At 43.8% G+C, this 55,584-nt stretch carries 62 protein-coding genes, 2 tRNA genes and 1 riboswitch (2 of these 65 only partly in view); of the genes, 24 read left to right on the top strand and 40 right to left on the bottom strand.

Annotation, left to right across the window (positions count from 1 at the left end):
* On the bottom strand, positions 1-1,634 hold the 5' portion of the coding sequence (locus EWM62_RS09555) for a carbohydrate binding family 9 domain-containing protein (RefSeq protein WP_129876424.1). The gene continues 538 nt to the left of window position 1, outside the view; only the first 1,634 of its 2,172 coding nucleotides appear in the window; it begins with the start codon at positions 1,632-1,634; its stop codon lies beyond the left edge, outside the window.
* A 165-nt stretch (positions 1,635-1,799) separates the two neighbouring features.
* On the opposite strand from EWM62_RS09555, the gene EWM62_RS09550 reads away from it, so the two are divergent.
* Positions 1,800-2,279, top strand: coding sequence for a RidA family protein (locus tag EWM62_RS09550; protein WP_129876423.1), 480 nt, complete (start codon positions 1,800-1,802; stop codon positions 2,277-2,279).
* 2 nt (positions 2,280-2,281) lie between these two features.
* Positions 2,282-2,938, top strand: a complete 657-nt coding sequence (locus EWM62_RS09545; protein WP_129876422.1) for a class I SAM-dependent methyltransferase — start codon at positions 2,282-2,284, stop codon at positions 2,936-2,938.
* 20 nt (positions 2,939-2,958) lie between these two features.
* Here EWM62_RS09545 and EWM62_RS09540 read toward each other — a convergent pair whose 3' ends face one another.
* From EWM62_RS09540 to EWM62_RS09525, 5 genes are all read right to left on the bottom strand, one after another.
* A complete protein-coding gene (locus EWM62_RS09540; protein ID WP_129876421.1) occupies positions 2,959-3,831 on the bottom strand; it encodes a hypothetical protein in 873 nt (290 codons plus the stop codon).
* 70 nt (positions 3,832-3,901) lie between these two features.
* Entirely contained in the window at positions 3,902-4,831 is a 930-nt protein-coding gene (locus EWM62_RS09535) for a DUF5996 family protein (RefSeq protein ID WP_129876420.1), read from the bottom strand.
* A gap of 251 nt (positions 4,832-5,082) precedes the next feature.
* Positions 5,083-5,153, bottom strand: a tRNA-Cys gene (locus EWM62_RS19315).
* A gap of 13 nt (positions 5,154-5,166) precedes the next feature.
* Positions 5,167-5,802, bottom strand: coding sequence for a peroxiredoxin (locus tag EWM62_RS09530; protein ID WP_129876419.1), 636 nt, complete (start codon positions 5,800-5,802; stop codon positions 5,167-5,169).
* A gap of 145 nt (positions 5,803-5,947) precedes the next feature.
* Positions 5,948-6,067: riboswitch (SAM riboswitch) on the bottom strand.
* Positions 6,068-6,308: 241 nt separating this feature from the next.
* Complete coding sequence (locus EWM62_RS09525) at positions 6,309-7,376, bottom strand: cellulase family glycosylhydrolase (protein ID WP_129876418.1); 1,068 nt, start codon at positions 7,374-7,376, stop codon at positions 6,309-6,311.
* A 382-nt stretch (positions 7,377-7,758) separates the two neighbouring features.
* Here EWM62_RS09525 and EWM62_RS09520 point away from each other — a divergent pair, with 382 nt between their 5' ends.
* Entirely contained in the window at positions 7,759-9,240 is a 1,482-nt protein-coding gene (locus EWM62_RS09520) for a PAS domain-containing sensor histidine kinase (RefSeq protein ID WP_129876417.1), read from the top strand.
* Between the two features lie 13 nt (positions 9,241-9,253).
* Complete coding sequence (locus EWM62_RS09515) at positions 9,254-9,688, top strand: response regulator (RefSeq protein ID WP_129876416.1); 435 nt, start codon at positions 9,254-9,256, stop codon at positions 9,686-9,688.
* Positions 9,689-10,306: 618 nt separating this feature from the next.
* On the opposite strand, the gene EWM62_RS09505 is transcribed toward EWM62_RS09515, so the two are convergent.
* The 4 genes from EWM62_RS09505 to EWM62_RS09490 form a co-directional block, all read right to left on the bottom strand.
* A complete protein-coding gene (locus EWM62_RS09505) occupies positions 10,307-11,287 on the bottom strand; it encodes a type I phosphomannose isomerase catalytic subunit (protein ID WP_129876414.1) in 981 nt (326 codons plus the stop codon).
* 24 nt (positions 11,288-11,311) lie between these two features.
* Complete coding sequence (locus EWM62_RS09500; RefSeq protein WP_129876413.1) at positions 11,312-11,653, bottom strand: HepT-like ribonuclease domain-containing protein; 342 nt, start codon at positions 11,651-11,653, stop codon at positions 11,312-11,314.
* Positions 11,646-11,936 (bottom strand): nucleotidyltransferase family protein, encoded by a 291-nt coding sequence (locus EWM62_RS09495; protein WP_129876412.1) that lies wholly within the window; start codon positions 11,934-11,936, stop codon positions 11,646-11,648. The genes EWM62_RS09500 and EWM62_RS09495 overlap by 8 nt, the downstream gene beginning before the upstream one ends.
* Positions 11,937-12,041: 105 nt before the next feature.
* Positions 12,042-13,271: an NADP-dependent isocitrate dehydrogenase gene (locus EWM62_RS09490; RefSeq protein ID WP_129876411.1), complete on the bottom strand. Its 1,230-nt coding sequence runs from the start codon at positions 13,269-13,271 to the stop codon at positions 12,042-12,044.
* 261 nt (positions 13,272-13,532) lie between these two features.
* Between EWM62_RS09490 and EWM62_RS09485 the strand changes: the two genes are divergently transcribed.
* A complete protein-coding gene (locus EWM62_RS09485; RefSeq protein ID WP_129876410.1) occupies positions 13,533-14,258 on the top strand; it encodes a hypothetical protein in 726 nt (241 codons plus the stop codon).
* A gap of 61 nt (positions 14,259-14,319) precedes the next feature.
* Positions 14,320-14,754: a hypothetical protein gene (locus EWM62_RS09480; RefSeq protein ID WP_129876409.1), complete on the top strand. Its 435-nt coding sequence runs from the start codon at positions 14,320-14,322 to the stop codon at positions 14,752-14,754.
* Between the two features lie 96 nt (positions 14,755-14,850).
* On the opposite strand, the gene EWM62_RS09475 is transcribed toward EWM62_RS09480, so the two are convergent.
* From EWM62_RS09475 to EWM62_RS09460, 4 genes are all read right to left on the bottom strand, one after another.
* Entirely contained in the window at positions 14,851-16,683 is a 1,833-nt protein-coding gene (locus tag EWM62_RS09475) for a DNA polymerase III subunit gamma/tau (RefSeq protein ID WP_129876408.1), read from the bottom strand.
* 54 nt (positions 16,684-16,737) lie between these two features.
* Entirely contained in the window at positions 16,738-17,346 is a 609-nt protein-coding gene (locus tag EWM62_RS09470; protein WP_129876407.1) for a zeta toxin family protein, read from the bottom strand.
* A gap of 16 nt (positions 17,347-17,362) precedes the next feature.
* Positions 17,363-17,614, bottom strand: a complete 252-nt coding sequence (locus EWM62_RS09465; RefSeq protein ID WP_129876406.1) for a hypothetical protein — start codon at positions 17,612-17,614, stop codon at positions 17,363-17,365.
* Positions 17,615-17,714: 100 nt separating this feature from the next.
* Complete coding sequence (locus EWM62_RS09460; protein WP_129876405.1) at positions 17,715-17,954, bottom strand: hypothetical protein; 240 nt, start codon at positions 17,952-17,954, stop codon at positions 17,715-17,717.
* Between the two features lie 211 nt (positions 17,955-18,165).
* Between EWM62_RS09460 and rpsF the strand changes: the two genes are divergently transcribed.
* The 4 genes from rpsF to mtgA all read left to right on the top strand — a co-directional run bounded on the left by rpsF (position 18,166) and on the right by mtgA (position 20,140).
* The gene (rpsF, locus tag EWM62_RS09455) at positions 18,166-18,531 is read left to right on the top strand and encodes a 30S ribosomal protein S6 (RefSeq protein WP_129876404.1); all 366 of its coding nucleotides are present in this window, start codon (positions 18,166-18,168) and stop codon (positions 18,529-18,531) included.
* Positions 18,531-18,794 carry a 30S ribosomal protein S18 gene (gene rpsR, locus EWM62_RS09450; protein WP_067054791.1) on the top strand — a complete coding sequence of 88 codons (264 nt, stop codon included), beginning with the start codon at positions 18,531-18,533 and terminating at the stop codon, positions 18,792-18,794. Before rpsF ends, rpsR begins: the two co-directional genes overlap by 1 nt.
* 17 nt (positions 18,795-18,811) lie before the next feature.
* Positions 18,812-19,255 carry a 50S ribosomal protein L9 gene (rplI, locus tag EWM62_RS09445; protein ID WP_129876403.1) on the top strand — a complete coding sequence of 148 codons (444 nt, stop codon included), beginning with the start codon at positions 18,812-18,814 and terminating at the stop codon, positions 19,253-19,255.
* 144 nt (positions 19,256-19,399) lie between these two features.
* Positions 19,400-20,140 carry a monofunctional biosynthetic peptidoglycan transglycosylase gene (gene mtgA, locus EWM62_RS09440; protein ID WP_129876402.1) on the top strand — a complete coding sequence of 247 codons (741 nt, stop codon included), beginning with the start codon at positions 19,400-19,402 and terminating at the stop codon, positions 20,138-20,140.
* Between the two features lie 38 nt (positions 20,141-20,178).
* On the opposite strand, the gene EWM62_RS09435 is transcribed toward mtgA, so the two are convergent.
* Positions 20,179-20,766 carry a hypothetical protein gene (locus EWM62_RS09435; protein WP_203235014.1) on the bottom strand — a complete coding sequence of 196 codons (588 nt, stop codon included), beginning with the start codon at positions 20,764-20,766 and terminating at the stop codon, positions 20,179-20,181.
* Between the two features lie 208 nt (positions 20,767-20,974).
* Here EWM62_RS09435 and EWM62_RS09430 point away from each other — a divergent pair, with 208 nt between their 5' ends.
* Positions 20,975-21,574 (top strand): Crp/Fnr family transcriptional regulator, encoded by a 600-nt coding sequence (locus EWM62_RS09430; protein ID WP_129876401.1) that lies wholly within the window; start codon positions 20,975-20,977, stop codon positions 21,572-21,574.
* A 42-nt stretch (positions 21,575-21,616) separates the two neighbouring features.
* Entirely contained in the window at positions 21,617-22,027 is a 411-nt protein-coding gene (locus EWM62_RS09425) for a DUF1801 domain-containing protein (protein ID WP_129876400.1), read from the top strand.
* 134 nt (positions 22,028-22,161) lie between these two features.
* Here EWM62_RS09425 and EWM62_RS09420 read toward each other — a convergent pair whose 3' ends face one another.
* From EWM62_RS09420 to EWM62_RS09400, 5 genes are all read right to left on the bottom strand, one after another.
* Positions 22,162-22,779: a DUF1801 domain-containing protein gene (locus EWM62_RS09420; RefSeq protein ID WP_129876399.1), complete on the bottom strand. Its 618-nt coding sequence runs from the start codon at positions 22,777-22,779 to the stop codon at positions 22,162-22,164.
* A 119-nt stretch (positions 22,780-22,898) separates the two neighbouring features.
* Positions 22,899-23,186, bottom strand: coding sequence for a YciI family protein (locus EWM62_RS09415; RefSeq protein WP_129876398.1), 288 nt, complete (start codon positions 23,184-23,186; stop codon positions 22,899-22,901).
* A 3-nt stretch (positions 23,187-23,189) separates the two neighbouring features.
* The gene (locus tag EWM62_RS09410) at positions 23,190-23,531 is read right to left on the bottom strand and encodes a type II toxin-antitoxin system RelE/ParE family toxin (protein ID WP_129876397.1); all 342 of its coding nucleotides are present in this window, start codon (positions 23,529-23,531) and stop codon (positions 23,190-23,192) included.
* The gene (locus tag EWM62_RS09405) at positions 23,531-23,722 is read right to left on the bottom strand and encodes a hypothetical protein (protein ID WP_129876396.1); all 192 of its coding nucleotides are present in this window, start codon (positions 23,720-23,722) and stop codon (positions 23,531-23,533) included. Before EWM62_RS09405 ends, EWM62_RS09410 begins: the two co-directional genes overlap by 1 nt.
* 19 nt (positions 23,723-23,741) lie before the next feature.
* Positions 23,742-24,227: an ABC transporter ATPase gene (locus EWM62_RS09400; protein ID WP_129876395.1), complete on the bottom strand. Its 486-nt coding sequence runs from the start codon at positions 24,225-24,227 to the stop codon at positions 23,742-23,744.
* Between the two features lie 46 nt (positions 24,228-24,273).
* Between EWM62_RS09400 and EWM62_RS09395 the strand changes: the two genes are divergently transcribed.
* Entirely contained in the window at positions 24,274-24,759 is a 486-nt protein-coding gene (locus tag EWM62_RS09395; protein WP_129876394.1) for a hypothetical protein, read from the top strand.
* 120 nt (positions 24,760-24,879) lie between these two features.
* Here EWM62_RS09395 and EWM62_RS09390 read toward each other — a convergent pair whose 3' ends face one another.
* The 3 genes from EWM62_RS09390 to EWM62_RS09380 are packed head-to-tail and all read right to left on the bottom strand — an operon-like array spanning position 24,880 to position 27,402.
* Complete coding sequence (locus tag EWM62_RS09390; RefSeq protein WP_129876393.1) at positions 24,880-25,668, bottom strand: (Fe-S)-binding protein; 789 nt, start codon at positions 25,666-25,668, stop codon at positions 24,880-24,882.
* 2 nt (positions 25,669-25,670) lie between these two features.
* Positions 25,671-26,099, bottom strand: a complete 429-nt coding sequence (locus tag EWM62_RS09385; protein ID WP_129876392.1) for a DUF2750 domain-containing protein — start codon at positions 26,097-26,099, stop codon at positions 25,671-25,673.
* Between the two features lie 4 nt (positions 26,100-26,103).
* Complete coding sequence (locus EWM62_RS09380; protein WP_129876391.1) at positions 26,104-27,402, bottom strand: (Fe-S)-binding protein; 1,299 nt, start codon at positions 27,400-27,402, stop codon at positions 26,104-26,106.
* Between the two features lie 279 nt (positions 27,403-27,681).
* Here EWM62_RS09380 and EWM62_RS09375 point away from each other — a divergent pair.
* Positions 27,682-27,754: transfer RNA gene (locus tag EWM62_RS09375), tRNA-Phe, on the top strand.
* A 114-nt stretch (positions 27,755-27,868) separates the two neighbouring features.
* Here the strand turns inward: EWM62_RS09375 and EWM62_RS09370 are convergent.
* Positions 27,869-28,501, bottom strand: coding sequence for a hypothetical protein (locus EWM62_RS09370; protein WP_129876390.1), 633 nt, complete (start codon positions 28,499-28,501; stop codon positions 27,869-27,871).
* A gap of 227 nt (positions 28,502-28,728) precedes the next feature.
* Here EWM62_RS09370 and EWM62_RS09365 point away from each other — a divergent pair, with 227 nt between their 5' ends.
* The 3 genes from EWM62_RS09365 to EWM62_RS09355 all read left to right on the top strand — a co-directional run bounded on the left by EWM62_RS09365 (position 28,729) and on the right by EWM62_RS09355 (position 30,780).
* Positions 28,729-29,595 carry a DUF5677 domain-containing protein gene (locus EWM62_RS09365; RefSeq protein ID WP_129876389.1) on the top strand — a complete coding sequence of 289 codons (867 nt, stop codon included), beginning with the start codon at positions 28,729-28,731 and terminating at the stop codon, positions 29,593-29,595.
* 243 nt (positions 29,596-29,838) lie between these two features.
* Complete coding sequence (locus EWM62_RS09360; protein ID WP_129876388.1) at positions 29,839-30,027, top strand: DUF2188 domain-containing protein; 189 nt, start codon at positions 29,839-29,841, stop codon at positions 30,025-30,027.
* A gap of 417 nt (positions 30,028-30,444) precedes the next feature.
* Entirely contained in the window at positions 30,445-30,780 is a 336-nt protein-coding gene (locus tag EWM62_RS09355) for a potassium transporter KefB (RefSeq protein WP_129876387.1), read from the top strand.
* Positions 30,781-30,814: 34 nt separating this feature from the next.
* Here the strand turns inward: EWM62_RS09355 and EWM62_RS09350 are convergent, their stop codons facing one another.
* Positions 30,815-31,531 (bottom strand): DoxX family protein, encoded by a 717-nt coding sequence (locus EWM62_RS09350; protein WP_129876386.1) that lies wholly within the window; start codon positions 31,529-31,531, stop codon positions 30,815-30,817.
* 218 nt (positions 31,532-31,749) lie between these two features.
* Here EWM62_RS09350 and EWM62_RS09345 point away from each other — a divergent pair, with 218 nt between their 5' ends.
* Both EWM62_RS09345 and EWM62_RS09340 read left to right on the top strand, forming a co-directional pair.
* The gene (locus EWM62_RS09345) at positions 31,750-31,986 is read left to right on the top strand and encodes a hypothetical protein (protein WP_129876385.1); all 237 of its coding nucleotides are present in this window, start codon (positions 31,750-31,752) and stop codon (positions 31,984-31,986) included.
* Between the two features lie 497 nt (positions 31,987-32,483).
* Complete coding sequence (locus tag EWM62_RS09340; RefSeq protein ID WP_129876384.1) at positions 32,484-34,052, top strand: CotH kinase family protein; 1,569 nt, start codon at positions 32,484-32,486, stop codon at positions 34,050-34,052.
* A gap of 42 nt (positions 34,053-34,094) precedes the next feature.
* Here the strand turns inward: EWM62_RS09340 and EWM62_RS09335 are convergent, their stop codons facing one another.
* The 3 genes from EWM62_RS09335 to EWM62_RS09325 all read right to left on the bottom strand — a co-directional run bounded on the left by EWM62_RS09335 (position 34,095) and on the right by EWM62_RS09325 (position 38,827).
* Complete coding sequence (locus tag EWM62_RS09335) at positions 34,095-36,029, bottom strand: tetratricopeptide repeat-containing sensor histidine kinase (RefSeq protein ID WP_129876383.1); 1,935 nt, start codon at positions 36,027-36,029, stop codon at positions 34,095-34,097.
* Positions 36,030-36,309: 280 nt separating this feature from the next.
* A complete protein-coding gene (locus EWM62_RS09330; protein ID WP_129876382.1) occupies positions 36,310-37,389 on the bottom strand; it encodes a lysylphosphatidylglycerol synthase transmembrane domain-containing protein in 1,080 nt (359 codons plus the stop codon).
* 19 nt (positions 37,390-37,408) lie between these two features.
* The gene (locus EWM62_RS09325) at positions 37,409-38,827 is read right to left on the bottom strand and encodes an alkaline phosphatase family protein (RefSeq protein WP_129876381.1); all 1,419 of its coding nucleotides are present in this window, start codon (positions 38,825-38,827) and stop codon (positions 37,409-37,411) included.
* Between the two features lie 201 nt (positions 38,828-39,028).
* Between EWM62_RS09325 and EWM62_RS09320 the strand changes: the two genes are divergently transcribed.
* Entirely contained in the window at positions 39,029-39,577 is a 549-nt protein-coding gene (locus EWM62_RS09320; RefSeq protein ID WP_129876380.1) for a hypothetical protein, read from the top strand.
* 103 nt (positions 39,578-39,680) lie between these two features.
* Positions 39,681-41,861 (top strand): TonB-dependent receptor family protein, encoded by a 2,181-nt coding sequence (locus EWM62_RS09315; RefSeq protein WP_129876379.1) that lies wholly within the window; start codon positions 39,681-39,683, stop codon positions 41,859-41,861.
* A 128-nt stretch (positions 41,862-41,989) separates the two neighbouring features.
* Here EWM62_RS09315 and EWM62_RS09310 read toward each other — a convergent pair whose 3' ends face one another.
* From EWM62_RS09310 to EWM62_RS09300, 3 genes are all read right to left on the bottom strand, one after another.
* A complete protein-coding gene (locus EWM62_RS09310) occupies positions 41,990-42,355 on the bottom strand; it encodes a response regulator transcription factor (protein ID WP_129876378.1) in 366 nt (121 codons plus the stop codon).
* Positions 42,356-42,437: 82 nt separating this feature from the next.
* Positions 42,438-42,728, bottom strand: coding sequence for a putative quinol monooxygenase (locus tag EWM62_RS09305; RefSeq protein ID WP_129876377.1), 291 nt, complete (start codon positions 42,726-42,728; stop codon positions 42,438-42,440).
* Between the two features lie 171 nt (positions 42,729-42,899).
* Complete coding sequence (locus tag EWM62_RS09300) at positions 42,900-43,481, bottom strand: thymidine kinase (RefSeq protein ID WP_129876376.1); 582 nt, start codon at positions 43,479-43,481, stop codon at positions 42,900-42,902.
* A gap of 77 nt (positions 43,482-43,558) precedes the next feature.
* Between EWM62_RS09300 and EWM62_RS09295 the strand changes: the two genes are divergently transcribed.
* The gene (locus EWM62_RS09295; protein WP_129876375.1) at positions 43,559-44,623 is read left to right on the top strand and encodes a hypothetical protein; all 1,065 of its coding nucleotides are present in this window, start codon (positions 43,559-43,561) and stop codon (positions 44,621-44,623) included.
* On the opposite strand, the gene rodA is transcribed toward EWM62_RS09295, so the two are convergent.
* From rodA to purH, 6 genes are all read right to left on the bottom strand, one after another.
* The gene (gene rodA / locus EWM62_RS09290) at positions 44,614-45,885 is read right to left on the bottom strand and encodes a rod shape-determining protein RodA (protein WP_129876374.1); all 1,272 of its coding nucleotides are present in this window, start codon (positions 45,883-45,885) and stop codon (positions 44,614-44,616) included. The genes EWM62_RS09295 and rodA overlap by 10 nt on opposite strands.
* The gene (gene mrdA, locus EWM62_RS09285; RefSeq protein ID WP_129876373.1) at positions 45,878-47,890 is read right to left on the bottom strand and encodes a penicillin-binding protein 2; all 2,013 of its coding nucleotides are present in this window, start codon (positions 47,888-47,890) and stop codon (positions 45,878-45,880) included. The genes rodA and mrdA overlap by 8 nt, the downstream gene beginning before the upstream one ends.
* Complete coding sequence (mreD, locus tag EWM62_RS09280) at positions 47,891-48,409, bottom strand: rod shape-determining protein MreD (RefSeq protein ID WP_129876372.1); 519 nt, start codon at positions 48,407-48,409, stop codon at positions 47,891-47,893. It abuts the gene before it with no gap.
* Positions 48,402-49,235 carry a rod shape-determining protein MreC gene (gene mreC / locus EWM62_RS09275; RefSeq protein WP_129876371.1) on the bottom strand — a complete coding sequence of 278 codons (834 nt, stop codon included), beginning with the start codon at positions 49,233-49,235 and terminating at the stop codon, positions 48,402-48,404. Before mreC ends, mreD begins: the two co-directional genes overlap by 8 nt.
* 85 nt (positions 49,236-49,320) lie before the next feature.
* Complete coding sequence (locus tag EWM62_RS09270) at positions 49,321-50,343, bottom strand: rod shape-determining protein (protein ID WP_067054626.1); 1,023 nt, start codon at positions 50,341-50,343, stop codon at positions 49,321-49,323.
* 215 nt (positions 50,344-50,558) lie between these two features.
* A complete protein-coding gene (gene purH, locus EWM62_RS09265; protein ID WP_129876370.1) occupies positions 50,559-52,085 on the bottom strand; it encodes a bifunctional phosphoribosylaminoimidazolecarboxamide formyltransferase/IMP cyclohydrolase in 1,527 nt (508 codons plus the stop codon).
* Positions 52,086-52,257: 172 nt separating this feature from the next.
* Between purH and EWM62_RS09260 the strand changes: the two genes are divergently transcribed.
* A complete protein-coding gene (locus EWM62_RS09260) occupies positions 52,258-52,788 on the top strand; it encodes an STM3941 family protein (RefSeq protein WP_129876369.1) in 531 nt (176 codons plus the stop codon).
* 3 nt (positions 52,789-52,791) lie between these two features.
* Here the strand turns inward: EWM62_RS09260 and purN are convergent, their stop codons facing one another.
* Positions 52,792-53,370 (bottom strand): phosphoribosylglycinamide formyltransferase, encoded by a 579-nt coding sequence (gene purN / locus EWM62_RS09255; protein ID WP_129876368.1) that lies wholly within the window; start codon positions 53,368-53,370, stop codon positions 52,792-52,794.
* 44 nt (positions 53,371-53,414) lie between these two features.
* Positions 53,415-53,915: a DUF5004 domain-containing protein gene (locus tag EWM62_RS09250; RefSeq protein WP_129876367.1), complete on the bottom strand. Its 501-nt coding sequence runs from the start codon at positions 53,913-53,915 to the stop codon at positions 53,415-53,417.
* A 130-nt stretch (positions 53,916-54,045) separates the two neighbouring features.
* Here EWM62_RS09250 and yiaK point away from each other — a divergent pair, with 130 nt between their 5' ends.
* Positions 54,046-55,032, top strand: coding sequence for a 3-dehydro-L-gulonate 2-dehydrogenase (yiaK, locus tag EWM62_RS09245; protein WP_129876366.1), 987 nt, complete (start codon positions 54,046-54,048; stop codon positions 55,030-55,032).
* Positions 55,033-55,522: 490 nt separating this feature from the next.
* On the opposite strand, the gene EWM62_RS19785 is transcribed toward yiaK, so the two are convergent.
* Positions 55,523-55,584 carry the 3' portion of an HNH endonuclease signature motif containing protein gene (locus EWM62_RS19785; protein ID WP_129876365.1) on the bottom strand. It continues 289 nt past the right edge of the window, so 62 of the gene's 351 nt are visible here — the last part of the coding sequence; the start codon falls outside the window, past its right edge; its stop codon occupies positions 55,523-55,525.

Below are 55,584 nucleotides of genomic sequence, written 5' to 3'. Positions count from 1 at the left end.
AACGTACCGCGGTTACGAAAAGTGATGAGGTAGCTCAGGATGGTTTCGTTATCGGTAGGTTTTAAAGCTTCGTCAAAGTAGTAAATGCCGCTTGCCTGTACCCCATGCGATAATATGGCGCCGCTTTTAGGGAAAAAGTTATGCTGTATCAGCGGGTTAAATTTATTATAGCCGGTGCGCGGTACGTAACCTGCCTCGGCATTGTAATTTTTGCCTACGTATTGCTGTTGCAGATAAAACGTCCAGTATTTGCTAAGGTATTGCAGGTTGGCGGCCTGTACAAAATCGCGGCCCTGTACACCCGGTGTAAATGATTTAAGGCCCAGCAGTTTACCCGTCCATTGGTTGTTTGACGATGCCAGGTTAAATTCGGCCCCAACGTTGCGGTTATAAGCATTGGCAGTGCTGTTTGACGCAGGCGCGCTGCCGGTGCCATCCTTGTTAACAAACATAAAGCCGATGTTTGACCGCGAGAACACCCGTCTTTGCAGCGTTACGATCCCAAAGTTTTGCCCCGGCAAATTAGCCGGACCAGATTGCCCGGTTTGTATATCCATCACCCCTACCCGCCAGTCCTTATCAATTTTACCGGTTAGCCTTGCCCCTGCGCGGATGGGCGCGTTTAGCCCTATGCGGCGCGAAAAGAACGGCCTGATATCGGCATAGCCAAAGTTGGCGAACAGGTCGCCGTTCTCCAGAAAAAACTGGCGTTTTTCGGGAAAGAACAGCTCGTAACGATTAAGGTTTATTACCTGCTGGTCAACATCCACCTGCGAAAAATCGGGGTTTACGGTCATATCCAGGTTTAAGGACGAGGTGAGGCCGATCTTCACATCGCCGCCTATTTCCTTACGGTAAACAGCATCTTTATTGTTCTGAAAATCTTTGGTGATGCCACCCAGCACGTAAGGGATAACGGATATGTTGCGCGTAGCTACGGGGGGCGCTTCGTCCCAAACAATGGTACCTGTGTACGCCAGCGCCGCTGTTGGAAACTGCCTTGGGATGGGTGTCCAGCTCGATTTTTCGGTGGTAACCAGGTCATTACGGCTAAAGTTGATACCCCACTCTTTGATACCTTTTTTATAACGGATACTTTTAAAAGGTATGGCCGCCTCGAACACCCATTTATCCGGGTAATTTTTTACTGCCGAGTACCACTTATTGTCCCAGCTAAGGTCAACCTTACTGCCTTCGTACATGGTGCCATCCCACTGGGCGCCTGCCGCGTTGGCGCCAAAGCTAAAGCCATCGGTACGGGCATCAAAGGGGTCCATAAAAAAAATGAAGTTATCGTTCTTTAAAAAACTAAAATCGCGCTTAAGCGATTCTACCATATAGCCCGGTGTTGGGGTGTAACAAACCGCCGAGATATAAAAGTTATCGTTATCATAAGCCAGGCGCACCACCGTGCGAAGATTTGCAAGGCTGGTATCCATTGGCAAAACCATAAAAAAGCGGCTTGTGGTATCGGCTTTAAGCCAGTCGGCCTCGTCAAGCAAACCATCAATTTTTATGGGGGATGCCGCCCGCTTAATATGGTACCTGTAGTTGGCGTTCTTTTTTTGCGCGGATACGTAACTGTTAAATATGCAGCAGCATAGCAACAGTAATATAAATTTAAGTTTTAACAATTTAGTATGGTACTTAGGTTGTGAGATAATACCGCACCGCTAATGTGTTAACGGTACACAATAATATAAATATTATGTGATAATGTATAAAGGCATCGGCACATCAGCCCCAATTTTTAAAGCCATTGCAATATTGTTACATTGCATAACGCAAAACCTACAAACATGAATAAACGTGTTCCCCTTATTTTGATCAGCATATTTATCGCCTGTATAGCACAGGCGCAGATCTTACCGCAACGTACGGTAACCTTTAAAAATCCACCGGGTGTATCGGCGCCAAAGGGCTATTCACACTCGGCAGAGATAGATCTGGGCAAAAGTAAAATGCTTATCCTATCGGGCCAGGTAGCTTTTGATGAAAATGGCACCCTGGTTGGCAAGGACGATATGGGCAAACAAACAGAACAGGTTTTCACTAACATTAAACGTATTGTTACCGATGCCGGCGGCAGTATGAACGATGTGGTAAAATTAACTTTTTACCTGCGGGATGTTTCGAAAATACAGCAGGTACGCGATGTACGGGACAAATACATCAACACCCAAACACCGCCTGCCAGCACGCTTGTAGAGGTGAGCAGGCTTTTTAGGGATGATGTTTTGATAGAGATAGAGGCAACGGCAGTAATACCAAAGGGATAAACATGGCAAACAACCTGCAACAGCTTTACGGCAATATCGATATCTACCTGTTCGACCAGCTTTTGAAGGGGCGGTTTGACGGGTGCAGGAAAGTACTGGACGTTGGCTGCGGCGGCGGGCGAAACCTGGTTTACTTTCTGCAAAATGGTTATGACGTTTATGGCATCGACCCAAACCCCGAAGCGGTGGCGCAGGTAAGGGCGTTTGCAAAGGAACTGGCCCCCGCTAATCCCTTAACCAATTTCACGGTATGTAAGGCAGAAGAGTTACCGTTTGCGGATGAAATCTTTGACCTCGCTATTTGCAGCGCCGTATTGCACTTTGCAGCCGACAGCAACCATTTCGACGCCATGCTGCACTCCATATGGCGTGTACTAAAGCCCGGCGGCTACTTTTTTGCGCGGCTGGCATCTGATATCGGGATAGAAGACAAGGTGATACCCCTGGGCGATAGCCGCTATGCGCTGCCCGATGGCTCGGAGCGCTTTTTGGTGAACGAACAGGTACTCATGGAATACACCAGCCTTTTAGGCGGCGAGCTTTTCGAGCCGATAAAAACAACCAACGTGCAAGGCTTAAGGTGCATGACCACCTGGTGTGTAAGGAAAAGCCTTATCCCGCCCTCTCCGAAGGAACAGGGAAGATCACGACCTTTTTAGCTATAACTGGCTTCAAAAAATTACTTGGCTTCAAAAATGACATCCCCGAAAATATTTTTTTTGTAAGTGCCGATGGTCTTTCCTGATTCGTCCTCTATAACGGTATTGCCGAGGACATCATTTTTGTAGACTTTCTTTTTCCCATCGCCATACTCTTCTACATCGTTTCCAAAAATATCTTTTCTATAAGTGGCAATAGTTGCCCCTCTTTCGTCCTTTATAACTTTATTGCCGAAAACATCAGTGGTATAAATCCTCATTTTCCCATCACGATAAACTTCAACATCGTTTCCAAAAATATCCTTCTTATAGGTGGCTATAGTTGTCCCTCTTTCATCCTTTATAACTTTATTGCCAAAAACATCGGTGGTATATATCCGGTTTTTTCCATTACCATACCCTTCAACATCGTGTCCAAAAATATCCTTGTTATATGCAGCAGTGGCCCTTACCGACCCATCTTCAACAAACTCATCACCAAAAATATTTGTTTTATAAGTTCTCCTTGCGCCACCGGCATAGGTTACGGTATAATTTCCAAACACATCCTTTTTAATGGTGGCGATAGTTTTGCCGTGTTCGTCCTTTATATTTGTATCGCCAAAAACATCTTTCCCATACACCGTTTTTCGTCCATTACCATATTCCTCTACGTCGTTACCATAAATGTCTTTGGTAAGCGTGGCTATGTGGTTTCCGCGCTCGTCCTCTACAACCATATTACCGGCGATATCCCTTTTATATGTCTTTTTAAATCCGCGGTCGTCTTCTGCTATCAGGTTTCCTTGCTGATCTTTGGTGTAAATAATGCTTTGGCTATACCCTGTACAGGCAACAAATATCAGCGAAACTGTAAGTAACAGTCTTTTAAAAGGAAAGGGTAAAATTTTCATATACGGTTCGGTTTATGCGTTGTTTGACATCCCCCTGCCGCCATGGTTTATTTCGTTTTTAAATATTATTTCATGCCTTAAATCCCTGCAAATCCCCTTCCAAACCCTTATCCCAGTTACCCGTTATCGCAGCCGCGTTATAGGTTGTTTGCAAAAACTGCATTAACACCTCTTCGGGATCGGCAGCCTGTTGCACCATCTCGTACATCAAAAAGTATTCGCCCATTTCCTGGCTGTAAAAGGCTTCGGGCGGGCTTACCTGCTGCTTGCCAAAATCGGGCGGGGTTGGATAGCAATACGAATAGAATGCGGGCTGCGGGAAGGCTTCGCTGCCGGGCCAAAAGCCGCATGAGCTAACCTCATGCGAGTAGGCTTCCTGCATCACATCATCGGGCATATTGGGCGCACCGCCGGGATGCTTTGGCGCGGGCCTTCCGCTGAAGCGGGTTACCGCCAGATCAAACGCACCCCAAAAGAAATGGACCGGGCTGCATTTGCCCAAAAAGCCGGCCCTGAAATCGGTAAAAACATTATGGATTCGGATGAGCGCCTGCCACAGGTTATGCATTACATCGCCATTATAGGTACACGGGGTTTGGTTATCGGCAAAAGGTATAGCGGGGTCAACCTCGTTAGGCACGGCGTAAATTTCTACATCAATGCCTGCGGCTTTCAGGTTACCTGTCAGTTCGTGATAAAAAGCAGCCACGGTTTCGGCACCTAATGCCGACGAGATCTTTTCCCCGGTGCTGGTGCTAATGTGTAATTGATGGCCTATAAAATCAAGGTCGACCTGGAACACGCCACCATTATAGGGAATGCTGCCGGTAGTTAGCCCCGTTGAACTTACATACAGGGTAACCTGCCACGAATGGTTTATCCATGGCATTTTTTTGAGGCGCACCTTGCCTATCATCTGTGTCCACATGTGTACGGTGGCAAGGGTATCTTTCAGGTAATGGTAATCCAGTTTTGGCCAGGGGTGGGTTGTATTGCTCATAATGTAAATATACAGCGACTGATGGAATTGTTGTATGAAAATCTTTCCGCCCGATATTTTACCCACCCCCGCGGCATTAAGTGCGCGCCCCTCTCTGCTGCGCAAAAAAAGGTGAAGATTTTTCTTAGCCCCCTCTCCTTTGGAGAGGGCCGGGTCCAAAGGCCTCCCTTGGAGGAGAGGCCTTAACAAAAAAAGGCGATGGGCTCCTCAGCCCACCGCCCCGTCATTATTAGTCAGTCAGTATAGTTTAGACGTCGCGGGTAGATTCGAACTACCGTCAAAGGTTTTGCAGACCCTCACCTATCCTCTCGGCCACGCGACTTTATTTTTAGCCCTTATTTGTTGGGCTGCGGGGTTAACCTTAAATATGGTTTAACCTCGGTAAATCCTTTAGGGAACCTGGCGGGGATATCCTCTGTTTTTATGGATGGCAATACCACCACGTCTTCGCCGTCTTTCCAATCGGCCGGGGTAGCAACGCTATGATAAGCGGTTAGCTGCAGGCTGTCTATCACCCTTAATATCTCCTGGAAATTCCTGCCGGTTGATGCCGGGTAGCTGATGATCAGTTTTATTTTTTTATCGGGGCCTATCACAAACAGCGAGCGCACGGTAGCTGTTAGCGATGCATTAGGATGGATCATATCGTAAGCCTGCGAGATCTCGCGGCTTTCGTCGCCTATTATCGGGAAGGTAACTTCCACATCCTGCGTTTCGTTGATATCTTTTATCCAGCCCTTGTGCGATTCTACGTTATCGGTACTTAAGGCTATCACCTTTACATTACGTTTTGCAAATTCATCTTTAAGCGCGGCGGTTTTGCCAAGTTCGGTGGTGCAAACGGGTGTATAATCGGCCGGGTGCGAGAAAAGCACGCCCCAGCTATCGCCCAGGTATTCGTAAAAATCAATTTCGCCCGCTGATGTCTGGGCTTTAAAATTCGGGGCATCGTCGCCAATTCGTAAACTCATGTTTTTAAAGTTTTAAGTTGATATTAATTACATAGCAATAAAGCTATAATTAAATAGTTTCAAAAAACTTATACAGGAAATATTTGAGGGATGCCGGCAGATGCAAGAGCATGTTTTATAACAAAACATGGTGGTCTTTTAAATCAGCTTATCTGTCTCCGCATAGTGTGCAGCGAAGCAGGAATTAGCACCTTACACAAGCTTAAAAGCCGTACAGGTTGCTAAGACATCATAGGGCCTTTCCCTCTGTCTTTCTGGATAAGTATAATATTTAAAGAACGATTACATCACAAAAGTAGATATTAATTCTATAATTCCTATAGACTTTGTAAGTTATTTTTAGTTTTTGGTTTAATTAACTGAATTTCAGGAAGAAAAAAATATTAAATAACCTCAGTTCTTAGGTGTCGATGGGTATAAACCCATCGCTATTGTTTAGACCATGATCTTCCTGATTAAAGGATTAACAGGATGTAAGGGCGGATAAAAGCCCAAGCCTGCACTTGTTATTTCCCGTTCATCTTTTTGATCAGCTCCACTTCCTCGGCCCTATAGGGCGTACCATCCTTGCGGAAAATATCGTGGAACCATTCCTTTGGTTCGCTGCCATCGGGCATAGGGTTGTCCCAGGCGTAAATGGTATTGGTTTTACCCATCACAAAGCCCCAGTTAAGGGCGCCTACGTTTTCCTTCTTCAGCATCGGCATTACGTTGGCAAATTTGCTGCCACGGGTACGGGCCATGTACTCGGTGCAAATAAGCGGCCTGCCATGCGTTTTCAGCATCTGTATGGTTTTTAAATGCGAAGCCTCATCTGTATAATCGTGGTAAGTAATAATATCTGAGTTTAGCGCCTGGTAACTGTTCAGCTTTTCAAAGCTCCAATCCCAAAGGCCTACTGATAGTGGCTGATCGGGATTAACAGCACGGGCCCAGGTAAATACCTTTTTCAACAGATCCAACGATGCCGCCTTTTTACCCGAGTTGCCCGGTTCGTTATAAAGGTCCCACAACAGGATGCGTTTATCGTGCTTAAACGTGGTAAGTATATCGGTAACGTATGCCTGCAGCATGGCAGTTTCACCGGTGTTGTTAAGGCGGTTACCCGGGTCCTGCAGCCAGCCCGAGTTATGGATGCCTACTTTTGGCACAGGTTGCAAACCAATTTTTGCACCGGCGTTCCAGCAATCGTCAAAAAACACAAACATGGTTTTAATATGGTGTTTATCTGCTATGGTAAGATACTGGTTGATACGCTTTTTAAACCCGGCCTTATCCTGCTGCCAGGCAAGGCTGTATAAAAATACGCGCATAGTATTAAAACCGATCCCTTCGGCATAGCCCAGTTCCCTGTCGATAGTTGTTGGGTCGAATGTTGCAGCCTGCCACATCTCTAACTGGTTAATAGCCGTGCTGGGGATGAAATCGGCACCGCTCATCCACTTGTATTGGGCATACCAAGTATTGGCTTTTGCAATTGGCCAAACTTTGCCGGCGGGTGCTTTTTGCGCCGTGGCGTTTAAGGTTAATAATATAAAAAGCGCTGTTAAAAATTTATAAAGGTGGGTTTTCATACGTTGAAATTGGTGACGTAAATATAATAATTTTAATAACATGCGGCCCAAAAGGCCTTTTCGGCATTGTTAATAGGCGCAATACTACAACAACATACCCCAACATTACAGGCAATAATATTTCTTTGCGGTTATAATATTATTTCGTGAAATATTATACTATTTTTATCCGCCAAAATTTAATAACCCTACGGCCAAATAACCGTATAAGACCCTTACATTGTTTATAATGGTGTAATTTTCAGCATCATATAAATTTAATAATGGTAAGCCGGTCTATTTTTATAACAACGCTGGGTTGTAATTAATATATATTTACAGGTTTGGCATGTGTTTTATTAGGCCTTGGGGGTAATTAATAGATTAGTGATTAAAGTGTGAAATGAGTTTTTCTGACGGTCATAAGTTTTCTGGCGAAAGCATAGCTCATATTGCGCGTATAATTGATCATATACATTTAGGCATTTGGGAATACAATACCGACACCAAACAGGTAAAATGGTCGCCGGGGTTTTATACTGCGCTGGGTTATGCGCCCGGCGAGATAGAATGCTCCTACAATTACTTTTTTGAACATTTACTTTATTACCACGATAAAGATGCTTTTTTAAAAGCCACCTATCACCCAAGGCAGGGCGGTTCGCCGGTTGCACATATCAGGCTGCTTACAAAACAAAATGGCTACCAGTGGTTTGAAAGCACCACTCAAAAGCACGATGCCGCCGATGGCCCGGTCATTTATGGCGTGCTTACCAATATCAACGCCCTTAAAGTTAGCGAGATAAAAATAGCCGAGAATGAATTTAAAAGCGCGGAAATTGGCCGTATAGCAAAAATCGGCAGCTGGGAAATTGACGCCGCCACCATGTCGCTAAAGTTCTCGAAAGAGATGTTTGATATTTTTGAGCTTGATGCGCAGGTTAAAATGAGCGTGGAAGAAGCCATCAGCTTTTTTGAGCCGCAATACCGCCAGGTGCTTACAAACGCCATCGAAAACGGGATAAAGTACTGCAAGCCTTATGATGTTGAGGTTTTATTTAAAACCGCCAAAAATAATGTGATATGGGTACGGTCTAAAGGTGTGCCCGTGCTTGATAATTATGGCAGGTGTATCACACTGCGCGGCATTTTCCAGGATATCGACAGCATAAAAAAGAAGGGTATCACCCTGCAATCGTCTATCAATTTGTTAGACGACCAGAACAAGCGCCTGCAAAATTTCGCTTACATCGTATCGCATAACCTGCGCTCGCACGCGGGTAATCTAAAGTTTATGGTGAATTTGTTTGAAGAATCGCCGCTGAAGGACGACCGTACGGAGATCTTCTCGCACATTAAAACCATCAGCGAAAGCCTGAGCGCCACCATGGGGCATTTGGACGAGATCGTTAAGATACAATCAGAAATTAGCAAAGAGCGTAAGGTTGTTGATTTTGAAACCATATTTGAAAATGTGGCATCGGCCCTGCGCACCAATATTGTTGCGGCAGATGCAAAAATCACTACCGATTTTACCGACTGCCCGCAGATAGATTATATCCCGGCTTACCTGGATAGCATCTTTCAGAACCTGCTAACCAACGCCTTAAAATATAAACATCCTAACCGCCAACCTGTAATCAACTGCTTTACCCAAAAAGTAGGGAACGAAATTTACCTGGTATTTGAAGATAACGGCATCGGCATTGATCTTAAACGCCACGGCGAGGATCTTTTTGGCATGTATAAAACCTTCCACCAAAATTCCGACTCCAAAGGAATAGGCCTTTTCATCACCCGTAACCAGGTAGAAGCCCTGGGCGGAAGCATACAGGTAGACAGCACTGTAAATGTTGGCACAAAATTTACAGTGAAGCTGGTATAATCAATACCATTAAATGAATACCGAAAACAAAATTGTGACCGCAGGAATTGTTGATGATGATGAAATTTTTACTTACGGTTTTAAGAAATTAACAGTAATAAAGGGCTTATTTGACCAGATACTGCATTTTAGCAATGGCAAAGAAGCCATGGACTACTTAACAGACCCCCAAAATAGCAACCATTTACCCGATGTTTTATTTGTAGATATTAACATGCCGGTGATGAACGGCTGGGAATTTAACGCAGCTTTTGAGGAAATAAAATCTCAACTGGGAAAAAATATCGCAATTTATAACATCAGCTCATCTGTTGATTTGAACGATATTAAGCGTGCTAAAAGCAACCCGCTTATTGCCGATTATCTTTTAAAACCGATTGACGAAGTGTACCTGGCAGAGATAGCGAGGGGCCTTCAAAACCCTACCGACAAGAGAAGATATAATTGATTTATTTTGGATTACACCAACCTGGTGATTGATCACCAGGTTAAATATGATATACCCTACTAAAAATAAAAGACCAGCCTCAGCAAGCCGGTCTTTTTTATATGCCTTTATCAACTTACGGGGAAAGTATGGGTAACTATTCTTTACTATAAACAAATGTATATTTATGCGGAAAATCAATTGTATGAGATAACAGGATTTTTCCGTCTTTTTTGGTAACGGCAAAATGTTCAATCTTTGCATTAACGTTATTTGTGAGCTGCAAATCGCTATTCACTACATTCCATTTGTTTGCTGTTGTTTCCGCCCCAATTGAGGTATTATCAAATGGCGAATTATAATAAAGGTAACAAACCTCGGCCCCGGTGTAAACCGATTTTGTGGTATGGTCTGCATTTAACGTAAATTTAAGGTTGCTCATACACGGAGCGTCAGCGCTGGTAGTAGTTGCAATAACGGCATTATCATCGCCTATTTCCGACCACTGTATTAAGGTGTACTGTCCAACTATATCGTCAGATTTAATTTAATAGTGTTGTCCGAACTGTCTTTCTTACAAGAACATGCCAAGGCGATAATGAATAGCAATAAGGGTAAGATTCGTTTCATAATTAAATATTACTCTATATAGCTTTCCAATATTTTAAAGCCCGATGTGGTTTTTAATTCTACTTTATCAATGGTTTTTGGCAGCAGGATACACTCGCCCATTTTTACAGGGTAAGCCAGGTCGTTATATTTTATGGTGAACTCGCCTTCTATACAAACGTATATCACAAACGAATCGAGGTTCGAATAATCTTTACTAACCTCGTGGGTGTAATCCAACACGTTGGTGGTAAAGTACGGGCAGGTTACCAAATGCACGTCCTCATTTTTTTGCGGGGTGTACAGGGTTTTATATTCCGGGTAATGTTTGTAGTCGATAGCGGCTAAAGCTTCTTCGGTATGCAGTTCGCGTTTTTGGCCTTTGTCATCAACACGGTCAAAATCGTAAATGCGGTAAGTAATATCTGATGTTTGCTGGATCTCGGCAATTAGTAAACCTTTACCAATGGTATGCACGCGGCCTGCCGGTAAAAAGAAAACGTCGCCGGCCTTTACATCCTCCCTGTTCAGGATATCCATGATATGGCCGCTGTTTAAGGCTTCCACATATTCCTTCTCGGTCATTTCGCGGTTAAAGCCCGCTATCAGGCTGCTGCCGGGGTCGGCTTCTATCACATACCACATTTCGGTTTTACCAAAGGAGTTATGGCGTTTTTTAGCCAGCTCGTCATTCGGATGTACCTGTACGCTCAGGTCGTCGTTGGCATCAATAAATTTTACCAGTAAAGGGAAGATATTACCAAAATGCTTATAAACCTTCTCGCCCACCAACTCGCCCTGGAATTTCTCCAGCAAGTCGGCCAGCGATTGTCCTTTCAATTCGCCGCTATCTACAACCGATACATCCGACTTAACGCCCGAGATCTCCCAGGTTTCGCCGCAGTTTGGCAAATCGCCTATGTTTTTGTGCAGGTAAGTTTCAATTTTATGGCCGCCCCATATTTTATCTTTAAATATGGTTTTAAACTTTAATGGATATAATGCTGACATGGTAGTGTGTGTATGTGTAGTTATTTAAATATTATTCAATAGTAGCTTTACCTGCTTAATTAAACCCGGTAAGTAATCTTCTTTTACAGACCAAATTATAGCGTAATTCATACCGAAATATTCATGGGCTATACGATTTCTTAAGCCACGAATTTTATGCCAGTCAATTCCGGGAGAAGCATCCTTAAATTCATCAGGCAAACGATTTGAAGCCTCGCCAATAATTTCAATGTTTCGAACTACGGCGTCAATCGTTTTGCTGTCTAAGGAAAAATCGTCGAAGGTTAAGGTATCTGTATAACTAATTATCTTTTCAGCACTATCCAGTATATCGCCTAAAAGAAGTTCAGGTGTTCGCTTAGACATATATGATCTCCGGATCTATTACTTTTAAATATTTGTCTTTGACCCCGCCCCTTGAAACAAGGTCTACTTTATGATTAAGCTTAGCTTCTAACTCATTAGCCAGGGTTACAAACTCAATACCAATTGGCCCGTTAAAATCTACAATGATATCTATATCGCTATTCTCCGTAAAATCATCACGTACAATAGAGCCAAACAAGCCCATAGAAGCGATAGGGTATCGTTCTGCTAACTCTATTTTAAAAAGAGCCAAAGTATCTTTTATGTTGTTTAACTGAACCATTTCAACCGCTAAGTTAGGTATTTTGATAAAGTGACACTAAATTTTATACACAAAAAAAGCCCGCTATTTTCAGAACGGGCTTTCATATATCTCATCGGGCAAAAATTACTTACCCAACTTTGCTTTCAAGTTTTCGTTAATAGCTTCTAAAAACTCTTCGGTGTACAGGTAATCGGCACCGTGTTCAACTTTGGCTTTAACGGTAATGGCCAAATCTTTGGTCATTTTGCCGCTTTCAACAGTTTCGATACAAACCTGCTCTAAAGTCTTGCAAAAATCTATCAGCTCCTGGTTACCGTCCAATATCCCACGGAACTCTAAACCACGTGTCCACGCGAAGATGGATGCGATTGGGTTGGTAGATGTCGGGCGGCCGGCCTGGTGCTCGCGGTAGTGTCGTGTAACCGTACCGTGTGCTGCTTCGGCTTCCATAACGGTTCCGTCCGGAGTAACCAAAGTAGAGGTCATTAAACCTAACGAGCCAAAGCCTTGTGCTACAGTGTCGCTTTGTACATCGCCATCGTAGTTTTTACAAGCCCAAACAAAGTTACCATTCCATTTAAGGGCCGATGCAACCATGTCGTCAATCAGGCGGTGCTCGTAAGTGATACCTGCTTCGGTAAATTTGGCCTTATAATCGGCCTGGTAAATTTCTTCAAAAATATCCTTAAAACGGCCATCGTATTTTTTAAGGATGGTGTTTTTGGTCGACAGGTATAAAGGCCAGCCCTTCATCAGCGCCTGGTTGAAACAAGCGTGCGCAAACCCGCGGATAGATTCGTCGGTGTTGTACATGGCTAAGGCAACGCCATCGCCTTTAAAGTTATACACTTCAAAAGATTGCTCGGCACCGCCATCCTCGGGGGTGAATTTTATAGTAAGTTTACCCTTGCCTTTGGTAACAAAATCGGTAGCGCGGTACTGGTCGCCAAAAGCGTGGCGGCCAATGCAAATTGGGGCTGTCCAGTTTGGAACCAAACGGGGTACGTTTGCCATCACAATAGGCTCGCGGAAAACCGTACCATCTAATATATTACGGATGGTGCCGTTTGGCGACCTCCACATTTGTTTTAATCCAAATTCTTCTACACGCTGCTCATCAGGGGTGATGGTAGCACATTTAATACCTACACCATATTTTAAAATAGCATTGGCAGCATCAACGGTAACCTGGTCATCAGTTTCGTCGCGATACTCGATACCTAAGTCATAATATTTTATATCCAGGTCAAGGTAAGGGATGATCAGTTTATCTTTTATAAACTTCCAGATGATGCGGGTCATTTCATCGCCATCCAGCTCAACTACCGGGTTTTCTACTTTAATTTTTGACATACCTGATTTTATGATTAATTTTTATTTAAACGGCTTCAAACTTACATTTTTATTTGTAAAAATATAAAGTCATAAAATTTACGTTTCATCTCCCCCACCTTTGGTAAGGTTTGTTTTGTATGTACTAAAATACTATCGTAAAAGTTTCGTTTTTACTGATGAAAAACAATTAATTTGATCATCTTGTTGCTTTTTAAAACTTAGATGCTACTTTTATAAAAATTTATCCATCTGCTTTTAGCATTACCATTGCTTTTATTTATGATAAAGTTGCTTACTAAAACAACATTCTTCACGCTAATATTATCCGCAGTAACATTAATATCAAAGGCGCAGATCGGTTACGATTATGCCCAGTACGATGTTGGTTTTGGCGGGAGTATTAACCAGGTATATGGCGATGCGGAGTCGGTAACGGCAACAAAAGCAGCAAATGTTAGCTTTATTTTTAACCAAACGCCTTTTGTTAATTATATTGTAGAATTACAAAACGGCAACTTAGAAGGCGGCGACCGCCAGTCAAAATCGGGCAGGTACTTTAAAAACGGGTACACAGCCATACTATTCAGGGGGCAGCTGCAAGCCGGCGAATTATTTGATTACTCAAATGGCGGCCTGATGAATGTGATGAAGAATTTTTATTTATCTACAGGCTTTGGTTACATTTTTAATAACATCCAGGATAAAAATATTAACCGCACATCAAATGCCGTAAGCGCTACAACAGGCGAGCCTTATATTACAGGAGGTTTAAATAAAAGCAACGAGCTTTACATCCCGGCGAGGATAGGTTACGAGTTTAAATTTTTTAACCAGTATAACCAGCCGTCGTTTAAAATAGATATCGCTTACCAGTTTAATATGGACCTTACTGATAATATGGACGGTTTTACCGCCGGAAGCAGCAGGGATAATATGGTACAATACTCCATAGGGTTAAAATTTGCACTGGGCGATGTGGTATCCTACCGCAAATCCATCAATTAATATATAACCATCTTTAGCTTTTGGCAGGGTTTTTAGTGTATCTATAGCAAAACTATAGCTTATGAAACCCGATAACCAAGACCAGGAATTTGTTACTGACCCCGAGGACAGGAACACCCCACTAAACGGTGACGGCAACGAAACCGCCGATAGCGAAAACTTAAATTACGACGAAAACACCAACAGTTACGAGTACGACGTAAAGGGCGACAACCCCGATTACGACCACCCCGACCCGTATGATACCGCTGTAAAGGATGGCGAGGACATGAACTCCACCTATGATGAAGCCAACCCTTACGATACCAAAGGTGAATATGATGCTAACCGTTCTATAGAAACCGATGCAGATGCTTTAGGTATGCATATAGATAGCGGTAAAATTTTAGAAACAAACCCCCGCGATGCGGCTTTGGCACACACCCCCGAAGACGACCGCGACGACCTTGACGAAGAAGGTTATCCTAAAAACGATACACCGGAAGAGTTTAAATAAGTTAAAAATGTTTAAAGGTTGGAGAAGTTAAATACACAAAGAGCACAAGATCTAAAATCTTTGTGCTCTTTGTGGTTAATAATCATAATCGCCTGATTAATCAAAATCAAGGTTAAACTTATTTTTAAGGTCAATCAGCTGTGGGTTTTTGGCCGCCAGGTACTGAAATTTCTCCATAGCGGTGTATGGCCTGCGGGCAACGGTTTGTTCGTCAACACGGGCGTTAACTTCAATGCTGAAGTTTTTTAACGTAGTACGTAAAAAGTTGAGCAGGTATGGCCGCTCATCCCGGAAGGCTACCTCCTGCACTTTATTGGATACCGGCACCTCAAAATGCTCGGGACTTAAAACTATTGGGGTAACCGATGTAAATATGGTGTATAAAGTTGCCGGTTTGCCTTCGGCCTTAAGCTTGGCGCCGTGGTTGGTCCATAGTTGTAAAAACTCATCGATGGTAAACGATTCCTTATCCGTGCCTTTTAAATACGGGTCCTCTTCTTCTAAAGCCGCTTCTTCAACTTGTTTGCCCAGGTCTTTTAACGATGGTATTTTTACCGATGTAGCCGCCGAATGCACATTCGGAATAAACACTTTTGGCTTCTCGGCAGCAGGCTCGGGTTTTATTTCGGCGGCCGGTATGGTCATCGATGGTGTAGCAGGTACCGTTACCGGCGGTGCCCTTTCGTAGGTAACCGGGTTGTCCCTTGCCACGGTCATATCATCCGGGGCTGTATTGTTAAAGGGCTCAGGTTTTACTGAGGTATCAGGTTTTTTTTTTACCTCCCCGTTTGGGGCAGCAGCATTTTCAGTTACCGGCAGGGCCGATAAATTAAATATGGAGAGCAGGTTGCTCATTTTTAACAGGGCAAGCTCTACCTGTAAACGCTGGTTCTTGCTCAGCTTATAGCTGATATCGCATTGGTTGGCGATATTCATGGCCGATAGCAGGAACGATACCGATGCCGCCTGCGATTGCTGCAGGTAACGTGCCTTAATGGTTTCGCTAACTTCCAGCAGCTTTATGGTAGATGCATCCTTCCCTACCAGCAGGTTGCGTAAATGTTCGGACAATCCTGAGATAAAGTGCGCCCCGTCAAAACCCTTACCCAGGATCTCGTCGAACAGCAGCAGGGTTTTGGCGCTGTCTTCGGCCAGCAGTTTATCGGTTATGCTAAAATAGTAGTCGTAATCAAGTATGTTCAGGTTATCGATAACCGAGCGGTAGGTAACGTTGCCACCGCTAAAACTCACGATCTGGTCGAACATCGAAAGGGCGTCGCGCAAGCCACCATCAGCCTTTTGGGCGATGATGTGCAGGCCGTCATCCTCGTATTTAATATCCTCTTTTTGGGCTATGTTAGCCAAATGCCCGGCCATATCCTCAACCCTGATGCGGTTAAAATCAAAGATCTGGCAGCGTGAAAGGATGGTTGGCAGGATCTTATGCTTCTCGGTAGTGGCTAATATAAATATGGCGTAGTTAGGTGGTTCCTCAAGCGTTTTCAGGAAAGCGTTAAAAGCCGCCTGCGATAGCATGTGCACCTCATCAATAATATAAACCTTGTAACGGGCAGCTTGTGGCGGTATGCGTACCTGCTCTATCAAGCTGCGGATATCATCAACCGAATTGTTTGATGCCGCGTCAAGCTCGTGCACGTTAAACGAGTTACCGTTCATAAAGGCACGGCAGCTATCACACTCGCCGCAGGCTTCGCCGTTGGGTTGCAAATTGGTACAGTTGATGGTTTTTGCCAGGATACGCGCGCAGGTGGTTTTTCCCACGCCCCTTGGTCCGCAGAATAAAAATGCCTGTGCCAGCTGATTATTCTTAATAGCGTTTTTTAGCGTATTAGTTATATGTTGCTGGCCTACAACCGTATCGAAGGTAGCCGGGCGATATTTGCGTGCCGAAACAATGAAATTATCCACAGGGACTAAGGTAACAAGAAAATATATTTGTTTTAAGAGTGTCTGTTTAAATATTTAGCTTAACCTATCTGCCAGCAGGGGTAAATATTTAGTGAACCATTCAGGCAACTCCTTTTTAGCAATATTTGAAGTAGATAACGTGCCTTTAAAGGCAGCTAAAGGCTTCGGTATAAATTCGGAAGTATCAACAATTTCTAAATGATCCAATAAATGATAATGCTCATTCAGCATTTCCAAATTACCATAAAAATTATTTTCTATATCATACCTCGGCACATTGTGACCTCCCTTTTTAGCCCGGCTGCCTACACGCATTTCGGATAGATCAACATTATCAAGGCCTAAGAAAAGCATTTGAATTGTATAGCCGTGTGCTTTAAATCTTTTAGGAAAATCCCACGTTGCATAACTGGGAAAATGGCCTTCGTAAACAAAATCACTTTTTCCAGCTAACGCTTCATTAAGCAGCTTTTCCAAAGTTTCAACAAGGTAATTGGCCGCTATTTTTTTAGCCTCTTTCATCGAATTTATTTTGTATGGCCATAGTTCTTTTACCTTAGATACGTACAGCTTATCGCCATCAAAAATGTAATTGTTTGTTAAGCCTGCCGGTAGGTAGTCCGGCCCTACTGTTGACTTTCCGGCACCATTAGACCCGGTTATTAATAAAGGGTTGGCATTAAACTAAACCGAGACGTTTTCTTAAACGATCGCGATCCCTTGATGTGAGGTTTTTAAGAGGAGAAAAATCCTTTTTCTCTTTTAAGAACATAACCAGCTTAATAGATTTATCCGGATATTCAAAGTAGCATTGGTTTTCGGGGAGGCTGCTAACGTTAATCATAAAAGGCTGGCCTGAAGTAAGTGTTTCCTGCCTTAAACGATGAACCGCCTTAGTGGCTATACTTTCCAAATCTTTTATTTCGCTCATAAATCTCGTAGTATCCTTATATTCAAATATACAAAATTTACACTTAAAGTATGTTCTTATAGTGTAAATACTGTGCATTTTTCCGGCGTTAAATTAACCCCTACTGCCCCTCCTCCTCCGGCAGGTGATCGTCGTCCTCGGGGTCGGGCTCACCAATATCATCGCCGGTGCGGATCTCGCGCAGGTCTTCTTCAAAGTCCATCTTGTCGTCAAAATCTTCATCGTCCTCGTCGTTCCAGTCGCCCTCAACAGGCTTTTCGTCACCCGATGGGCTGATGTCAAGTTCGTCGGCAAAATCTTCGTTGCTATCCTGTCCGGGGTGTTGGTTGGCAAGTTGCATAAAAATCTATTTTTAGTAATGACAGATGAAAGCGCGCTTATGTTTTACCAATGTGTACTAAATGTTATAATTTACTAAAGGTAAACGTATATATTTAAACCATACCTCAACAAGCCAAAACACAACAATATCCCGCTTTGATTATATAATATTTCTTCATACATTTGCAGCCCCGATATACAGGGATAAATAATTAAAAATCAAAATAATAATGCAACAGTACGAAATCGTGATCGTTCTAACCCCGTTGTTATCAGATGAGACTGCTAAAGAGGCAATTGCCAAATACAGCAAGATCTTAACAGATAACGGAGCCGAAATTGTCCAGGAGGATAATTGGGGTTTGAGAAAATTAGCGTACCCTATCCAAAAGAAAACTACAGGGTACTATCACTTAACTGAATTCAAGGCTCCGGGTGATTTAATTAACAAACTGGAAGTTGAATTAAGGCGCGATGAGCGTGTTTTGCGCTTCCTTACCATTGCTTTGGATAAACATGCCATTGCTTACAATGATAAAAAACGCAGCGGTGCTTTTAACAAAAAGCCTGCAGCTAAAGTGGAGGAAACAAACTAATGGCAAACGACCAAATTAAATACGTTACCGCCCCCAAAGTGGAGGATAACCGTAAAAAATACTGCCGTTTTAAAAAGAATGGTATTAAGTATATCGATTACAAAGACGCTAACTTTTTATTAAAGTTTATTAACGACCAGGGTAAAGTATTACCTCGCCGTTTAACAGGTACTTCTTTGAAGTTTCAGCGTAAAGTGGCACAGGCTGTTAAGCGTGCGCGCCACATCGGTTTATTACCTTATGTTACAGACTCATTAAAATAATCAGGAGGTAAAAAGCAATGGAAGTTATTTTAAAACAAGACGTAAAAAACCTCGGCGATAAAGACGATGTAGTGAATGTAAAGCCAGGTTATGGCCGCAATTTTCTTATCCCAAAAGGTTACGCAATATTAGCAACTGTAAGTGCACGTAAAGTTTTAGCAGAAAACCTGAAACAAGCACAGTTTAAACAAGAAAAAATACGCAAGGATGCGGATGCTATTGCAGCTAAATTAGAAGGTGTTAAACTTTCTATTGGTGCTAAAGCAGGCGAAAGCGGCAAGATCTTCGGTGCTATCAATACCATACAGGTAGCTGATGCCCTTAAAAAAGAAGGTTTTGAGGTTGACCGTCGCCGTATCACTTTTGACCAGGAGCCTAAATTTGTTGGTGATTACACCGCAATAGTGAACCTGCATAAAGAAGTTAAAGTTCAGGTCCCTTTCTCGGTTGTTGCTGAGTAATACTTGATTTCGGATTTCGGAATTTCGATTTCGGATTTAGATATTAGAACTTTAGAATTTTAAGCAAAAAGGTGTTTAGTTTAGGCTAAACACCTTTTTGCGTTTAATAAAGATTATGCAGACATTCGCTGCATCTAATAAAACATGGCTCAGCGCAATAAGAACAATCCGAAATCGAAATTCCGAAATCCGAAATCAAACGGCATTGTACGGCTGGTTTTACGGGTAGTTAAGCTTGCCGCCATTGTGTTTGTTGCCGCCAGCTTGTTTGGCGTATTGCTGTTTAAATTTGTAAACCCGCCCTTTACCTGGCTTATGATACAGCGCGGCTTTGAACGCAAGGCCGATGGCAAGGATTGGAAAGTAGACAAGCAATGGGTAGCGTTTGACCAGATAGCCGACAATATGAAACGCGCCGCCGTGGCCGCCGAAGACCAAACATTTTTGGAGAACCACGGGTTTGATTTTAAGGCCATTGAACGCGCCATCCAAAAAAACGCCAAAAGTAAAAAACTGATAGGTGGCAGCACCATCAGCCAGCAAACCGCCAAAAACGTTTTCCTATATCCCGGCCGTTCGTTTGTTCGTAAAGGCTTCGAAGCATGGTTCACGGTGCTGATAGAGACCTTCTGGAGCAAGAAACGCATTATGGAGGTGTACCTTAACGTGATAGAAATGGGCGATGGCATTTACGGCATCGAGGCTGCTTCGCAGGCTTATTTCCATAAGCCCGCATCAAAGCTCAGCAGGCGGCAGTCGGCAGCCATAGCGGTTATATTTCCAAGCCCACTAAGGTGGAGCGCCACCAAACCAACCCGCTACTTAAGGCACCGCCAATACCTCATCATGAAAAACATGCGCAGGCTTGGGCCGCTGGAGTTTTAAGGCCCTCCGCCCTATGCCTTTGCAACCAACTAAAATATTTATCCCTTAACATCTGCATTAACTGTTTTTGACAGGCGAAATGCAGCAAGCAGATAATAAAAAGCGCCAAATGCAGCATACCCGGCAAGGCTGCTAATCCCCTTTGTAGGGTCATGCGCCAGCAGGACAAACGATGTACCGCCAATTATAGATTGGCCACCGCTGATGATCATGGGCCATTGGCCACCTAAAAATTTGCGGCGGCGCAACCCTAAAATAAATTGGATCAATCCTGTCCCAATTGCCCAGGCGCCAAAAACCATCAATGTTTCGGGGATTCCTTTTTGTAAAGCTACGCCCACAGCTACGGTAGTGATGCCGCTGATAACTGCGTTTACATATTGCGGTGTTTTAGAAGTACTGCCGGTATTGGCACGAATATCCAGGAAGGTACCCACCACATCCCAGGCAGGATAAATGATCAGCAAAACGCCGGCTATCCCCATGGAAGTTTTTGCAAACAGGGCGATAAGAATAACCCATGCGACTGAAAAGCCGGCGCGGATGAAGTAAAGTTTACGTAATGATGTGGCAGTTTCAACGGCCTGGCCGTTTACTATCGCGTTAGGTTGAGTGCTTGAAGTCATGATTTGATTGTTATTGTTTTTGTTACGCCAAAGGTCTGCAGTATTGGCTGACGGCATTTTAACTTAAGTTAAAAATGCGGGAGAAGATTACCGTGGCATTACAATTTTTAATGACGGGTAAATTTTCGCTAATTGAAAATGCTTGTATTATTTTCGGGGTATATTTGAAGTGTATTGTAAAGTACAGCAAAACTGATCTGTATTGATAATGAACGATAGAAACGATATCGCCTTTAAACACCTGAGGAATTTTGCCCCGCTAAACGATAAAGACATTAGCGACAGCCAGCCCTTTTGGAAAGCGCGGAAAATAAACAAAGGCGACTTCTTTAATATGCAGAGCATGGTTTGTAACGACCTGGGGCTGATAGTTAAAGGCATATTCCGCATCTACTATCGCGACCCGGAAACAAAGGAAGATAAGAACATCTTTTTCTTCTCAGAAAACCAGTTTGTTGTTTCGTTCAGGAGCTTTGTATCGCGCAACCCGTGCTGGTATTTTATCGAAGCGATGGAGGATTCGGAAATTTTCTTTATCTCCTATAAAGATCTTAACAGCCTTTATGAAACCCACCCTAACTGGGCGATATTTGGCAGGCTGCTGGCCGAACTGTTTTTTGTTATCGCGCAAACCCGTACGGAGGAGTTCATATTCTTCTCGCACGAGCAACGCTATACCAGGCTGCTGGGAGAACATCCGGATATTATCGAACGGATCCCGGCCTATCATATCGCGTCATACCTTGGTATCACAAACCCCTCGCTAAGCCGCATCAGGAAGCGCGTTGAAAGCAAAATGGCCGAATAAATAAGTGCTACCTTTATCTTTGTAATTGTTCATCATATCCCCATGCCTAAACCAGCCTTAACAGATCAACAACAAGTAACACAGCACATCCAAAAACTCGACCCGGCTATCCGCTACGTGGTTGAAACACTTAGGCAAATCATCCTAAATACCGACCCCGAAATTGCCGAACAGATAAAATGGAACAACCCCAGTTTTTATTACACCGGCGAGATGGCACCATTCGACCCAAAAGAATACAAGCGGGACATAGCCGTATTTAACCTGCACAAAAACCGTATTATGCTGGTTTTCCCCGGCGGCGCAAGTGTTAATGATACATCAGGATTGTTAGAAGGTGATTATAAGGACGGCCGGCGTATAGCGACATTTAAAGACATGGCTGATGCCGGGGCTAAAACCAGCGCCCTGCAAAGTGTAATTAAACAATGGCTGAGTTTGGTAGAGCAGTAATAAAAGGCGTAATATTAATGGTGGCAGCGTTCTGTCAGTAGTTGAATATCAAATCATCTGATTATCAGGTGTTCACGCTTGTTCACGGTAGTCGTGTGTGTTCACAATGAACAAAACTGTCGCCTAAACAGTTATTATTTATACTTCCAGTGCCTTGTTTTACCCTCGCTTATCCAGGCGATACCTTCGGCTAACCTTTTGTTGCGGGTGGCTTCGGATTTAGCTTCCTCGAACCAGGTGATGTATTCCTTTTTTTGCGATGGGCTGAAGTTATCGAAGTGTTCTGCCGCTTCTGCGTTATTGGCCAATAACTCTATCAGGTAACCGGGCGTTGCAAGTGGTGTTGTGGCAGCCGGGGTTTTCCTGATCTTTGGGGCTGCAACCTTTGCAGATGGTGCCACATTTTTCAATTCCATCGCCTGTCGGATGTACCAGATCAGGATATCATCGTTGGGGAGGTCGGCAAGGGTGGTTAGTTTTCCAATGCTGCCGGCGTTGCCTTCGTCCTGTATTATTCCGTGCGGGTCGGGCAGTGTATCAGCTTTCCAAAAGCCAAAGCCGGCATGTTGCTTAAAAGCCATCATAAAGCACAGTACACCCTTGTATTCAAAAAACGGGGCGCTCCATTTGATGGTTTCCGTTATCTCGGGCGATGCCCGGTGCACCAGCTGGCGCAAGTGGGTCAATATTGGTTTTGCAAAGTCTGCCGACTTATCTATATAAGCATCAATACGGTTATCATACTGTTCCATAATGCAATATATAAAAATCAAAATAATTTGTCATGCTGAACGATAGTGAAGTATCTATTCGCCAACATGCATGCTCGTTAATAGATCCTTCGTTCCTCAGGATGACAAGCCGTATTGGACTATCGCAATATATCTTTTACCGCGGGATGCGATTGTGATGCCAGGAACTCTGTTATTTCAAACTCCGCAAGCTTGTGCTGATGGAATGGATCTTCGGCGATGATCTTCTCCAGGATCTCTTTTGAATCGGCCTGGGCAATAATGATGCCCCCTGTGCGCGGTACCTTACGGCCGCTCATGATGAACACATCGGCCGCGTAATATTTTTTCAGATACTTTACATGGGCCTCCATGTGCCTGTCAAGTTCTTCCAGCGGGGCAGTATAGTAGAGGTTGATGATAAACATGATTTAAGAGCCAAACAAATCTTTGATTAGAGCTAAAAGATATTTTTTATCTATAGAGCTTTCATCCGATTTATCATAAATGGTAAGCATATTTATGGTGATGTCTAAATCAGATTTGGTTACAAGAAATGTGATAACCCGGTAGCCTCCGCTTTTGCCTTTCCCCTTGCTTTTAACGGCTAATCTAACCTTATATAATCCTGAGCCCAAGTCGGCCCCTTGTTTTGGATTTTCTAATAGGCTATTTTCAAGTTCTGTTAAATCAGAAACAAGCGAAAGATGCCGTTTCTTTAACTCTTTAGCTTTACGAATGAAAACCTGAGAGTAAACTATTTGATTAGCCATTAAATATCTTTAAGTGACAAAGAATGAGACTTACCAGATTGTATATCTTTAACCTCTCTTATTGCGGTTGCAATCTCTTCTGTTAACTCATTTCTCTTAGGAGCTTCTATTACTTTAGCCTTAAATTTTTTTAAAATAGTCAGCACCATCTCAGCATCGCTATCATTTACTTCTACTGTGAAAGTTGTCATAAAACAAATTTAACAATTATTAAGCAGTAATTAAATCTCTAAACAACTGGATATGCCAGCTATCTTTAAATGGCACCTCCCATTTGGTTTGCAGTTCGGTTATGTTTTGGGCCAGGTTGTTAAACACAATGGTTTCGGTATTGATGGTACCTGCTTTCAGCAGCTCTTCAAACTGGTGGCGGGATACGGATACTACTTCTTCGCCATCGCGGTAGGCCAGGTTAAACCTGTCGAACAGGTTGATGCCAAACTGCTGCTCCATCTGCTTCATAAAATTTACCGATTTATCTATCGAGCACCCGCTTGCGCCGGCCTGGCTTTCGTCTACTATCAATATCAAAAACCGGTTGTACCTAATCTCGGCTTTAGCCAGCAACTGGTTGTTATGGGCCGTCCATCCGGTGGTAAAATTATCCAGCAAAATTTGCGCTTGCAGCACTTCGGTGTCGGTTAATTTACGGTCGGATTGATAGACCCAAACCCTTGAGTGTGAAGAAAATTCCATATCGCAAATTTATCAAATTATTACCTTGTGTATATTATAAGTTGTCATGCAAACATCACTTCTGCCCGGAAAGAAAAAAGCGTTGCTTGTAACAGTAATTGTGCTGCCGGCGCTGTTTTTATACGGTTTTAAGCTGTTTTCTACCGAACAGGAGTGGATAAACTGGGGCAACCGTTTCCTCAACGAAAGCTACGACCCTACCGTTGAACCTAAGCTGAAGAAGTATGAAATAACCCTTACAACCGACCATTTTATCCGCTTGCGAAAAACTTATCAACAGGGTAAACAGGAATATTATTCGTTTAATTTACAGCGTTTTGCCGGGCTGGATTACCTCCCCGGAAAAGCCGAAACAGATACCCTGCAAATGAAAACCCAAACCGATGATATCATTATCCAAACCTACCAGGACCCGCAAGGGGATGTAGACTCGATGGCCACGCATTGGGAGATCCCTGTAAAAAAATTATCGCCGCAACGGCTGGATAGTTTAAAAGAAGCCCTTACTTTTTTAAAAAGCAAGGGCTTGTAACGACATGACTTCCGCCTGCCGTGTAAACAAATAAGTGATAAGGTTAGGAGTACTAAACTTACCAGTTGTAATCTCTACAGATGCCAAGCTACGCTTGGCATTATCATCAAGTATTAAAAATTACAACCCGTTTGCCCTAACGGTTATCTCGGCTATATCAAGCACTTTTATTTCCTGCTCTTTTTCCATATGCTTAACACCATCGGTTAGCATGGTCATACAGAAAGGACAGCCCGATGCTATCACATTCGCCCCGGTTTCTATAACATCCAGCATGCGCTCGTCGTTGATGTCTTTTTTGCCCGGCTCTGGTTCTTTAAACATTTGCGCGCCGCCTGCGCCGCAGCAAAGGCCGTTGCTTTTGCAGCGTTTCATTTCTACCAGCTCGGTGTCCAGGATCTCTAATGCGGCGCGGGGGGCTTCGTAAACGTTATTGCCGCGGCCCAGGTAGCACGGGTCGTGGAAGGTTATTTTGCGGCCTTTAAAGCTTTCGCCGCCTTCGGCCTTTAGTTTACCTTCGTCTATAAGCGATTGGATGAGTTGGGTATGGTGGATCACTTCGTAAGTTCCGCCCAACCCCGGGTATTCGTTACGGATGGTGTTGAAACAATGCGGGCAGCCGGTTACTATCTTTTTGATGTTATAACCGTTCAGCACTTCAATATTGGTCATGGCCTGCATCTGGAACAAAAACTCGTTTCCCGCGCGTTTAGCAGGGTCGCCGGTGCAGCTTTCTTCGGTACCCAGCACCGCGTAGCTGATGCCTACATGATGCAGGATCTTGCAGATATCGCGGGTTATTTTCTGGGCGCGCTCGTCGAAACTACCGGCACAGCCTACCCAGAATAGTATCTCGGGTTCTTTGCCTTCGGCAGCCATTTCGGCCATGGTTGGGATCTTTTGCTCCATTATTATTCTTCTTCGCTTATCTCGGTTATAAACTCTTGTATGTTGCTGTAATTGGTAAAAGTAATGGCCGAATTGATGGCGGCCAGCCTGTTCAAAATATCCAGCGCAACCACTAAAGCGTCGGCTTCAGTACCAAACATTTTGGTGTCCCACTCAATGCCTGCCAATACGTCGTTATCGGCCATATCCATACACAGGTCTTCTAAAAATATTGCTAAAGGGATTTCGGTTGGCGTGTATGTTTTCCAATCCTCCCGGGCGCCAAGCTTAGCCAGGCCCCGCTCCGACCAAAACGGTATTACCGCTACGTCCGCATTGTCCGTCGCATCGGCGTTGGCCCAGCCCGTTTTACTTTTTAAGCCCCACACCTGTTTGCTGGCAGCTACCTTTTCTACAAAGGCTATGTATTTTGTTTCTAAATCTTGCGACATGCTATTATTCTTTTTCGGCCCAGTTTAACCTGTCGGCCTGGCTGTATTTCCAGGGGGCGCCGTTGTTTTCCATATTGCCGAACATGTTATTCAAACTCGCCGGTGCCTGCGATTCTTCCATCACCACGTACCGGCGCATCTCTGTTATAATTTCCAGCGGATTGATGTTCACCGGGCAGGCCTCTACGCAGGCGTTGCAGGTTGTACAGGCCCACAACTCCTCGCGGGTGATGTAGTTATCCAATAAAGTTTTATCGTCGGTGTAGTCCTTGCCGCGCTTATCAAGGTTGTTACCCACTTCAGTTAGCCTGTCGCGGGTATCCATCATGATTTTGCGGGGCGATAACAGCTTGCCCGTAATATTCGCCGGGCAAACCGACGTACACCTGCCACACTCGGTACAGGTGTAGGCTTCCATCAGGTTCTTCCAGGTAAGGTCGGTTACATCCTTCGCCCCAAAACGGCTTACCTCGGTAGTTTCGGGCACAAATGAGGGATCAAGCATCGCCTTTACCTCATTGGTAACGGATGCCATGTTACTAAACTCACCCTTTGGCTCAAGATTGGAATAATATACATTAGGGAAGGCCAGCAGGATATGAAAATGCTTTGAATACGGCAGGTAATTTAAAAACGCCAGTATCCCGATGATGTGGAACCACCAGCAGCCCCGCTCGATACCAGCCAATGCGCCTGTGCCCGATGGGAGTAGTGGCGAAATAAATTCGCTTACCGGAAAACTGCCCGCGGTAACATAATGCCCGAAGTGTAAAAGCTGTAACTTATAATCGGCGGCGTTCATGGTGAGGAAGGCCGTCATTAAAAGGATCTCGATAGTGAGGATATAATTGGCATCAGATCTTGGCCAGGTGGTCATCTCGGTACCGCTGAAGCGTTTTAATTTAATGATGTTGCGGCGGGCCAGGAAAACCACGCACGATACCAGCACCAGCAGCGCCAGTACCTCGAAGCCGCCTATCAGCAAGCCATACAGGCTGCCCAAGGGCTTGGAAAAGATCCGGTGAGAGCCGAAGATACCATCTATCATGATCTCCAGCACCTCCAGGTTAATGATGACGAACCCTACGTAGATAAAGAAGTGCATTACCGCGGCGGTTGGGCGTTTTACCATTTTGGTTTGGCCCAAAGCTACCTTTGCCATAATGGCCCAACGCTCGGCGGGGCGGTCGCTCCTGTCGGTATCGCGGCCTAAAAGAATGTTGCGGCGTACCCTGGCTACGTTTTTACCAAACAGGTAAGCAGCCCCCAGCAAAATGATGATAAATACAACCTGTCCGATCATTATATTATGCGTGCATAGTAATTTAAAGCTAAAGTAGGAATTTGATTTAATTAAAGGTAGATATTACCGAAATGTTTTGAACTTAGAATTTGTTTAAATAAGCTACCGCGGCAACCACCCGAAACAAAAAATATTAAAATTATTTTACGCCTGTAAAAGCTTGTAATTCAATGCTGCCACAGCCGCGCTGTGGCCGGCTGTGGCTTAGGTTGAACTAAAAAAGAAAAAAATCTTTCAAAAAATAAAAAAAACGCTACATTTGCAAACCTTAAACGGAGCGGTATCATAGCTCAGTCGGTAGAGCAAAGGACTGAAAATCCTTGTGTCGCTGGTTCGATCCCAGCTGATACCACATTAAAACAGAAAGCCTTTAGTTGAAAGATTAAAGGCTTTTTTGTTGTTTGTCGATTGCTAAATATGGACGCACTCTTACAACGGGCGGTGATGCTTGATTTATTTTGGCATATTAAATCATTTTTATATCAAACCCCTGCAAATAACTGATTTTCCATTTATCGCCCTCTTTTTTCACGTTAAAATTATAACGGACATCTTTCCAATCGGCTAATGCATCTTTAGGCAGGCTACCCCATGTCCAGTACAACTTACCATCTTCGTTGTTAAGCTCAATAATATGCACATCAACTAAACCAAAAGGGTTAGGGTGGTCATAAGGTACTTCCTGGCAATAACACCAGGGGTCGGCATCAGTAGCAAAACCAAAAGGAGGTATCTCTCCTGTGTAGAAAGGCGCGATCTGTTTATCTTTCATCTTGCTATACAGTACCTGGATGATTTTATTGTAGTTATTGATGAACTCGTCAGAAAAAAAACCGGTATTTCTCAAACTATCATCGATCCCTTTAAGTTTACTCAGATCAAAGCCTGTAACTGTGCTATCCTGCCGGTTTACTATAAATGGGAGTAAATCCGGAACTTGTTTATGATCTTCGGCCCATACAAGCAAATTTCTGACGAGCTTTTGAATCTCCTGTTTATCCTTTTTAGTATTTAACACTACAGAAGGATTAACTTGCGTTTCGGTTGCCTTTGGTTTACTGGTTTCATTACAGCCTGATAAGCAAACTATTAAGGCCACGAAGGCAAATCTAAGAGGGGTCATTTTCAGTTGATAAAAGGTTTTGATCGTTTAGTGAAGATAGACAATTTAACCATTTCCAAATCTGCCAAATTTTCAAATCATTGATGAAATATTGTGTTATAAATAAGGTCTGATACCACATCAAACAAAAAGCCTTTAGTCGAAAATTAAAGGCTTTTTTTGTTGTTATATTTAATAACTAATTTAAGATTAAGCCAATTAATATGCCTATTACACATTCGCTTGAACATTTAAAAAACCTACATCAGGAAGCGGTGCTTTTTTTCAAGGCTGAATTGAGCATGATTAAAGCAATACTTCCTAAAATTACAGATGATCGAATAGCAAAAACTGCTACTTTATTATTGAGCAGTGGACACACGGGCACAGCGCTTCTCCAGTTAGCCACTCAAACAGATAGTTTCGCAAGCGAAACGGTTATGTTGGCACGTTCTTTTATGGAAAAGTTGACTAATTTTTGTTATGCGAACATTTGTGATGAACAAGAATATCGTGCATTCATATTACATCCTGTATATAAGCAATTTCACAATATGGGTTTACCAGATATGGGTGCTGATCCTTATTTATGGAAGGACAATTTCGAAGCATGCAAAAGGCGACAAGAACAGTTGAAAAAGATCGACATTGTAAAAGAAGCTCTTACTATCTTTTCTGAAACAAAAAGCAATTTAAATTGGACGAAGAGAACGATGGCACAACGCATTGATGCAATAGAAAAGTATGGAAAACTGTTTGACATGCTTTTCGTACTCAGCAAATATCATTACTATTCCGATGCCTCTGAAGCACTTCACGGTTCACTTTATGGCTGTACACTTAACATTGGTGCGTTTGAACCGGGATTTAATCCGACCAATCAGAAAGCCCTTGAAAAAAGATCATTAAAAGATACCACTTGTGTTTTGTTGCACTTAGGTATGATGCTGCATGAATGTTTTAAGCTAATATCATATTCTGCTGACATTAAAGAAATCTACGGTCACTCATACACTAATTTCAGTCATGCACTCAACCTTTTGTTTCATGTGCTGGAAAAGAAAATAGAAACTAATAAAGCCATATCCTAAAAAATATTGCATATTTAGCAACCTAACCGCTTATATAGCCCAATCCGCTAGTAATTCAAATCCGACAAGAAAAAATCGAGATTATATACTCGCTTTATATTATAACAACCCAATTTCCCTCTTATTTCCGCAGCCTCTCCATCTGTTAAAAAGTTACCCTTCTCTGTCAACCCAGGAATAGTGGCCCAAGATATCCTAAACTATCCCCCTCACCCTTTGTTAACTCATAAAAAAGGAGGACTTATGCCCTGGTATAACGGAGATTACCCGCCATCTTATAAAAATCAGCCCAAAAAGATAAGGGATAAGGCAACAGAGATAGCCAACGAGGTTTTAAAAACAACCGGCAACGAAGGCGAAGCCATTGCCACCGGCCTGAAGCAGGCGCGGCTGCATTTCGCTAAAAAAAAGGCCGCTAAAACCAAAGATTAAGTTTTACCGGCAGCTTCTTAGCTATCGCGGCCTGGCCCTGTAGTTCCATGCAATGTAAATGGTCAGTACTATCAAATGGAGAGCGGTAAACATTAAAAGCAAAAGGCCGGGGCCTAAACTGGCGCCCCCGGCATCCATATACTTTAAAATATAGGCCCACAGTGCAACATTATAAATTATCATTACAGAGACATTAATTATAAATGCCGTAAACAAACGCTCTCTGTTGGGCGATAAATATGTTATAGATCCGGCAATCAATACAAGTAAAATTAAGGGCCACATCATTGGGCTAATGTACAGTAAGAGTTATACATACCATGTGTTTTAATTAGGGCTATTTATAAAAAATAATATTTGCATAAATCAATTATTGAAATTAACTTTGCAATACAAAGTACTTTTAATAAATCAATTATGACAACAACAAACAATACAACAAAGCCCATTTTTACCGGTGCCCTGGGCAAGCGCATGTTAACCGGTGCAATAATCGGCTTAGCTATCATCAGCTTTTTTGTGATCGGCGCCGGGAAAGGCAACCCGGCGTGGGGCGATTACTGGCGGGTAAAACCTTTACTGCTAACGCCATTTTTGGGTGCCATGGTGGGTTTATGCTATGATATTAGCGAACCTTTAGGCAGGCTTAACGGCTGGATGGGGAAAGTTTTCCTGTTATTAAGCTTTGTGGGCTATTTTATCGGCATGTGGATGAGCATGGTACTGGGCCTGGCCGGCACAATGTGGCATTAGTAACCCCACTGCCTGTAGTGTTAAATATTCCGGCTTACTTTAAAGCCTTATTATAATCGTCCAGGCACTTATTAAGCGGCTGCCCTTTTTGATGGATGCAATCGCAAAAAACATTGCAGGCCCCCGGGTTTTTACTTTCCCTGCATTGCGATCTGCAATCAGATAAAGTATTACGGGGTTTAATAGAATATAAATTACCAACTATAAGCACCACAATAACAACGGCTGCAAATGCACCGGCAAAAAACCGCACCGGAAACTTGCTGCTGCTAACTTTTTCTGTTGGCATATTGTTAGTGGTGGCCGCAGGGCGATAAAATGGAAATATGTATTTTAACTTATCGTAGTTCCAGCACAACAGGTACAAATTGGCCAGCACCATTAATGGCGATGAAAGCAGCGATCCATCAAACCGCACCGCGAACGACAGGATACAAATATTTAGTATGTTGGGGAAATAAAGCAGCGCCCCCAATATAGCCGTGCGGGGTATCAGCAACAATATAGCCGCCGTAACCTGCACAACGCCGATAAACGTATAATAATAACCGGTATGGTGCAGGGCTTCTAAATAATTCCCCATAGGATGATTGTTTGATAGCGAGGTAAATCGCTCGCCCATGATCTTAACAAAGCCCGATGGGATAAAACCTGCCGCCAGCGCTATACGGGTAAATGTCGAAAAATATCGCATCCATTTGTTTCCTTTTGTCCGGGCATGCAGTTGGTCAAGTCTATCAGATAGGTTCATATAATTAATAAAAGTACTTTGATTTACAAAGTTATAAATTTTACCTGACATATTATATGTTGCTTTTTATACCGATCAGCAGAATTATAAATTTTATCAATTTGAGAATTAGCTGCTTAGGTAAAAAATGGCGTAAACAGACAATAGGGCGACAAACATTAAACAATATCAGCGGGTTTTTTAACGTCTACATAAAACACCGCCTACAACTACAAGCTATGAAACACAAAATTAAACTGCCCGACGGAACTTTGCAGCTTATTGAAATTACAAGCGCTTATTTTAAAACCTGGCACGTGTGGAATATAAAATTTGCCGATGGCAAAGCCGCCACGTTATTCAAACTTGGCAGCGAATGGATGCAGCGTAACGAAGATTTTTTAGACGAGCATGTGATCAACGCTATCGGCAAACGGATAGATAGCATCCTGGTAAGGCGGAAGATGGCGTTTTAGGGTTCCGATCCCGCCTGTTGTTGCTGAGCAGCGATCTCTTTAGGTGGCATAAATCATTGGTTCAGACAATACACCCCGGTGGCGCAAGCGTGACGTGTGTGCCCTGCCAATAACGTGAACCTAAAATCCTTTAAAGTGTAAATCAATCCCAGTATTAACAACCAAAAGTTTAAACTTTTTTCAGGACGGGTCATAAATCACCCTGTCCCATTCTGTCCCATTCAGAAACCAGTGGGACACCCTTTTAAATTTTCAAATAACTAATAATCAATTATTTATAATTTTTATTTGACCGCTTTTATAAAAAAGTCAAATCGTTAAACAACTCATTATCAATATATTAAACAAAATTTCCCATTCGTGTAATATTTAGTGGGACACCCCGGTACAGGCGTTGGATATAATTACCCCGGCAGTCTGTAAACGAATTATCATTTTGAAAATTTTTTAACTATAAGTTGCTACTAATTAGTACTTTTGCGGCCCTGATTAGTTTTATGATTAAAAAATATTTACTATTTATAATATTTTTTGCGGCCATAGCCGGTTGCAAAAAAGAAGTTACTATTAAAACCCCCGTTACACCGCCTGTTACACCGCCCGTTGCTGCTGCCGACAGTGTCTTCTTCACATCCGTAAAGTTGGAAGCTAAGAAGAACCCGGGCGTTATTACCAAAGATGTTGTTTGCAATATCACTAAGGACCAGGTAACCGCGGTGATCCCGCAAATGGAGAAGCTTACCAAAAAGCTTGTGGTAACGTTCACCACCAAAAACTCAACCGTTACTAAAAACGATACCATACAAGTTAGCGGTACCACTGCCGTTGATTTACGCAAGCCTGTAACCTATACGCTTACATCGGCCAGGGGTACAACCCGTAACTATACCTTTTCGGTAAAAATGTTTACCGGCCTGCCTGTTTTGTACCTTACAACTGATGGGCCTGTTGTATCAAAAGACAACTATGTTAACGGCAGCTTAGTGGTTGATGCCAACAATAGTTTCGTGCAGGAAAAAACTGATATAGCCCTAAAAATAAAAGGCCGTGGTAACTCTACATGGTCAAATTTTCCAAAAAAACCATATCGCTTAAAGTTTAGCGATAAAGCCGCTATGCTGGGCATGCCGGCGGCCAAAAACTGGGTACTGCTTGCCAATTACGATGATAAAACCCTGCTGCGTACCCGCATTGCCTTTGAATTTGCCCGCAGGATAGGATCTGATTACGCGCCCGAAAGCCGCTTTGTAGAGGTGGTGATGAATGGCAAGTTTTTGGGTAATTACCTGCTGACCAGCCAGGTTGAAGTGCACGAGAACCGTGTAAACATTACCGAAATGACCGATAATGATAACAGCGGCGACGCGCTTACCGGCGGCTACCTGTTAGAGCTTGACCAGCGCAAGGACGAGAAGTTTTGGTTTGTGACAAAAAAGGGCTTACCTTTTACCCTAAAATCGCCGGAAGAGACCACACCGGCACAGCTTAAGTATATCCAAAATTACATGCAGGCTACCGAGGACGCGCTGTTTGCCAATAACGCCAACGACCCGGTAAACGGTTATGCCAAATACATTGATGTTGAATCGTTCATGAACTGGTTTTTTGTAGAAGAAGTGGTAAAAAACCAGGATGCCCGCGATTTCAGCAGTATATTTTACTATAAGAACCGAAAAGGCAAACTGGGTATGGGCCCGGTTTGGGATTTTGACCTTAGCGCGGGCAATGTAGATTACTCGGTATCGAAAGAACCTAATAACTGGTACATACGCGATGCTACGTGGATGATACGCCTGTTTAAGGATGTGGCGTTCCGCAGCAAGGTTAAAAAACGCTGGAACGAAATACGCGGCACTGCCGTTGAAGCCATATTTAAGGATATAGACGAGAACGCCGCGTATCTTAAACTATCGCAGCAGCAAAACTTTACCAAATGGCCTATACTGGATAAATACGTTTGGCCAAACGCGGTAGTACTGGGTAATTACGATCTGGAAGTTGCCTACGCCAAAAACTTTTTGACACAACGCATAGCCTGGATAGATGCTGAGATAGCCAATTACTAAGTTTGTATTAAGGTGAATAAGCCCTTTAACTAAAAAATGCAGCTATGCAGGCACATTAACCGTAACAATGGTGCCCTTACCCGGTGCAGAATTGTACTTAATAGTACCCCGTAAATATTCGATGCGGGTAAGGATATTTTTAAGGCCGATGCCCTCAAAGCCATCAGGCTTATCGGTATCAAAGCCTACGCCATTATCTTTTATCACCGCGCTTATCTCGCCGGCATCGCGTTTTAAAATGATCTCCAGTTGGGTAGCCCTGGCGTGTTTTATTACATTATTGATAGTTTCCTGTATAATGCGGTAAAGCATGGTTTCCACGTTACTTTCAAGGCGGTCTTTAAAGCCGGTTGTTTCCAGACGTATCTTCAGGCTGTCGGAATCTATTTTTTCAATAAAACTTTTCAGATCGGATGCTATGCCCGACCGCAGCAGCATGTTTGGCATCATCTGGTGCGATATTACGCGTACTTCCTTACAGCTTTCGTCAACCAGCGCCATCGTATTTTCGGCCAGGAAACGGTCTTCCTCACGCGGCAGCGCTATCCTATCGAACAAACCACTCAAGTTCATTTTAACTGCCGAAAACAGCTGCCCAACCCCATCGTGCAAATCCGCGGCTATGCGCTTGCGCTCGTGCTCTTCTGCATCAATAACGGCTTTGGTCAATATATCCTGGTGCTTTAACATCTGCGCCTGTAAAAGCGCTTTTTGCTTTAATTTATTACGGTTGTATATTAACCCCGCCACCAACAGCGATACCAGCAAAAGCCCCACAATTATAGCTATGGTAGTTTTTTGCTTGGTGATGGATAGTTTTTGAATAGTGTTCTCTTTATTAAGCAGGCTTATTTTTTGCTCTTTTTTAACAGTTTCAAACTTGGTTTGCATCAGGGCAATTTGCTTGTTGCTGTTTTCGTTGATCAGATCCAGGCTGATGGACTGGTACTTTTGGTGAGCCGCTAACGCGTTTTTGTAATCGCCCATCCGTTCGTAGATCTGACTTATCGACCCCCATCCCGATTTTTCGCCCTGCTTGTATTTACTTTCCTGGCTTAGCTGCAGGCCCTTCTTCATCCAGTCGAGCGCGGTTTTATAATCCTTTTTCTCGGTGTAAATAGCGCTGATGTTCATATAAGTATCGCTTACCTGTTTTTTATCGCCAAAAAACTGGTCTAATTTTAACACCTCCAACTGGTACTTTAGGCCTTTATCATATTGCTTCATGGCGGTGTAACAATTGGCCATGTTAGAGTATACCTGCGATAGCCCGCGTGTATCATTATGCTGTTTACATATCGCCAGTGCCTCGGCATCCATTTGTAAGGCCTTTTCAAATTTGCCACCTTCGCCGTAAACATTGGCCAGCAGTTGCAGGCAACTTACCATTATAGTGCTGTTATTTATTTTTTTACCCAGCGCCAGGCCCATCAGGGCATATCGTTCGGCCTCCTTAGGGTTTCGGTTATCAAAATACACCAGCGCTAAATTCCCTAATGATGAACTGATGCCGGTTGTGTCTTTCAGTTTTTCGCGAAGGGCTAACGCGGCCAAATGGTTTTTTATAGCTTCGCTGTAACTGCCCGTTTGCCAATAGTACACGCCCAGGCTGCTATAGCCTTTGGCAACTATTAACGGTAAATTATTTTTTTTTGCTAACTGTAAGCATTTTTCGGCGTACACCTTCATCGCATCAAACTCGCCTTTAAACGAGCTTTGGATAGCCATAAAAGAATAGATGTTGGCAAGGCCTTTCTGGTATTTTATTTTTTGGGAGATAGCCATAGCTTGGTCTATCATTTTTTGAGATTGCGCCGGATCCATACGCTGTAGTTCGAGCGCTATTTTATAATAAACGTTTGCTTTTGTGGTATCGGCTTTTGCATCAGCTAATACCTGTTTCAAACTGTCTATCTTTTTATTTTGCGCAAATGCAATAACCGGTATGCACAGCGCTATCAATAGTAACTTTCTCATTAAGGGGAATAAGATTAGTTATTAAAGATATATTATTTATTGCTATTAATAAATAGGCGGCAGGTAGAAATAATTAATCAGTTGAAAGAATGAAACGGCTGCTGTCCTTGAATCAGGAGGCTCCTATGGAGCCAAAAGAATTATGTCTTCTTTCTATAAACAGGGCGCTCCTCCGGAGCGATAGTTTATCAGGCGCAGGTATTATTATTCCGTAGGAATACCCTGTTTATAGATAACATTATTGGAATGCATGGCTCCATCGGAGCATGCTTCAACAAGGTTAAGCCTTCTTCATGGTTTGTTTGCGCAACAGGTTTAGTACTACGTAAGCGCCTACCAGCGCCGGGAAAAACAGCAGGAACGACCGCTGCAGCAAAGTAAATATCGGGATCAGGCCGGCGGGCACAATCCGTCCAAATAAAGTAGCTATAAAACCTTCGGCAAACCCGCTGCCGCCGGGTGTTGGCGCAAAATAGATCATAAATTGTATCAATATCTGTATAGATATTACTTGTACCAGGTCGGCATTAACACCCAACCCAAGCAATAATACCCATTGCAGGCAATACTTATTCATATAAAGCGCTGTGGTAATAACCAAACTCAGTGGGAACAAAAACGGGTGCTTGCGGATAATAACGCTGCATGTTTGCTGGTATTTACTAATGCTCGCAAAAGAATTATCGGCCCATTTGGCCAGTTTCTCTTTTCGTTTAGGGAAGATAGCGGATATGCCATTGGCTATTTTTTTGATAAGGGCGCCTATCCAAAGCGGTTTCCAGAAGGCCAGCAAAAAAGCCAGCAAAAACACCAGGAAAAAACTAAAGCCATATTTAAGCATAGCGGGTACCATGCTGCCAACCGAACCGGTATCCATTAACATAATAGCTATAAATCCTGCTAATGGCATAAATATCAATGTAGCACCCATATTTAATAATGTTACCGCGAACGAATCTATGAATGTTACGCCGTTACTGGTGTAAACAAATATCTGCGCGGGGCCAGCGCCCCCATGTGCCGGGGTTACCGCGCCCATAAACATATTGGCAACATTTGCCCTGAAACTTACCCAGTGCGATACGCCCGGCGCCAGTTTTTGAATATATATATGGTTGCGCCAGCTACCCAGCATCAGGTCGACAAAAAGCATTATAAAGCAAATTGCGATGTATTTATAGGAAATATGCGAAAGCGCCTTTACGGTATCGCCGGTGTTATTGTAGAAAAATACTACCGCAATAGTAGCTACTGTAATTAGTGCAAACCAAAAAGCGCCTTTTATAATAACCTTTTTATTAAATACGTTTTTGGCTTCCTGTTTTTCGGTTTCGGCGGTGTGCCTGGTAGTTTGTGTCATCTATACTCTGGCAGTAATATTAAAATAATGGTTCGCCCTCTGAACTTTTGGGGGTGATACCTTTCCACTTCAGGATGCTGTCAAACAGATCGGCGGTACGCATAGGCTGTTCGTTCCAGCCTTTTTGGTTGTATATCATGGGCACATGGATATGGTACCTGTGTAACGAACCATGCGAGCCTTTGTGTTCGGGATATTCCCAAAAATCGCGCAGGTCGTGCCCCAGGCTCGCGCTGATCACAATATCCCCCGCCCTGCGGCTTTGGAACAATTGATAGATCTGGAACACCGCATCCGGGTAATCGGTATCAAAAGTAGCTTTTAATATAGCGCGATGGCCGGTAGCTTCTATCTTGCCGCCATATTTTAAAACATCGGCAGTAAGGGGCTGGTAGGTAAATATGTTATCCTTAACCGAGATCTTCGCTTTACCGGCTTTGTTGTGCACGATAAAAGTTTGCTCTTCGTCGCCACGGTAAATGGCAAAATCAACCGCATCCTCGTTCAACAGCAATTGCAAACGTTCGGCACCCATGGCTTCGATGATTCCCTGTTCGCGCAGCACATGGTCGCCCTCGTGGTTCAGGAAATGGATACTGCCGAACGAATTGCCGGATATCATCACCGCGCATTTTGGGTTGCTTTTCCATATCACCGGGTAGTAAACAGATTTTAATCCGTGGTCGGTCATCCAGTCGGCCAGGTCCAGGTGCTTGGTAGTTGGGGTAAGGCCGTGGTCTGATGTCATAATAAATAGCGTATCCTCCCATTTGCCCTGTTCCTCTAATTTGGCGCGTACCTCGCCAAGGCTACGGTCCGCAATTTTATAAGCCTCAACTGTGCGCGGGTCGCGGATATGATGGTAATGCGAATCCCAGTCTACACTCGGGAACACGGCGAACAGGAAATCAAAATCCTTACCCGAATTGAGCATTTCCATGATGCGCGCATGGCCCTGCAGATCTACCGGGTGGTGGCGCAGTTTAAAATGCGCGCGCATATACATCAGGCCCTTGCCCTTTTTGCCAAGGTCGTATTCATCCGGCACACTGCGGGTTATCATGTTGTACACGTTGTACGATTCGTCCATCAGTTCAAACAACGTGGGCTTATCGGCCGGCATATCAGTATTAAACCAGGCGGCCTCGGGCCCGCAGTAGCTGCGCATAGCCAGTTTGTTAAACCTTGTACGCTTAAATTCCTTTTTATCAAACCAGCGGATGCCGGTAATATCCATAGTACCGGGGAAGTGCCCGGTTAAAAATGGCAGGTATGCAGGGCCGGTAGTTGAAGGGAAACAGGTAGTGGCCTTGCGGTAAGTACCTTCGTCAATAATTCGTTTTATGTTTGGCAACAGGCCTTGCTCTATCAGTTCGGGTAAAACTTCGCTGTGGGCGCCGTCAACTAAATAAAACAGCACTCGCTTTTTGCTTTGCATCAATACTAAAAATATTAAAAAAACGGCTTTTAAACATTGTTAAGGCCGTTATGAAAATTATGTTCGTAACTGTAAAATAAATAAATAAATATTAAATTTTGGCCGATAACCTGTAACTATTATACATACGTTAAAAAATCACCTGGTATCTCAAAATTTAAAAGTTTTAGTTAAAATTGCAGATTGTAAGTTTGATTACACTTGAAACGCATTTTCGCCATATTTCTTTTAGTTATCCATTTTTTTAATTGGGGTGGATACATGCTGCTGCAAAATTATATGCTGGAACTATCTGACAGGCACATGAACGAGTTGATAAGCCATAACCTTTACGACCCAAATGCCCTTGTAGAGCTAAAAGTAAAGCAAAACCTGCCCGGTATTAACGAATGGCCCGATTATAAAAACGTTAGCGGATCTATCCAGTTAAAAAACGCGTGCTACAATTATGTTAAGCTTAAGTTTACCAAGGACACCCTGTATGTAATGTGCGTGCCCAATTGCGAAAAAACAAAGCTGATAGATAACAATGTAATTTACGCCAAACAGATAAATGATATCCCTACCGATAAGGGTAACGATGCATCGGTAAAAAAAGGCGGCCCCGATGTTAAATATGACCATCCTCAGTTGATTATCAGCTTTCTGCGGTTCGAGAATATCCCTCCGCAGGGTTTTAATAAAATGTACACCATTTCTGCCGCTCCGTTTATCCCGGTACCGGGCCAGCCTCCTGAAATTTTAAGTTAACCCAATTTTAGCATTCCATTAAAAACAAGCAGGGCAAACTGTGCCTTGTGGGCAATGTTATTTTATTAACAATTCAATTTTCAGCGAACTCTAAAAAACTATAATGAAATATTTATACAAAGCGTTGCTGCTTACAGCTTTAACAGCAGCCGTTTATAATACACAAGCGCAAACCACCACAAAAGATACCCTTAAGCTTGATAGCGTAATTATCAAAGAATCGCGCAGCAAAAATTTACCGGATGTATCGGGCCAGTATATTTTCTCGGGCAAAAAAACCAATGTTATTTATGCCGACCCCGGCAAGGCAAACCTGGCAGGTAACAATGCCCGTACCTTATTTTCGCAAGTGCCGGGTATTAACGTTTGGGAAATGGATGGTGCCGGCCTGCAGCTTAATATTGGCACACGCGGTACCGATATGCACCGCTCTATTGAAACCAACGTTAGGCAGAATGGCTATAACACCAATTCGGATGTTGTGGGCTACCCCGAAAATCACTACAACATGCCGTTCCAGGCCATTGGCGAGGTGCAATATGTGCGCGGCTCATCGTCCCTGCAGTTTGGCAGCCAATTTGGCGGCATGGTGAATTTTAAGATCAAACAACCGGATACTACCAAAATCTTCGGTTTTGAAAGTGAGCAAACCGTTGGCAGCAAGCGTTTCTTTAATTCGTACAACGCCATTGGCGGCAAAGTAGGTAAGGTAAGCTATTATGCTTATTTTGATGCCCGTAGCGGCGATGGCTGGCGACCGGACGCGGCGTTTAACTACCACGCTTACTACGCCAACATCAAATACCAGTTTAATACAAAAGGCAGCCTGTCGTTTCAGTTCTCGCGGTCTGATTATGTGCAGCAAATCGCGGGTGGTTTAACCGATGCTATGTACAATGCAACCAGCAGGCAATCAACCCGTTTCCGTAACTTCTTTAAACCGGCTATCAACATCCCCGCGCTGATATTCAATTATAATTTCAGCAAAAACACCCGGTTAGAGGTTACGTCGCATGTGCTTTTTGGCGAGCGTAGCAGTGTGCAATACATCGCTGCATCAAACGTAAGGGATACGGTAAACAAAACGCTTAACACTTACAACCCGCGCCAGGTTGACCGCGACCATTACAAAAGCTTTACCACCGAGGCCCGTTTATTAACCAATTATAACATAGGGAGTGTAAGCAGCACGCTTACTACAGGTTTAAGGTATGCCAATGGTTCAACCCATCGCCAGCAAAAAGGAGTAGGTACAACCGCAAGCGACTTTGATTTGAGCCTGGTGAAAGATTACGGCATCGACCTTGACCTTAATGCCATTAACTACGCGGTGTTTGCCGAAAACATTTTCCGCCTCACCAGCAAGTTTTCGTTTACGCCGGGTGTGCGTTACGAGGGCATTAAAACAACTATAGATGGTGTGGTGAACAACCGCAACACCCCGGTAAATTATAAAAGAGACCGTAGCTTTCCGTTATTTGGAGCCGGCTTGCAATACCAGTTGAGCAGCACTTCGCAGCTTTACGGTAACTTCTCGCAGGCATACCGCCCCTATATTTACGCGGCCGTTACCCCTGCCGATCAGTTAACACTTGTTGACCCTAACATGAAAGACAGTAAAGGTTACAATGCCGACCTGGGTTACCGTGGTAAATTGGGCTCGGCTTTTACGTTTGATGTGAATGGCTTTTTTGTGCATTACGGCAACCGTGCCGGTACTTTAACTGTACAGGATGCCGGTGGTGCAAACCATTTGTATTTAACCACTGTTGGCGATGCGGAGGCCAAGGGTATCGAGGCATATACCGAATTATCGCTGATCCGTGGTTTCAACCCGCAATCGGGAAGCGACCTGCGCTTGTTTAACACCCTTGCTTACACTTGCGGCAGGTACACCAGTGGCAGCATTAATAATGCAGGTGTAAACACAAGCCTTGTGGGCCATAAAATTGAAGGCACACCCGATTGGACAAACCGTACCGGCCTTACTTATTTAACCGGCCGCGTTACCTCTACGGTATTATTCAGCTACGTAAGTAAACAGTTTAGCGATGCCAATAACACCGCGTTTAACCCAACCGGGGCAACAGGCATAGTACCGGCTTACAAACTGGTAGACCTTGCTTTTAACTACAGCTTCCTGAAAAATTACCACGTTAATTTCAACATCAACAACCTAACCGATCAGAAATACTTTACCCGCCGTATTAACATGTACCCCGGTCCGGGCATTTTGCCAGGCGATGGTATATCGTTCAATGTGGGCTTAGGGGTGAAGTTATAAGACAAGTTGTAGCCCCCAGCCCCCGTTAGCTAACGGGGGAACAGAATTTATAATAACAAAGCCCAACTCCGTAAAGAATTGGGCTTTGTTAATGTTTAAGCTTTTCAAAAGCTCCCCCTTCAGAGGCGCTATATGTGTTTCTTGATGATCGCGTTCAATTCATCCAGATCAAACGGCTTTTTTAGGTATCCGTCTGATAATCCGGCTGCGGCTATTTCAGCTATATTGCTTACTGCCGATACAATGATTACCGGTATATGGCTTGTTTTAGGGTCTGATTTGAGATCATAGCTTAGCTGTTGGCCGTTGGCATCACTCTTCCATTCGGTGAGCCAGTTATCCAACAATATCAGGTCGGGATTGTGGTGGTCGATAAATTTTAAGATCCTCGAATTTTCTGATGATATCACTTCATAACCTTCACTTTCCAGGGCAAAAGTTACCGTGTCCCTAATATCCTTATCATCCTCGATAACTAAAATTTTCTTAGCCATAATATATACCGGTATTCTAATCTCTTTCGTCTGATATAATAACAACCAACCTTAAATATTGTTTATGCGCCAATAGGGCAGTTTATACCAACCGGGTTAATATTTTAACATCGGCCGGTGTTTCCAGCAAGGCTGGGGAAATATGTACAAAATATTTATAATGCGCGGCTTCCATATGCCTGCTCAGGGCATCTTCATCAGCCCATTCTTCTTCAATTACATAACGGGTTGGCTCATCTTTGTATTGATACAATTCATAAGCTATGCAGCCTTCCTCCTTTAGGGATGCCTCAACCAGTTTCTTTAGTTCCGAATCAAACGCGGCCTCTGCATCCTTTTTGCAATGGATGCAGGCCAGTAAGCTAATGCTCATGGTATCTGTTTTTATAGCTAACCCTAAAAGGCAGGCTATTGTTTAAATGATGTTTGTAATAATATTTATACAGGCCGCATTTGCGCAATGCCTGCGAGGTTTGGTGTTTACTACGGTCTAAAAAAATGAATGCGGCATATGAGGAATAAGTTTAGCCGCCAAACTGCTTACTTAAATTGCCCCATCCAAATTAAAGCAATTACGGCAGCGGGCTTCGTAGCTTTCCTTTTCGCCTAAAAGTATCTGGCTTTCGTTAGGCACCAAACGGTACGAGTACATGGCCTGCTGTCCGCATTTTACACATACGGCATGCAGTTTGGTAACAGAGTCGGCCATGGCCATTACCTGGGGCATAGCGCCAAACGGGCGGCCCTTAAAATCCATATCCAAACCGGCCACAATTACGCGTACACCGCTATCGGCAAGGGTTTGGCAAACTTGTGGTAATTCGTCATCAAAAAACTGGGCCTCGTCGATCCCCACCACCTGGATATGGCTTGCCAGAGGCAAAATTTCGGCAGCTTTACAAACTGCTTTTGAAGGGATAGAATTAAGATTGTGCGATACCAGGGCGCTTTTATCGTAGCGGGTATCGGCTACCGGGCTAAAAATTTCCACATTCACTTTTGCTATGCGGGCGCGGTTAACCCGCCTTATCAATTCTTCGGTTTTGCCCGAAAACATTGACCCACAGACCACTTCAATACTCCCGCCTATCTCGCCCCGCCTTTTAAAAATCTCCTCGTTGTACAATCTCTCAAATCTTTTGTGAGGGGCTAATATCAGAATTTTATGCTATTTTTGGTTAGCAATTTCCTAACATTAAAGCCATGAAGCAGCAGGAAGTATTTAGAAAGACCGGCGCCATAATAAAAGAACTTAACGAGCAATATGAGTACCTGCAAAGTACTGCAGATAACCTTAACGACCTTGAACTTGAGCTGTTTGTTGCCAACACCCACTTTTTAAAAGACCATGCCGAAATATTAAGAAAGCTTAACCTTCAAAAGGTGCAGTTGCAGCATACGTTGCCCCCGCATATTGAAGAAAAACAACCCGAGTTTAAGAAAGAGCAGCCCGAGCCAAAAAAACAGGTTGTTGAAGAAATAAAGAAACCGGCTAACAACGAGCCAAAATATTTTGAGCCACTTGTACAACAGGTAAAACCGGCTGCAGAACGCACGCCGTTTAAAATAACCCCCGCGCAAGCCGAACCTATTAAAATAGATATTACCCCGGTTGAAGATGATAAGCCTGCACCGCAGATAGACCTGCACACCGGGACCGATGCAGACAGCTATTCGTTTGAGCGCGAGGAACCCGAAACCATACGGCACGAACTGGTTATAGATGAGGCGGAGGACTGGGAAGAAGAGGAAGAGGTAACACCTGTTATACCCGAAAAAAAAGCTGAAAAAAACCAGCAGGTAACTATGGAGGGTATTTTAGATGGGGAAATCATTAACGCCGACGATGAAACCGAGGAGCCGAACATAGTACCCACTAACCCTGAACCGGTTATTGATAATACCCCAAAAATTAAGGCAGAGGAACCTGCCCCAACACCGGCTAAAGAAACCAAGCCGCTATCTTTTAACGAGCGGATGTCGGCACAACTAAAGGGAAACCAGGGCACGGGTACCGAACCTGCTGAGGCAGCGATAAAAGACATTAAATCGGCTATTAGCCTGAATGATAAATTGCTTTTTGTGAAAGACCTGTTTAACGGTTACAGCCTGGCTTACAGCGAAGCTATTGAAATAGTAAACCGGTTCACCAGCTTTGAAGAAGCCGACCGTTTCCTGAAGACCAATTACGTTACCAAAAATAACTGGGAGGGCAAAAAAGCCACTTCGGATAAATTTTATGCTTTGCTGAAACGCCGTTACGCGTAGTTCATACCCATCCGGTTCGAGTCGAGCTTAAGCAGGATAAACAACAGTACTGTAAAGCTCCATAACGACGAACCCCCATAACTGATAAATGGCAGCGGGATACCTATTACCGGCATGTAACCTATGGCCATAGCGATGTTGATAACAACATGGCAAAAAATGATGGATGCCACCCCATAACCATATATGCGCGAGAATGGCGCACGCTGTCGCTCGGCTATCATTACTATCCGCAGTAACAAAAACAGGTATAAGCCCATTACCACAACCGAACCTGCAAACCCCCACTCCTCGCCTACGGTACAAAATATAAAATCGGTGCTTTGCTCGGGTACAAAGGAGTATTTGGTTTGTGTGCCTTGCAGGTAGCCTTTACCCCATACACGGCCCGAGCCAATGGCAATTTTTGATTGATTTTGATTGTAGCCAACACCCCGCAGATCTTTAGTAAGGCCAAGCACCTCATCGATGCGTACGCGCTGGTGTGGTTTCAAGCCATGAAAATATAGCGGTTTTACACAAAAAACAAAGCCAATAGCCAATACCAGCCCGATGATAAGGCCGGTAACAAATTTGCGGTTCTTTCCAAAAAGAAATAGCAGCAACGCCGCCAGTGCAACCAATACTATAATAATGTACCACACATTAACCAGCAGGGCCGATACAAACAGGGTAGCCAGCAGGCCAATAACGATAAGGAAATAAACGGATAAGCCCTCGCGGTACAATACCAGTATGAGCGAACAAAACACAAGGGTAGACCCATCATCCGGCTGAAGCTTTATCAACATCATGGGCAGCAAAATAATACCGCCGGCTATCAGGAATGATTTTGGATCGGTAACCTTTACATTAGTAGCGCTAAGGTACCGCGCCAGCAAAAGGCAGGTTGCAAATTTGGCAAACTCCGATGGCTGCAGCCTGAACCCCCCACCCATATCTATCCAGGCCTGGTTACCCCCAACATTGTGCCCGGCAACCAGCACTACTACAAGCAACAGCACCGTTACCACGTAAAAGGCAGGCGCTAAGGCCGACAGGAAGCGGCTCTCGAGCAGAAGGATGACCGTACCAATCACCAGGGCCGAAATAATGAAGATGAACTGCTTACCATACTGGGTATCAAAATCTAACATACTGCGATGATCTTCATCATACACTGCCGCGTGAATATTAAACCAGCCGATAACGCACAGCGCCAGGTAAATAAGTACCGTTACCCAATCCACATTAAAAAAGAAACTACGCTGTTGGTTATTCATCGTCCGTTTGTTTTGGCAGCATAGCTGTTAATTGCCCATCTACTTTTTTAGCAGGTTTATTTTTGGCCGATATTAATTTCGACTTTTTTATGGAATCGGCTTTTACTTTTTTAAGCGAATCGGCAGTTGCTTTTTTCAGGCTGTCCGCTTTTAGCTTCGCTTTATCGGCAGGTTTTACAATTACATCGGGCAGCAAATTCTTTTCTATGTAATACTCGGGATAAATACCCGACGGGCGTTTAGATATACTGCCCCGTAAGTATTGTTCTACAATAAAGCTGGCTATAGGCGCCGCCCAGGTACCGCCATCGCCCGAGTTTTCTACCACTACGGCAATAGCAATCTTAGGGTTATCGCGCGGGGCATATGCCACAAATAACGAATGGTTTTTACCATGCGGATTTTGTGCCGTACCTGTTTTGCCACACATTACAATGCCCGGTATTTTCGATCCTACGGCCGTACCGTGGTCTACCACGTTTTGCATACCATCTATAACGGGCTCAAAATATTGTGGGTTGATACCTACATAGTTTTTAAGTGTATATTCTTTTTTAATAACGGCTTTATCCCCAATGGCTTTTATAAGGTGTGGTTTATAATAAAACCCATGGTTGGCAATGGTAGCCTCGATATTGGCCAGTTGCAGTGGCGTGGCCTCCAGTTCGCCCTGCCCAATAGCCAGCGACAGGATGGTTTTTGAACGCCAACCGCCCTTTTGATAGTACCTGTCGTAAAAACCTGATGTTGGTACGTTACCCCTCGATTCGCTTGGGATATCTACATCAAGCTTTACCCCAAAGCCAAACTTGTTTACATTATTACGCCACGAGTCGAAAGAACTTTCGGTGTTTTTAGCACCATGCGCGTTCATTAATTTTTCGAACACCATGGCAAAGTACCCGTTGCACGATTCGGCAATGGCGCTGCTAAGGTTAACCAGCCCGTGTACGTGGGTACATTTTGGTTTACCGTTATTTGCCAGGTAGCGCCCCGGGCATAAGTAAGTGGTTTGCGGCGTTATAATGCCTTCCTGCAATGCAATCAGCGCGCTCAGAGGTTTAAATGACGACCCCGGTGGATACTTAGCCTGTATAGGCCTTGTAAAAAATGGCTTGTATGGGTCCTTATATAATTTGGCGGCATTATTACCGCGTTCGCGGCCTACCAGTAAATTAGGGTCGTAGGTTGGGCTGCTTACAAAGCAAAGTATCTCGCCGCTTGATGGTTCAATGGCAACAATACTGCCCACCTTATTTTGCATCAGTGTTTCGCCAAGCCGCTGGATGCGCATATCAAGTGACGATACCAGCCGTTCGCCGGCAACAGCGGCTGTATCGTAAGCGCCGTTGGCGTAGCTTCCTTTAGCTACGTTGTGCGAATCGTATAGCAAATTCTGAACGCCGCGCTGGCCCCGCAGTATGGTTTCGTACGATTTTTCGACACCGGTGATGCCTACATAATCACCCGGGCTATAATATCCGTTCGACCTTTTAATAATGGCATCTGTAGCCTCGCCAATATAACCAAGAAATTGTGCCGCTGCCGAATCCGGATAGATCCGAACTGACCTGCGTTGGGGATAAAAACCCGGAAACTCGGATAGCCGCTCCTGAAAGGAAGCATACGCTTGTAAGGATAATTGCTTTTCAAATACAGATGCAAGCCGGGGCGAATAAACTTTTGCTTTTGCAAAGCGCTTATCAAACCCCTCTTTATCTATACCCAATAACTTACAAAATTCAACCGTATCAAAAGGTTTTACCTGTTTTGGTATAACCATTATATCGTATATGGGCTCGTTTTGTACCATTATTTTACCGGTACGGTCAAGGATAGGGCCACGGGCCGGGTACTGCATAATACGGCGCATCACATTATTTTGCGCGTATAAAAAGTAGCGGTCATCAACCACCTGTATGTAAAACAGCCGGGCAAGCAATACCAATATAAGGGTTATAAATATCCCTGCTATAACGTATCTCCGCTCAAAAAAACTATTCATTTATTTACGCTCTTTCTTTCTGAAAAACAATAAGCCCGAAACCAGCATCAAAAATACTGTAAATATTGAACTCGATAAGAACCGGCTTAGTGTGTAAGTGATCTCAGATAGCCTGAAAACTTCCAGGTTGAATAGGAAGAAATGATGGAAAAGCGTGAGAACAAGTGCATAAGTAAAAAACCACCTGAAACCCATTATGCTTAGCGTAGGCTCGGGCTCGTTATCAAAGCCATCCTTTTGTACCGTTATGCTGATAAAGAATATCCGTACAAAGGCAAGCAATGTACAAGCCGCGGCGTGCAGGCCGGGAGTATCGTAAAAAGCATCAATGGTTAATCCTAAAATAAAGGCCAGCACAAAAAGCACCAGGTTTGGCGTCTCGAACGGCAGCAGCAGTATAAACAGGATATACAGGTAGGGCACCGATAAATTATACAGCGAAATATTTTTGAGTAAAAATACCTGCAGTAAAACCAGCATCACAAAGCGCACCAGGTTTATTAATATTATCCTACTCATCTTTTTTCTCCTGGGCCTCCAGTCCCGCCTGCTCTTGTGCAAACTTGTTAATTACCACGTACACGTATTCCAGCTTGCTAAAGTCGGTTGCAAGGGCCACTTCCATATTCAGGAAAAAGCCGCCGCTTTTGGTTGTTAGCCTGGTTACTTTGCCTAAAGGTATCCCCGCCGGGAAAAGCGACAGATCTGACGTTACCACCAGTTCGCCAATTTTGGGCTGCGCGTTGTTTGATACGTCAACCAGCAACCCTTTCCGTGGGTCCAGATCATCGCCCCACTCTACATAACCTATCTCCCTGTTGGCTGCCAGCATGGCGCTAAAGCGCGATTCCTTGTGCAGCAGGGATTGTATGATAGATAAATGCTCGCCTACAAATATCACTTTGCCAACAACACCCAAACTGGATATTACCCCCATCCCTTTTGCAATACCATCGCGGCTGCCACGGCTAATGGTTAAATAGTTGTTACGTTTATTGATGGAGTTGTTGATAACCTGCGCCTCGATATATTCGTATTGCTGCTTGTAAATGGTGTCGTTAACCGTTTTACGGGCAACAGTATCAGCATATTTCGACGCACGCAACTGGTTACGCAGTTCGGCGTTTTCTTTGGCCAGTTTATCGTTTACATCTTTTAAAGACAGGTAGCCCTTTAACTCATCGGCTTTGGCATATAAATTACCGGTAACCTGGTTAGTACTGTTAATAAAAGATGCCTTTTGAAAAGAGTTGTATTTGATATAGATAAGCAGTGATACTATCTCAAAAATAAGAAACAGGAAGAATGCGTTGTACTTGGTGATAAATATCAGGAGGTTACGCATCGGAGAATTACGATTTTAGATGTACGATTTACGATTTATGAATTTACACAATCGTAAATCTAAAATCGTAAACCGTATATCGAAATTACTGCATTAAAAACTTAAAGTTACCTATATTTTTTAGGGCTGTACCGGTACCGCGTACTACGGCGCGAAGTGGGTCTTCGGCAACGTGCACGGGTAGTTTGGTTTTTGCAGCTACCCGTTTATCAAGTCCGCGCAGTAATGCGCCACCGCCTGTAAGGTAAATACCGGTCTGGTAAATATCTGCAGAAAGCTCGGGCGGGGTAATCTCCAAAGCCTTTAATATCGCTTCCTCAATTTTCGAGATCGATTTATCAAGACAATGCGCTATCTCGGTATACGATACGGTGATCTGTTTTGGAACGCCGGTCATCAGGTCGCGACCCTGTACCGCAAAATCTGCAGGTGGTTCACTAAGCTCCGGCAATGCCGCGCCTACTTCAATTTTTATTTTTTCGGCAGTACGGTCACCGATCATGATGTTATGCTGGCGACGGATGTACTGTACGATATCAGAGTCGAAGTTATCTCCCGCAACGCGGATAGACTGGTCACAAACGATACCCGATAAAGCGATAACCGCTATCTCGGTAGTACCACCACCAATATCGATGATCATGTTACCCATAGGCTCCTCTACGTCGATACCGATACCCACGGCAGCAGCCATTGGTTCGTAGATCAGGTAAACTTCTTTAGCACCTGCAATTTCGGCGCTATCGCGTACCGCGCGTTTCTCTACTTCGGTAATACCCGATGGGATACAGATAACCATACGCAATGATGGAAAAAACCATCCTTTGCCTTGATTGATCATTTTGATCATACCGCGTATCATCAGCTCGGCAGCGTTAAAGTCGGCAATTACACCATCTTTAAGCGGGCGAACGGTACGGATGTTATCGTGGGTTTTGCCCTCCATTTGCATGGCCTGGCGGCCAATGGCAATTACTTTGTTTGTTGTACGGTCAAAAGCCACGATGGATGGCTCATCAACAACAACTTTATCATTATGTATGATCAGGGTATTGGCAGTACCCAGGTCAATTGCTATCTCTTGTGTAAAAAAATTAAATAAACCCATGTGGCGGTATTTCTAATTATGCTGAAATGTAATATTTAAGACTGTTTTTGCGCCAAATAACACGGGCGCGGTATGCGTGTAAATTAGTAATTAATAACTCTAATTTTTTAAAATTCGTATTTGTTGTTAGAGATTAGTTGGTCATAAAAGCAATAACACCTTTACTACAAACTGACTGGCACTAATCTTTAATTAACTGATCTCCAATCTCTAAATTAATGTTTAAAATGGCGAACCCCTGTAGTAACCATGGCAATGCCTTTTTGGTTACACATGTTAATGGAGTCCTGGTCTTTTATAGAACCGCCCGGCTGTAAAACAGCAGCAATACCTGCATCGGCAGCTATCTCCACACAATCCGGGAAGGGGAAGAAAGCATCAGATGCCATAACAGCGCCTTTAAGGTCAAACCCAAAACTTTCGGCTTTAATGATAGCCTGTTTCAGAGAATCTACCCTTGAAGTTTGGCCAACTCCGCTTGCCATTAACTGATTGTCTTTAGCAAATACGATGGTGTTTGATTTGGTATGCTTAACAACTTTGTTGGCAAAGTGCAGGTCGCGCAGTTCGTGCTCGGTAGCCTTTTTATCGGTAACTGAATTCATTTGCGCCGGGCCTTCAACAACAAGGTCTTTATCCTGCTCGATAACACCGTTGAGTAAAGTTTTAAACTGCTTAAGCGGCAGCTCAACCGGCTGGCGAACCAGTACAATGCGGTTCTTTTTGGCTGATAATATTTGCACGGCCTCGTCTGTAAATGCCGGGGCAATTAATACCTCGTAAAATATCTTGTCAATTTCTGTCGCGGTAGCGGCATCAATTTCATCGTTTGCGATGATAACACCACCAAAAGCCGAAACCGGGTCGCAGGCTAAAGCATCTATCCAGGCTTGCTTAATGTGCTGGCGCGATGCGATACCGCAAGCGTTGGTATGTTTTAATATGGCGATTGTAGGCTCGGTAAATTCATCTATCAAAGCAACGGCAGCATCAACATCAACCAGGTTGTTGTATGATAGCTCTTTACCATTCAGTTTGTTGAACATGGCATCAAGGTTCCCGTAGAAAATGCCTTTTTGATGCGGGTTTTCGCCATAACGTAAAACCTGGCTGGTTTGGATGCTTTGTTTAAAAACAGGCATCGGGTGGTTACGGTCAAAATACTGGAAAATATGGGTATCGTAGTTTGATGAGATGTTAAACGCTTTTTGGGCGAAACGGCGGCGCTGGTCTATAGTGGTTGCACCTTCCTGTGTTTTCAGGATCTCTTCAAGCTCGTTGTAATCGTTTTTAGAGGCCAGGATAACCACGTCCTTAAAGTTTTTGGCTGCTGCGCGGATAAGCGAGATACCGCCAATGTCTATCTTCTCGATGATATCTTCCTGCCCGGCACCCGAGTTTACTGTTTCCTCGAAGGGGTACAGGTCAACAATTACCAGGTCGATTTCGGGGATCTCGTACTGTGCCAGCTGCTGTTCATCGCTGTCGAAACTTCGGCGGGCCAAAATACCCCCAAACACCTTCGGGTGCAGGGTTTTTACCCGCCCACCCAAAATAGATGGGTACGAGGTAAGGTCCTCAACAGCAATAACATCAACACCAAGGTCGCGTATAAAAGTTTCGGTACCACCGGTAGAATATATTTTCACACCAAGGCGGTTCAACTCATGAATTATAGGCTCAAGGTTGTCTTTGTAATAAACAGAAATCAGGGCGTTTTTTATTTGTACAGAGTCACTCATTACGACAGGAAATTTTGAGCCGCAAAGGTAAGGAATTTAGTTAATTAGTGGTTAGTTAATTAGCGATTAGTTGAAGAGATTAATGCATTATTTTCAACACGTTTAAGATGCCCGTAATAATTGCAAAACAAATCTTTTATCCTGGTGCTTTATCAGTAAATTCACAAGCAAAATGCAACCTACTAATCCGCTTGATGTTACTGAAATCCCGCTAAGCAAAACCAAGATGACCTTAGCCCTTGCAGGCTCGGCACTGTTTGTGGCCGCCGGGGTTTGGTTTGTAAGCAATCCCTACCAGTTTCATCGTAACCATATTTTAATTATGGCGATAGGCATTGCGGCCATTGTAGTTTTTGGAGTGGTGGCGCTATACATTGTAAATAAATTATTTGACACCCAAGCCGGATTTGTTATTGATAACGATGGTTTTACCGATAACTCAAGCATGTTGTCAGTTGGTTTTGTACCCTGGGAAGATGTTTTAGGATTAAACGTAGTGGATGTTAACCGCCAAAAAATTATTGTGGTGGTGGTGAACGATGCCGACGGATACATCAGGCGGCAGCCAAATGCCCTGAGCAGGCGAATAGCATCATTAAATAACAGGATGTACGGCTCACCGGTTGCGGTGTCGGCAAATTCGCTCAGAATAAGTTTTGATGAATTGTATAAACTTATACAAGAGAAAAGGCCAAATCTGTAACTTTTACGACCTCATCTTTTTTAACAAATTCTCAATCACCTTAGGGAAGTGCTGGTGCTCCAGTTGCTGGCCTTTAAATTTTACCATCTCCAGGTTGTCGCCGGGTTCTATCTTAAAGCGTGATTGGTGGATCACCTCGCCTTCGTCAAACTGGGTGTTTACGAAGTGTATGGTAATGCCCGATTCTTCTTCGCCGGCTGCAAGCACAGCTTTGTGTACGTTATCGCCATACATACCCTTGCCGCCAAATTTTGGAAGCAGCGCAGGATGCAGGTTAATGATCTTATTGGGGAACGCGTTCAGCAAGCTTGGCGGCACCAGCCATAAAAAGCCGGCAAGCACAATAATATCTACCTGCAGATTTTTAAGCAGGCTTATCACATCGTCGGTATCATAAAACTCGTGGCGTGTAAATATGTGCGACGGGATCTCGAAGTTATCGGCACGCTGCAAAACGTAGGCCTGCGGGTTGTTGGTTAGTATCAATACAACTTCGGCATCGGCGTTGCGCTTAAAATGCTCCATTATCTTTTGGGCGTTTGATCCCGATCCGGAAGCAAAAATGGCAATTCTCTTTTTCAAAACGGCTGGTAGATTTTATTACGCAAAATATAAAATTTTATCAACTATTTGGTAACTACAGGCTTAATCCTTGTAAATCCATAACGCCTGATGGTTCTGTTATCGGTAGCAGTATAATATGTTTGAAGATCGCCTGTTTCCAAAACCATCGAAAACTCGCCTAAATTTGCTATACGGGAATTGATAAATGGCTGTTTAGTGTGCGCTGATGTGATCTCGGGATAAGTAATATCGGCAAACAAAAACAGTTTATTGTCCGAGAGCGACCAGGTTCCATTCACCGTAGCTGGGGCGCAGTCAAAATTTGTATAGCTGCAAGTTTTGTCGTCATTAAAAACAAATATTTGTGCCGAATCGCACTCCAGTGTATCAACCGATTGCTGAGAGTCGCCCAGGTATTTATACTCCATCACAGTGCCTAATTGCCATTTACCATAAGTAAGCAAACCGGCTATACTGCTTTGCTTTTCCTTTTTACAGGAATTGGCAAAAAAACTTATAACAAGCAACCCGGCCAGTAAAAAATATAGGTTTCTCTTCTTCATTTAAGTTGCAAAGATAGTTTAGTTAAGCGATTTCAAAAGCTGCATTATTATAACTATTTATCTATCTAAATATTTCGGGGCTTTATAATTATAGTTCATAAAGCGCTGCCAAAGAATTTATATTTGCCTTATGCGGATACCTTATCAACAACTTAAAGCCGAATTTAAACGGGCGCTTATCAGCCACGATATTGATGATACCATTGCCGATGCCTGCGCAACGGTTTTTGCCGATAACAGCCGCGACGGCGTACACAGCCATGGCCTTAACCGTTTCCCGGTGTTTATCGAGTATATAAAGGAGAACCTGGTATTGCCCGATGCTATACCAACGTTGGTTAATGCTTTTGGGGCGATTGAGCAATGGGACGGCAACCTTGCCCCCGGTATGCTGAACGCTAAGTTTTGCATAGATAGGGCGATTGATTTAGCGAAAGATAACGGCATAGGCTGCGTTGCAATTAAAAACACCAACCACTGGATGCGCGGCGGCACGTACGGACTGCAAGCTGCCGAATCGGGATATATCGGCATCTGTTTTACCAATACCATTGCCAACCTGCCCCCCTGGGGTGGCACCGAACCGCGCCTGGGCAACAACCCGCTTATTATAGCTGTACCCCGGCAGGGTGGGCATGTGGTGCTGGATATGGCTATGTCGCAATACTCTTTTGGTAAGCTTTGGCAGTACCAGGCACAAGGTAAACCCCTGCCTGTGCCCGGCGGGTACAATAACGAGGGCAATTTAAGCACCGATGCGGCAACTATAATGGAAAGCAAAAGGGCATTGCCCATAGGCTTCTGGAAAGGATCGGGGTTATCTTTAGTGTTGGATCTGCTTGCTACCATATTAAGCGGCGGCGACTCTACCCCGGTGATAACCCAATCGGGCAGAAAGGAAACCGGGGTATCGCAGGTATTTATTGCTATAAAAACAGATGTCGAAAAAAATGCTTCGCTTATAAACGAGATACTGGTCTACACCAAAAGCAGTGCTGCCGAAGGCGATAATGAGATACTTTTCCCCGGCGAAAACATGCTGCGCGTACGTGAACAAAGCTTAAAAGAAGGGGTTTGGGTTGATGAGGAGGTGTGGGAAAAAGTGAGGGGGTTGTAGGATCCCAAGCGTCGTTACGAGCGGAGCGTGAGAATCTTTTTAGAATTTTTTCTATTTATGTCATTCGAGCGAGCGTAGCGACGAGAAATCTTGTTAGACAAGACAAGTCTGCGATTGGTTCACCGTTAGTTACGGCAGTAAGTTAAGGCTAAGCCTGTGGATGTTCATTTTCTTTGCCTTAGCCGCAAAGAAAACGAACCAAAAGAAAAGGCCAAGTCAAAGCGATGCTTCCGCCCGCCCTGCCAGTTCTTAACGCTTTCTCCCGCATGCGCGAGTTCGAAAGCTAAACCGACAGTCCCGCCATACTCCCGGCCCGCCCGCTTTGACGTTTAGGCCCCGCGCTCGTTAGAAAAGGCATTCTGGAAATTCTTTAATTCTGAAAATTCCGGTTCAGATAAATGCGTTAGGGTTAGCAGCGTATACCGGCCTTGTGGCTAATGCCTCGCGCAGTATGAGCGGATAGCCCGGGCCGCAGGTAACGCCCACATTATCATCTTTTTCCAAAATTACATCGATAACACAACGGTTGAATATTATCAATACTATCAGAGC

Source organism: Mucilaginibacter terrigena, from assembly GCF_004168255.1.
GTDB lineage: Bacteria > Bacteroidota > Bacteroidia > Sphingobacteriales > Sphingobacteriaceae > Mucilaginibacter > Mucilaginibacter terrigena.
The sequence above is the reverse complement of the archived record's forward strand: the minus strand, read 5'-3'. Positions and strand labels throughout refer to the sequence as shown.

What these genes read in the sequence shown, in the direction of transcription:
- EWM62_RS09550 (WP_129876423.1), top strand. Translation starts at nt 1,800, where the DNA reads ATGAATAAACGTGTTCCCCTTATTTTGATCAGCATATTTATCGCCTGT.
- EWM62_RS09545 (WP_129876422.1), top strand. Translation starts at nt 2,282, where the DNA reads ATGGCAAACAACCTGCAACAGCTTTACGGCAATATCGATATCTACCTG.
- EWM62_RS09540 (WP_129876421.1), bottom strand. Translation starts at nt 3,831, where the DNA reads ATGAAAATTTTACCCTTTCCTTTTAAAAGACTGTTACTTACAGTTTCG.
- EWM62_RS09535 (WP_129876420.1), bottom strand. Translation starts at nt 4,831, where the DNA reads ATGAGCAATACAACCCACCCCTGGCCAAAACTGGATTACCATTACCTG.
- EWM62_RS09530 (WP_129876419.1), bottom strand. Translation starts at nt 5,802, where the DNA reads ATGAGTTTACGAATTGGCGACGATGCCCCGAATTTTAAAGCCCAGACA.
- EWM62_RS09525 (WP_129876418.1), bottom strand. Translation starts at nt 7,376, where the DNA reads ATGAAAACCCACCTTTATAAATTTTTAACAGCGCTTTTTATATTATTA.
- EWM62_RS09520 (WP_129876417.1), top strand. Translation starts at nt 7,759, where the DNA reads ATGAGTTTTTCTGACGGTCATAAGTTTTCTGGCGAAAGCATAGCTCAT.
- EWM62_RS09515 (WP_129876416.1), top strand. Translation starts at nt 9,254, where the DNA reads ATGAATACCGAAAACAAAATTGTGACCGCAGGAATTGTTGATGATGAT.
- EWM62_RS09505 (WP_129876414.1), bottom strand. Translation starts at nt 11,287, where the DNA reads ATGTCAGCATTATATCCATTAAAGTTTAAAACCATATTTAAAGATAAA.
- EWM62_RS09500 (WP_129876413.1), bottom strand. Translation starts at nt 11,653, where the DNA reads ATGTCTAAGCGAACACCTGAACTTCTTTTAGGCGATATACTGGATAGT.
- EWM62_RS09495 (WP_129876412.1), bottom strand. Translation starts at nt 11,936, where the DNA reads ATGGTTCAGTTAAACAACATAAAAGATACTTTGGCTCTTTTTAAAATA.
- EWM62_RS09490 (WP_129876411.1), bottom strand. Translation starts at nt 13,271, where the DNA reads ATGTCAAAAATTAAAGTAGAAAACCCGGTAGTTGAGCTGGATGGCGAT.
- EWM62_RS09485 (WP_129876410.1), top strand. Translation starts at nt 13,533, where the DNA reads ATGATAAAGTTGCTTACTAAAACAACATTCTTCACGCTAATATTATCC.
- EWM62_RS09480 (WP_129876409.1), top strand. Translation starts at nt 14,320, where the DNA reads ATGAAACCCGATAACCAAGACCAGGAATTTGTTACTGACCCCGAGGAC.
- EWM62_RS09465 (WP_129876406.1), bottom strand. Translation starts at nt 17,614, where the DNA reads ATGAGCGAAATAAAAGATTTGGAAAGTATAGCCACTAAGGCGGTTCAT.
- EWM62_RS09460 (WP_129876405.1), bottom strand. Translation starts at nt 17,954, where the DNA reads ATGCAACTTGCCAACCAACACCCCGGACAGGATAGCAACGAAGATTTT.
- rpsF (WP_129876404.1), top strand. Translation starts at nt 18,166, where the DNA reads ATGCAACAGTACGAAATCGTGATCGTTCTAACCCCGTTGTTATCAGAT.
- rpsR (WP_067054791.1), top strand. Translation starts at nt 18,531, where the DNA reads ATGGCAAACGACCAAATTAAATACGTTACCGCCCCCAAAGTGGAGGAT.
- rplI (WP_129876403.1), top strand. Translation starts at nt 18,812, where the DNA reads ATGGAAGTTATTTTAAAACAAGACGTAAAAAACCTCGGCGATAAAGAC.
- mtgA (WP_129876402.1), top strand. Translation starts at nt 19,400, where the DNA reads ATGGCTCAGCGCAATAAGAACAATCCGAAATCGAAATTCCGAAATCCG.
- EWM62_RS09435 (WP_203235014.1), bottom strand. Translation starts at nt 20,766, where the DNA reads ATGACTTCAAGCACTCAACCTAACGCGATAGTAAACGGCCAGGCCGTT.
- EWM62_RS09430 (WP_129876401.1), top strand. Translation starts at nt 20,975, where the DNA reads ATGAACGATAGAAACGATATCGCCTTTAAACACCTGAGGAATTTTGCC.
- EWM62_RS09425 (WP_129876400.1), top strand. Translation starts at nt 21,617, where the DNA reads ATGCCTAAACCAGCCTTAACAGATCAACAACAAGTAACACAGCACATC.
- EWM62_RS09420 (WP_129876399.1), bottom strand. Translation starts at nt 22,779, where the DNA reads ATGGAACAGTATGATAACCGTATTGATGCTTATATAGATAAGTCGGCA.
- EWM62_RS09415 (WP_129876398.1), bottom strand. Translation starts at nt 23,186, where the DNA reads ATGTTTATCATCAACCTCTACTATACTGCCCCGCTGGAAGAACTTGAC.
- EWM62_RS09410 (WP_129876397.1), bottom strand. Translation starts at nt 23,531, where the DNA reads ATGGCTAATCAAATAGTTTACTCTCAGGTTTTCATTCGTAAAGCTAAA.
- EWM62_RS09405 (WP_129876396.1), bottom strand. Translation starts at nt 23,722, where the DNA reads ATGACAACTTTCACAGTAGAAGTAAATGATAGCGATGCTGAGATGGTG.
- EWM62_RS09400 (WP_129876395.1), bottom strand. Translation starts at nt 24,227, where the DNA reads ATGGAATTTTCTTCACACTCAAGGGTTTGGGTCTATCAATCCGACCGT.
- EWM62_RS09395 (WP_129876394.1), top strand. Translation starts at nt 24,274, where the DNA reads ATGCAAACATCACTTCTGCCCGGAAAGAAAAAAGCGTTGCTTGTAACA.
- EWM62_RS09390 (WP_129876393.1), bottom strand. Translation starts at nt 25,668, where the DNA reads ATGGAGCAAAAGATCCCAACCATGGCCGAAATGGCTGCCGAAGGCAAA.
- EWM62_RS09385 (WP_129876392.1), bottom strand. Translation starts at nt 26,099, where the DNA reads ATGTCGCAAGATTTAGAAACAAAATACATAGCCTTTGTAGAAAAGGTA.
- EWM62_RS09380 (WP_129876391.1), bottom strand. Translation starts at nt 27,402, where the DNA reads ATGATCGGACAGGTTGTATTTATCATCATTTTGCTGGGGGCTGCTTAC.
- EWM62_RS09365 (WP_129876389.1), top strand. Translation starts at nt 28,729, where the DNA reads ATGCCTATTACACATTCGCTTGAACATTTAAAAAACCTACATCAGGAA.
- EWM62_RS09360 (WP_129876388.1), top strand. Translation starts at nt 29,839, where the DNA reads ATGCCCTGGTATAACGGAGATTACCCGCCATCTTATAAAAATCAGCCC.
- EWM62_RS09355 (WP_129876387.1), top strand. Translation starts at nt 30,445, where the DNA reads ATGACAACAACAAACAATACAACAAAGCCCATTTTTACCGGTGCCCTG.
- EWM62_RS09350 (WP_129876386.1), bottom strand. Translation starts at nt 31,531, where the DNA reads ATGAACCTATCTGATAGACTTGACCAACTGCATGCCCGGACAAAAGGA.
- EWM62_RS09345 (WP_129876385.1), top strand. Translation starts at nt 31,750, where the DNA reads ATGAAACACAAAATTAAACTGCCCGACGGAACTTTGCAGCTTATTGAA.
- EWM62_RS09340 (WP_129876384.1), top strand. Translation starts at nt 32,484, where the DNA reads ATGATTAAAAAATATTTACTATTTATAATATTTTTTGCGGCCATAGCC.
- EWM62_RS09335 (WP_129876383.1), bottom strand. Translation starts at nt 36,029, where the DNA reads ATGAGAAAGTTACTATTGATAGCGCTGTGCATACCGGTTATTGCATTT.
- EWM62_RS09330 (WP_129876382.1), bottom strand. Translation starts at nt 37,389, where the DNA reads ATGACACAAACTACCAGGCACACCGCCGAAACCGAAAAACAGGAAGCC.
- EWM62_RS09325 (WP_129876381.1), bottom strand. Translation starts at nt 38,827, where the DNA reads ATGCAAAGCAAAAAGCGAGTGCTGTTTTATTTAGTTGACGGCGCCCAC.
- EWM62_RS09315 (WP_129876379.1), top strand. Translation starts at nt 39,681, where the DNA reads ATGAAATATTTATACAAAGCGTTGCTGCTTACAGCTTTAACAGCAGCC.
- EWM62_RS09310 (WP_129876378.1), bottom strand. Translation starts at nt 42,355, where the DNA reads ATGGCTAAGAAAATTTTAGTTATCGAGGATGATAAGGATATTAGGGAC.
- EWM62_RS09305 (WP_129876377.1), bottom strand. Translation starts at nt 42,728, where the DNA reads ATGAGCATTAGCTTACTGGCCTGCATCCATTGCAAAAAGGATGCAGAG.
- EWM62_RS09295 (WP_129876375.1), top strand. Translation starts at nt 43,559, where the DNA reads ATGAAGCAGCAGGAAGTATTTAGAAAGACCGGCGCCATAATAAAAGAA.
- rodA (WP_129876374.1), bottom strand. Translation starts at nt 45,885, where the DNA reads ATGAATAACCAACAGCGTAGTTTCTTTTTTAATGTGGATTGGGTAACG.
- mrdA (WP_129876373.1), bottom strand. Translation starts at nt 47,890, where the DNA reads ATGAATAGTTTTTTTGAGCGGAGATACGTTATAGCAGGGATATTTATA.
- mreD (WP_129876372.1), bottom strand. Translation starts at nt 48,409, where the DNA reads ATGAGTAGGATAATATTAATAAACCTGGTGCGCTTTGTGATGCTGGTT.
- mreC (WP_129876371.1), bottom strand. Translation starts at nt 49,235, where the DNA reads ATGCGTAACCTCCTGATATTTATCACCAAGTACAACGCATTCTTCCTG.
- EWM62_RS09270 (WP_067054626.1), bottom strand. Translation starts at nt 50,343, where the DNA reads ATGGGTTTATTTAATTTTTTTACACAAGAGATAGCAATTGACCTGGGT.
- purH (WP_129876370.1), bottom strand. Translation starts at nt 52,085, where the DNA reads ATGAGTGACTCTGTACAAATAAAAAACGCCCTGATTTCTGTTTATTAC.
- EWM62_RS09260 (WP_129876369.1), top strand. Translation starts at nt 52,258, where the DNA reads ATGCAACCTACTAATCCGCTTGATGTTACTGAAATCCCGCTAAGCAAA.
- EWM62_RS09250 (WP_129876367.1), bottom strand. Translation starts at nt 53,915, where the DNA reads ATGAAGAAGAGAAACCTATATTTTTTACTGGCCGGGTTGCTTGTTATA.
- yiaK (WP_129876366.1), top strand. Translation starts at nt 54,046, where the DNA reads ATGCGGATACCTTATCAACAACTTAAAGCCGAATTTAAACGGGCGCTT.